Source organism: Halorubrum sodomense (assembly GCF_900111935.1).
GTDB classification, from domain to species: Archaea; Halobacteriota; Halobacteria; order Halobacteriales; family Haloferacaceae; genus Halorubrum; species Halorubrum sodomense.
Genome location: NZ_FOYN01000003.1, coordinates 362,649 through 418,181, shown reverse-complemented (window position 1 = coordinate 418,181; position 55,533 = coordinate 362,649). Strand labels below are relative to the sequence as shown.

Annotated in this window: 53 protein-coding genes and 1 pseudogene (2 of these 54 running past the window's edge); 35 read left to right on the top strand and 19 right to left on the bottom strand. The window is 69.0% G+C overall.

Annotation, left to right across the window (positions count from 1 at the left end):
- The 5 genes from BM286_RS11510 to BM286_RS11490 form a co-directional block, all read left to right on the top strand.
- Window positions 1-281: the 3' portion of an Lrp/AsnC family transcriptional regulator gene (locus BM286_RS11510; protein WP_092922301.1), read on the top strand. Its footprint begins 208 nt before the window's first position; only the last 281 of its 489 coding nucleotides appear in the window; its start codon lies off the left edge, out of view; it ends in the stop codon at window positions 279-281.
- Entirely contained in the window at window positions 278-1,417 is a 1,140-nt protein-coding gene (locus BM286_RS11505) for a pyridoxal phosphate-dependent aminotransferase (RefSeq protein ID WP_092922297.1), read from the top strand. The genes BM286_RS11510 and BM286_RS11505 overlap by 4 nt, the downstream gene beginning before the upstream one ends.
- A complete protein-coding gene (locus tag BM286_RS11500) occupies window positions 1,414-1,734 on the top strand; it encodes an antibiotic biosynthesis monooxygenase (protein ID WP_092922294.1) in 321 nt (106 codons plus the stop codon). Before BM286_RS11505 ends, BM286_RS11500 begins: the two co-directional genes overlap by 4 nt.
- 115 nt (window positions 1,735-1,849) lie before the next feature.
- Window positions 1,850-3,004 (top strand): acyl-CoA dehydrogenase family protein, encoded by a 1,155-nt coding sequence (locus BM286_RS11495; protein ID WP_092922291.1) that lies wholly within the window; start codon window positions 1,850-1,852, stop codon window positions 3,002-3,004.
- Between the two features lie 69 nt (window positions 3,005-3,073).
- On the top strand, window positions 3,074-3,820 hold the full coding sequence (locus BM286_RS11490) for a sensor histidine kinase (RefSeq protein WP_092922288.1): 747 nt from the start codon (window positions 3,074-3,076) through the stop codon (window positions 3,818-3,820).
- Between the two features lie 51 nt (window positions 3,821-3,871).
- Here BM286_RS11490 and msrB read toward each other — a convergent pair whose 3' ends face one another.
- The gene (gene msrB, locus BM286_RS11485; protein ID WP_092922285.1) at window positions 3,872-4,309 is read right to left on the bottom strand and encodes a peptide-methionine (R)-S-oxide reductase MsrB; all 438 of its coding nucleotides are present in this window, start codon (window positions 4,307-4,309) and stop codon (window positions 3,872-3,874) included.
- A gap of 186 nt (window positions 4,310-4,495) precedes the next feature.
- On the opposite strand from msrB, the gene BM286_RS11480 reads away from it, so the two are divergent.
- Window positions 4,496-5,683: a M24 family metallopeptidase gene (locus tag BM286_RS11480; RefSeq protein WP_092922282.1), complete on the top strand. Its 1,188-nt coding sequence runs from the start codon at window positions 4,496-4,498 to the stop codon at window positions 5,681-5,683.
- A gap of 105 nt (window positions 5,684-5,788) precedes the next feature.
- Complete coding sequence (locus tag BM286_RS11475; protein ID WP_092923240.1) at window positions 5,789-6,973, top strand: MFS transporter; 1,185 nt, start codon at window positions 5,789-5,791, stop codon at window positions 6,971-6,973.
- Window positions 6,974-7,012: 39 nt separating this feature from the next.
- Here the strand turns inward: BM286_RS11475 and BM286_RS11470 are convergent, their stop codons facing one another.
- Complete coding sequence (locus tag BM286_RS11470; protein WP_008442562.1) at window positions 7,013-7,249, bottom strand: hypothetical protein; 237 nt, start codon at window positions 7,247-7,249, stop codon at window positions 7,013-7,015.
- Between the two features lie 71 nt (window positions 7,250-7,320).
- On the opposite strand from BM286_RS11470, the gene BM286_RS11465 reads away from it, so the two are divergent.
- Complete coding sequence (locus BM286_RS11465; RefSeq protein ID WP_092922279.1) at window positions 7,321-7,707, top strand: hypothetical protein; 387 nt, start codon at window positions 7,321-7,323, stop codon at window positions 7,705-7,707.
- A gap of 72 nt (window positions 7,708-7,779) precedes the next feature.
- On the top strand, window positions 7,780-8,427 hold the full coding sequence (locus BM286_RS11460) for a hypothetical protein (RefSeq protein WP_092922277.1): 648 nt from the start codon (window positions 7,780-7,782) through the stop codon (window positions 8,425-8,427).
- Window positions 8,428-8,535: 108 nt separating this feature from the next.
- Here BM286_RS11460 and BM286_RS11455 read toward each other — a convergent pair whose 3' ends face one another.
- From BM286_RS11455 to BM286_RS11430, 6 genes are all read right to left on the bottom strand, one after another.
- The gene (locus tag BM286_RS11455) at window positions 8,536-9,138 is read right to left on the bottom strand and encodes a CDP-alcohol phosphatidyltransferase family protein (protein WP_092922274.1); all 603 of its coding nucleotides are present in this window, start codon (window positions 9,136-9,138) and stop codon (window positions 8,536-8,538) included.
- A gap of 26 nt (window positions 9,139-9,164) precedes the next feature.
- The gene (locus BM286_RS11450; protein ID WP_092922271.1) at window positions 9,165-9,713 is read right to left on the bottom strand and encodes an adenylate kinase family protein; all 549 of its coding nucleotides are present in this window, start codon (window positions 9,711-9,713) and stop codon (window positions 9,165-9,167) included.
- Window positions 9,710-10,804: a histidinol-phosphate transaminase gene (hisC, locus tag BM286_RS11445; RefSeq protein ID WP_092922268.1), complete on the bottom strand. Its 1,095-nt coding sequence runs from the start codon at window positions 10,802-10,804 to the stop codon at window positions 9,710-9,712. The genes BM286_RS11450 and hisC overlap by 4 nt, the downstream gene beginning before the upstream one ends.
- 25 nt (window positions 10,805-10,829) lie before the next feature.
- Window positions 10,830-12,395, bottom strand: a complete 1,566-nt coding sequence (locus BM286_RS11440) for an HflX-like GTP-binding protein (protein ID WP_092922265.1) — start codon at window positions 12,393-12,395, stop codon at window positions 10,830-10,832.
- A 254-nt stretch (window positions 12,396-12,649) separates the two neighbouring features.
- Window positions 12,650-13,393 (bottom strand): fumarylacetoacetate hydrolase family protein, encoded by a 744-nt coding sequence (locus BM286_RS11435; RefSeq protein WP_092922262.1) that lies wholly within the window; start codon window positions 13,391-13,393, stop codon window positions 12,650-12,652.
- A 78-nt stretch (window positions 13,394-13,471) separates the two neighbouring features.
- Window positions 13,472-14,587: a zinc ribbon domain-containing protein gene (locus BM286_RS11430; RefSeq protein WP_092922259.1), complete on the bottom strand. Its 1,116-nt coding sequence runs from the start codon at window positions 14,585-14,587 to the stop codon at window positions 13,472-13,474.
- A gap of 105 nt (window positions 14,588-14,692) precedes the next feature.
- On the opposite strand from BM286_RS11430, the gene BM286_RS11425 reads away from it, so the two are divergent.
- Entirely contained in the window at window positions 14,693-15,415 is a 723-nt protein-coding gene (locus BM286_RS11425) for a metal-dependent hydrolase (RefSeq protein WP_092922256.1), read from the top strand.
- A gap of 132 nt (window positions 15,416-15,547) precedes the next feature.
- Complete coding sequence (locus BM286_RS11420; RefSeq protein ID WP_092922253.1) at window positions 15,548-15,946, top strand: OsmC family protein; 399 nt, start codon at window positions 15,548-15,550, stop codon at window positions 15,944-15,946.
- 79 nt (window positions 15,947-16,025) lie between these two features.
- On the opposite strand, the gene BM286_RS11415 is transcribed toward BM286_RS11420, so the two are convergent.
- On the bottom strand, window positions 16,026-18,692 hold the full coding sequence (locus BM286_RS11415) for a PAS domain S-box protein (RefSeq protein ID WP_092922250.1): 2,667 nt from the start codon (window positions 18,690-18,692) through the stop codon (window positions 16,026-16,028).
- A 46-nt stretch (window positions 18,693-18,738) separates the two neighbouring features.
- Window positions 18,739-19,404, bottom strand: coding sequence for an O-methyltransferase (locus tag BM286_RS11410; protein WP_092922247.1), 666 nt, complete (start codon window positions 19,402-19,404; stop codon window positions 18,739-18,741).
- A gap of 119 nt (window positions 19,405-19,523) precedes the next feature.
- Here BM286_RS11410 and BM286_RS11405 point away from each other — a divergent pair, with 119 nt between their 5' ends.
- Window positions 19,524-21,197, top strand: coding sequence for an acyl-CoA mutase large subunit family protein (locus BM286_RS11405; protein ID WP_092922244.1), 1,674 nt, complete (start codon window positions 19,524-19,526; stop codon window positions 21,195-21,197).
- Between the two features lie 49 nt (window positions 21,198-21,246).
- On the opposite strand, the gene BM286_RS11400 is transcribed toward BM286_RS11405, so the two are convergent.
- Window positions 21,247-22,050 carry a formate/nitrite transporter family protein gene (locus tag BM286_RS11400; RefSeq protein WP_092922241.1) on the bottom strand — a complete coding sequence of 268 codons (804 nt, stop codon included), beginning with the start codon at window positions 22,048-22,050 and terminating at the stop codon, window positions 21,247-21,249.
- A 118-nt stretch (window positions 22,051-22,168) separates the two neighbouring features.
- Between BM286_RS11400 and mce the strand changes: the two genes are divergently transcribed.
- Complete coding sequence (gene mce / locus BM286_RS11395; protein ID WP_092922238.1) at window positions 22,169-22,555, top strand: methylmalonyl-CoA epimerase; 387 nt, start codon at window positions 22,169-22,171, stop codon at window positions 22,553-22,555.
- Window positions 22,556-22,718: 163 nt separating this feature from the next.
- Here mce and BM286_RS11390 read toward each other — a convergent pair whose 3' ends face one another.
- Window positions 22,719-24,869, bottom strand: a complete 2,151-nt coding sequence (locus BM286_RS11390; RefSeq protein ID WP_092922235.1) for a S9 family peptidase — start codon at window positions 24,867-24,869, stop codon at window positions 22,719-22,721.
- Window positions 24,870-25,026: 157 nt separating this feature from the next.
- On the opposite strand from BM286_RS11390, the gene BM286_RS11385 reads away from it, so the two are divergent.
- The 9 genes from BM286_RS11385 to BM286_RS11345 all read left to right on the top strand — a co-directional run bounded on the left by BM286_RS11385 (window position 25,027) and on the right by BM286_RS11345 (window position 32,883).
- The gene (locus BM286_RS11385; protein WP_174549008.1) at window positions 25,027-25,701 is read left to right on the top strand and encodes a cyclase family protein; all 675 of its coding nucleotides are present in this window, start codon (window positions 25,027-25,029) and stop codon (window positions 25,699-25,701) included.
- A 119-nt stretch (window positions 25,702-25,820) separates the two neighbouring features.
- The gene (locus BM286_RS11380) at window positions 25,821-26,102 is read left to right on the top strand and encodes a 50S ribosomal protein L44e (RefSeq protein ID WP_092922229.1); all 282 of its coding nucleotides are present in this window, start codon (window positions 25,821-25,823) and stop codon (window positions 26,100-26,102) included.
- Window positions 26,103-26,104: 2 nt separating this feature from the next.
- Window positions 26,105-26,278 carry a 30S ribosomal protein S27e gene (locus BM286_RS11375; RefSeq protein WP_004595868.1) on the top strand — a complete coding sequence of 58 codons (174 nt, stop codon included), beginning with the start codon at window positions 26,105-26,107 and terminating at the stop codon, window positions 26,276-26,278.
- Window positions 26,279-26,296: 18 nt separating this feature from the next.
- The gene (locus BM286_RS11370) at window positions 26,297-27,097 is read left to right on the top strand and encodes a translation initiation factor IF-2 subunit alpha (RefSeq protein ID WP_092922226.1); all 801 of its coding nucleotides are present in this window, start codon (window positions 26,297-26,299) and stop codon (window positions 27,095-27,097) included.
- 36 nt (window positions 27,098-27,133) lie between these two features.
- Window positions 27,134-27,310, top strand: coding sequence for an RNA-protein complex protein Nop10 (locus BM286_RS11365; RefSeq protein ID WP_092922223.1), 177 nt, complete (start codon window positions 27,134-27,136; stop codon window positions 27,308-27,310).
- A 101-nt stretch (window positions 27,311-27,411) separates the two neighbouring features.
- Window positions 27,412-28,164, top strand: a complete 753-nt coding sequence (locus tag BM286_RS11360) for a proteasome assembly chaperone family protein (protein ID WP_092922220.1) — start codon at window positions 27,412-27,414, stop codon at window positions 28,162-28,164.
- Window positions 28,165-28,282: 118 nt separating this feature from the next.
- Entirely contained in the window at window positions 28,283-29,449 is a 1,167-nt protein-coding gene (locus BM286_RS11355) for a thiolase domain-containing protein (protein WP_092922217.1), read from the top strand.
- Entirely contained in the window at window positions 29,446-29,907 is a 462-nt protein-coding gene (locus BM286_RS11350) for a Zn-ribbon domain-containing OB-fold protein (protein ID WP_092922214.1), read from the top strand. Before BM286_RS11355 ends, BM286_RS11350 begins: the two co-directional genes overlap by 4 nt.
- A 129-nt stretch (window positions 29,908-30,036) precedes the next feature.
- Window positions 30,037-32,883 (top strand): hybrid sensor histidine kinase/response regulator, encoded by a 2,847-nt coding sequence (locus BM286_RS11345; protein ID WP_092922211.1) that lies wholly within the window; start codon window positions 30,037-30,039, stop codon window positions 32,881-32,883.
- A gap of 33 nt (window positions 32,884-32,916) precedes the next feature.
- Here BM286_RS11345 and BM286_RS11340 read toward each other — a convergent pair whose 3' ends face one another.
- Window positions 32,917-33,684 (bottom strand): VOC family protein, encoded by a 768-nt coding sequence (locus tag BM286_RS11340; protein ID WP_092922208.1) that lies wholly within the window; start codon window positions 33,682-33,684, stop codon window positions 32,917-32,919.
- A gap of 178 nt (window positions 33,685-33,862) precedes the next feature.
- Here BM286_RS11340 and BM286_RS11335 point away from each other — a divergent pair, with 178 nt between their 5' ends.
- The 4 genes from BM286_RS11335 to BM286_RS11320 all read left to right on the top strand — a co-directional run bounded on the left by BM286_RS11335 (window position 33,863) and on the right by BM286_RS11320 (window position 38,832).
- Window positions 33,863-34,828 (top strand): UbiA family prenyltransferase, encoded by a 966-nt coding sequence (locus tag BM286_RS11335; protein WP_092922205.1) that lies wholly within the window; start codon window positions 33,863-33,865, stop codon window positions 34,826-34,828.
- A 99-nt stretch (window positions 34,829-34,927) separates the two neighbouring features.
- Window positions 34,928-36,718, top strand: coding sequence for a histidine kinase N-terminal 7TM domain-containing protein (locus BM286_RS11330; protein ID WP_092922202.1), 1,791 nt, complete (start codon window positions 34,928-34,930; stop codon window positions 36,716-36,718).
- 30 nt (window positions 36,719-36,748) lie between these two features.
- Entirely contained in the window at window positions 36,749-37,189 is a 441-nt protein-coding gene (locus BM286_RS11325) for an EamA family transporter (RefSeq protein ID WP_092922199.1), read from the top strand.
- A gap of 98 nt (window positions 37,190-37,287) precedes the next feature.
- Window positions 37,288-38,832, top strand: a complete 1,545-nt coding sequence (locus BM286_RS11320; protein ID WP_092922197.1) for an MATE family efflux transporter — start codon at window positions 37,288-37,290, stop codon at window positions 38,830-38,832.
- 75 nt (window positions 38,833-38,907) lie between these two features.
- Here BM286_RS11320 and BM286_RS11315 read toward each other — a convergent pair whose 3' ends face one another.
- The gene (locus BM286_RS11315; protein WP_092922195.1) at window positions 38,908-39,549 is read right to left on the bottom strand and encodes a type 1 glutamine amidotransferase; all 642 of its coding nucleotides are present in this window, start codon (window positions 39,547-39,549) and stop codon (window positions 38,908-38,910) included.
- Between the two features lie 40 nt (window positions 39,550-39,589).
- On the opposite strand from BM286_RS11315, the gene BM286_RS11310 reads away from it, so the two are divergent.
- Window positions 39,590-41,200: a SufS family cysteine desulfurase gene (locus BM286_RS11310; RefSeq protein ID WP_092922193.1), complete on the top strand. Its 1,611-nt coding sequence runs from the start codon at window positions 39,590-39,592 to the stop codon at window positions 41,198-41,200.
- Between the two features lie 31 nt (window positions 41,201-41,231).
- Here the strand turns inward: BM286_RS11310 and arcS are convergent, their stop codons facing one another.
- Entirely contained in the window at window positions 41,232-43,073 is a 1,842-nt protein-coding gene (gene arcS / locus BM286_RS11305) for an archaeosine synthase subunit alpha (protein ID WP_092922191.1), read from the bottom strand.
- Window positions 43,074-43,189: 116 nt separating this feature from the next.
- Here arcS and BM286_RS11300 point away from each other — a divergent pair, with 116 nt between their 5' ends.
- Complete coding sequence (locus BM286_RS11300; protein WP_092922189.1) at window positions 43,190-43,714, top strand: pyridoxamine 5'-phosphate oxidase; 525 nt, start codon at window positions 43,190-43,192, stop codon at window positions 43,712-43,714.
- A 182-nt stretch (window positions 43,715-43,896) separates the two neighbouring features.
- Here BM286_RS11300 and BM286_RS16000 read toward each other — a convergent pair.
- Together BM286_RS16000 and BM286_RS11290 are read right to left on the bottom strand one after the other, a co-directional pair.
- A pseudogene (locus BM286_RS16000) lies at window positions 43,897-44,390 on the bottom strand (hypothetical protein); the annotation flags it as partial.
- A gap of 35 nt (window positions 44,391-44,425) precedes the next feature.
- Window positions 44,426-45,172: a helix-turn-helix domain-containing protein gene (locus BM286_RS11290; RefSeq protein WP_092922187.1), complete on the bottom strand. Its 747-nt coding sequence runs from the start codon at window positions 45,170-45,172 to the stop codon at window positions 44,426-44,428.
- A 211-nt stretch (window positions 45,173-45,383) separates the two neighbouring features.
- On the opposite strand from BM286_RS11290, the gene BM286_RS11285 reads away from it, so the two are divergent.
- The 7 genes from BM286_RS11285 to BM286_RS11255 all read left to right on the top strand — a co-directional run bounded on the left by BM286_RS11285 (window position 45,384) and on the right by BM286_RS11255 (window position 54,319).
- Window positions 45,384-47,069: an ABC transporter substrate-binding protein gene (locus BM286_RS11285; RefSeq protein ID WP_158294263.1), complete on the top strand. Its 1,686-nt coding sequence runs from the start codon at window positions 45,384-45,386 to the stop codon at window positions 47,067-47,069.
- A gap of 60 nt (window positions 47,070-47,129) precedes the next feature.
- A complete protein-coding gene (locus BM286_RS11280; RefSeq protein ID WP_174549007.1) occupies window positions 47,130-48,089 on the top strand; it encodes an ABC transporter permease in 960 nt (319 codons plus the stop codon).
- On the top strand, window positions 48,089-49,009 hold the full coding sequence (locus BM286_RS11275; protein ID WP_092922183.1) for an ABC transporter permease: 921 nt from the start codon (window positions 48,089-48,091) through the stop codon (window positions 49,007-49,009). The genes BM286_RS11280 and BM286_RS11275 overlap by 1 nt, the downstream gene beginning before the upstream one ends.
- Complete coding sequence (locus BM286_RS11270) at window positions 49,006-50,217, top strand: ABC transporter ATP-binding protein (RefSeq protein WP_092922181.1); 1,212 nt, start codon at window positions 49,006-49,008, stop codon at window positions 50,215-50,217. The genes BM286_RS11275 and BM286_RS11270 overlap by 4 nt, the downstream gene beginning before the upstream one ends.
- Window positions 50,214-51,329, top strand: a complete 1,116-nt coding sequence (locus tag BM286_RS11265; protein ID WP_092922179.1) for an ABC transporter ATP-binding protein — start codon at window positions 50,214-50,216, stop codon at window positions 51,327-51,329. Before BM286_RS11270 ends, BM286_RS11265 begins: the two co-directional genes overlap by 4 nt.
- Window positions 51,316-52,644, top strand: a complete 1,329-nt coding sequence (locus BM286_RS11260) for an OFA family MFS transporter (RefSeq protein ID WP_092922177.1) — start codon at window positions 51,316-51,318, stop codon at window positions 52,642-52,644. The genes BM286_RS11265 and BM286_RS11260 overlap by 14 nt, the downstream gene beginning before the upstream one ends.
- A gap of 394 nt (window positions 52,645-53,038) precedes the next feature.
- Window positions 53,039-54,319 (top strand): amidohydrolase, encoded by a 1,281-nt coding sequence (locus tag BM286_RS11255; protein WP_092922175.1) that lies wholly within the window; start codon window positions 53,039-53,041, stop codon window positions 54,317-54,319.
- A gap of 517 nt (window positions 54,320-54,836) precedes the next feature.
- On the opposite strand, the gene BM286_RS11250 is transcribed toward BM286_RS11255, so the two are convergent.
- The gene (locus BM286_RS11250; protein ID WP_092922173.1) at window positions 54,837-55,286 is read right to left on the bottom strand and encodes a Rieske (2Fe-2S) protein; all 450 of its coding nucleotides are present in this window, start codon (window positions 55,284-55,286) and stop codon (window positions 54,837-54,839) included.
- Window positions 55,287-55,289: 3 nt separating this feature from the next.
- Window positions 55,290-55,533: the end of a geranylgeranyl reductase family protein gene (locus tag BM286_RS11245; protein WP_092922171.1), read on the bottom strand. The gene runs 1,127 nt beyond the window's last position; 244 of the gene's 1,371 nt are visible here — the last part of the coding sequence; the start codon falls outside the window, past its right edge; the stop codon is at window positions 55,290-55,292.

Sequence of the window (55,533 nt, the reverse complement as noted above, 5' to 3'; positions counted from 1 at the left end):
ACGTCGAGCTCGACCGCGAGACCGGCTACGAGCAGGTGGCCGACCGGATCGCGAAGTTCCCCGCGGTCGACGCCCTCCACCTCGTCTCGGGCGACTACGACTTCGCCGTCGAGGTGCTCGGCGAGAACATGCAGGACGTCTCCGAGTTCATCTCCGAGCAGGTCGCGCCGATGCCGGCGGTGACCCAGACGGTGACCCACTACATCATGGAGACGTACAAGGACGGCGGGATCCGGTTCGAGGACGGCGACGGCGACGACCGCCTCTCCGTGTCGCCATGAGGCTCTCGGACCGCGCGCGCACCCTCCCGGAGTCGGGGATCCGGAAGTTCTTCGAGCTCGCGGAGGCGCGCGACGACGTCATCTCGCTCGGGGTCGGCGAGCCGGACTTCTCGGCCCCGTGGACCGCCCGGACCGCGGCGATCGACTCGCTCGAACGCGGGAAGACCTCATACACCGCGAACCGCGGGATGGCGGCGCTCCGCGAGCGGGTCGCCGACCACCACGAGCGCTACGATCAGTCGTACGAGCCGGAGTCGGAGATACTGGTCACCACCGGCGCGAGCGAGGCGGTCGACCTCGCGTTCCGGGCCCTGGTCGACCCCGGCGACACGGTCGCCGTCCACGAGCCGACGTACATCTCCTACGGCCCCGGAATCGAGCTCGCCGGCGGCGAGCAGCTGACGGTGCCCACGCGGGCCGCGGACGACTTCGCGCTCACCCGCGAGGCGCTGGAGGCGGCCGGCGCCGCCGAGGCCGACCTGCTGGTGTGCTGTTACCCGAACAACCCCACGGGCGCGACGATGACCGGCGAGCAGTTGGCCGAGGTCGCCGCGTTCTGCCGCGACGAGGACCTCCGCGTCGTGGCCGACGAGATCTACGCCGCGCTCACCTACGGGACGGACCACGCCTCGATCGCGACGCAGCCGGGGATGCGCGAGCGGACCGTCGTCGTCAACGGCTTCTCGAAGGCGTACGCGATGACGGGGCTGCGGCTCGGCTACGCGCTGGGCCCGACCGACGCCATCGACGCGATGAACCGCATCCACCAGTACACGATGCTGTCGGCGCCGACGACGCCGCAGTACGCCGCCATCGAGGCGCTCGACCGGTGCGACGACGAGGTGACGGAGATGGTCGAGGAGTACGACCGCCGGCGGCGGCTGGTCGTCTCCCGGTTCAACGAGATGGGCCTCGACACGTTCGAGCCGGGCGGCGCGTTCTACGCGTTCCCCGAGTGCGGCGGCGACGACGAGGCGTTCGCCGAGGCGCTGCTGGAGGCGGAGGGCGTCGCGGTCGTCCCCGGCTCCGTCTTCGGCACGGGCGGCGAGGGCCACCTCCGCGTCTCGTACGCGACCTCGATGCGCGAGCTGAAGGAGGCGACCGACCGGGTCGCGGCGTTCGTGGAGGGCCGATGATCGACAGGATCTGGCACGGCTGGACGACTCGGGAGAACGCGGACGAGTACGAGCGACTGCTCCGTGAGGAGATCCTCCCCTCGTTCGCGGACGCGGACAACGACGGCTACCGGGGCGCTCGAATACTCCGCCGCGAGGCCGACGCCGACGAGGTCGAGTTCGTCACGATCCTCCGGTTCGACTCGGTTGAGTCGGTGAAGCGGTTCGCGGGCGAGGAGTACCGCGACGCGCACGTCCCGGACGCAGCCCGCGAGGTGCTGAAGCGGTACGACGACCGCGCGCGCCACTACGAGGTGCGCGAGGAGCGCGAGTACTGAGCGGCGGTCTCGGATCGCTCCGCCGCCGGAAACGCGGCACAAATAAACGAACAACTCTTCTCGAATTCATCGCTGTTCGCCAACGATTATCACGTTCGATCCTGTTCGTCGGGACATGGAGTTCCAACTGACCGACGAACAGAAACAGCTTCGCGAGGAGGTGCGGAAGTTCGCGGACGAGGAGATCCGACCGGTCGCGACGGAGTACGACGTCGACGAGGCGTACCCCCACGAGGTGATGGAGAAGGCGGCCGACATGGGGCTGCTCGCGCCGCACGTCCCGGTCGAGTACGGCGGGATCGGCTACTCCTCGCTGGAGAACGCGATCCTCACCGAGGAGCTGTTCGCCGCCGACCCGGGGATCGGGCTCTGTATCTCCAGCGCCGGCTTCGGCGCGGAGGCGCTGATGGAGTTCGGCACGGAGGCACAGAAGGAGCGCGTCCTCCCCGAGGTGACCGCGGGCGACGCGGTGATGGGCTCGGCCATCTCGGAGCCGCAGGCGGGCTCGGACGTCACCTCGGTCGCCACTCGGGCGGAGAAGGACGGCGACGAGTGGGTGATCAACGGCTCGAAGATGTGGATCACGAACGGCACCGTCGCGGACTACTTCGTCGTCGTCTGCGAGACGGACCCCGAGGTCGACGACCGCTACTCCGGGTACTCGCAGATCCTCGTCGAGGGCGACCGCGACGGGCTCACCCGCGACAAGATCACCGGCAAGCTCGGCATCCGCGCGAGCGACACCGCGGAGCTGCGGTTCGACGACGTGCGAGTCCCCGAGGAGAACCTCATCGGTCAGCGCGGGATGGGGTTCCTCCAGCTGATGCAGTTCTTCGACGAGACCCGCACCGCGGTCGCCGCGCAGGGCGTCGGCATCGCCCGCGGCGCCGCCGAGCGCGCGTTGGAGTACGCCGAGGAGCGCGAGCAGTTCGACCGCCCGATCAGCGACTTCCAGGCGATCAAACACAAGCTCGCGGAGATGCACACGAACACCGAGGCCGCCCGCTGGCTCACCTACCGCTCGGCGTGGGCGGTCGACAACGAGGCCGGCGACCTCACCGCGCTCGCGTCGATGGCCAAGGAGTTCGCCTCGCGCACCGCGGTCGAGGTCGCCGACGAGGCGGTCCAGGTCCACGGGGGCGCCGGCTTCGTCAACGACCACGACGTCGAGCGGCTCTACCGCGACGCGAAGATCACTCAGATCTACGAGGGCACCACGGAGATTCAGAAGAACATCGTCGCCCGCGAGCTGCTCGACGAGGGGATGTAACCCCGCCGTCGGGAGGACGCGTCGGGAGCGACCGGTACGTAAAAGCGACGGGGGAGCGTACGGATCCTCATGAGCGAGGAGGCGAACGCTAAACCGGACCGCGAGGCGGACGCGGATGGGGATCTCAGCCCCGAAGAGCGTCTCAAGCGGCAGCGAGACGACCTACAGCTGTTGAACCAGGTGATGCGCCACGACATCCGCAACGACCTCCAGCTCGTCGGCGCGTACGCCGAACTGCTCGACGACCACGTCGATGAGGAGGGGAAAGAGTACCTCGACGTGATCAAGCGGAACACGGAGAGCGCCGTCTCGCTCACGACGACGGTCCGGGACCTCGCGGAGGTGATGCTTCGAGAGGACGCCGAGCCGAGCCGCGTTTCGCTCGATCGGGTTCTCTCACAGCAGGTCGAAGAGGTCCGGTCGGCGTACTCCGAGGCCGTCTTCACGGTCGAGGGGTCGTTCCCGGAGGCGGACGTCGTCGGCGACGAGATGCTGAGTTCGGTGTTCCGGAACCTCCTGCGGAACGCGGTCCAGCACAACGACGAGACCCCGCCGAAGGTGACTGTGTCCGCGACGGTCGACGAGGCCGACGGCGTCGCGGAGGTGCGGATCGCGGACAACGGACCGGGGATCCCCGAGGACCAGCGCGACGAGATATTCGGGAAGGGCGAGAAGGGGCTCGACAGCCCGGGCGCCGGGATCGGGCTCTACCTGGTCCGATCGCTCGTCGAGATCTACGGCGGCGACGCGCGGATCGAGGACAACGAGCCGAAGGGCGCCGTCTTCGTCGTCCGGCTCCCGCTCTGTGACGCCTGACCAGACGGGATCCACCGCGCCGCCGATCCCGGCCCGGTCCTGCCGTCCGAGCTACTCCTCGTCGTACTCCATCGCGACCGAGTTGATACAGAACCGCTTCCCGGTGGGCTCGGGGCCGTCGTCGAACACGTGGCCGAGGTGCGAGTCGCAGTTCGCACACCGGACCTCGGTCCGGCGCATCCCGTGGCTGGTGTCGACCGTCGTCGTCACGGACTCCTCCTCGGCGGCGTAGAAGGCGGGCCAGCCGCAGCCGGACTCGTACTTCGTCTCGGCGTCGAACAGCACCGTGCCGCAGCCGGCACAGCGGTACTCCCCGTCGTCGGGGAGGTGGTCGACGTACTCCCCGGAGAACTTCGCCTCCGTGCCGCTCTCGCGAAGCACGCGGTACTCCTCCTCGGAGAGCCGCTCGCGCCACTCCGCGTCGGTCAGTTCGTCGGGGTCGGTCGGCGTCGAGCCGTCGGCCGCGTCGCGCTCGCCGGTTTCGCTCATACCACCGATACGAGCCCCACGCCAAAGGCCGTTGCGGCGGTCCCGGCAGACGGACGGAGACGGACGCGACCGACGCGTCGGTCGGCCGGCCCCCGTGAGATTCCCGCCTACTCGGACGGTTCGACGCCGGACCCCCGAGGGTTCCGCGAGGGCAATCGATTTGGGCCTCGCCCGAGCAGTTCGGGTATGAACCGAACGCGACTCGACGACCGCCTCGCCGACATCGACGCGGACGGCTACCTGCTCGACGCCTCGCAGGAGGACGCCAACCAGCTGTACCTCTCCGGGTTCACCGGGCACGACCCGTTCCTCACGCTGTACGCTGACGGCGAGGTCCACGTCCTCGTCAGCGGGTTGGAGTACGGCCGCGCGAAGTCGGAGGCGACGGCCGACACGGTGGAACGCCACGCCGACTACGACTACGAGTACGGCAGTCGCGAGGAGAAGAACAACATGTACGCGGCGTTCGTCCGCGACAAGGGCGTCGACGCCGTCTCGATGCCACCCCGCGGCCCGGTCGGCACCGCCGACGCCCTCCGCGAGCGGGGCGTCGAGGTCACCGTCGACACCGACGACCGCCTTCAGGCGGTCCGGGCGGTGAAGACCGACGACGAGATCGACGCGATCCGCGAGGCACAGCGCGCCAACGAGGCGGCGATGGGGGCCGCGGAGGCCCTGATCGCCGGAGCCGACGTGGCTGGCGAGGACGTTCCCGCAAACGGCGGCGTCGAGCCCGGCACCCTGCTCCGCGATGGCGAACCGCTGACGAGCGAACGCGTGACCGAGGAGATCGAGGTGACCCTCCTGCGACACGGCTGTGCGCTCGACGAGACGATCGTCGCCGGCGGCGCGCAGGCCGCGGACCCGCACGACCGCGGCTCGGGCCCGCTCCGCGCGAACGAGGCGGTCATCGTCGACATCTTCCCGCGGTCGAAGGCGACGAAGTACAACGCCGACATGACGCGGACGTTCTGCGTCGGCGAGCCGGGCGAGGCGCTCCGCGAGTGGTACGACCTCACCGAGCGGGCGCTGGACGCCGCGCTCGACGCGGTCGAGCCCGGCGCCACCGGCGAGGAGGTCCACGCCGCCGCCTGCGAGGTGTACGAGGAGGCCGGAGAACCCACTTTCCGGACCGATCCCGAGACCGAGACGGGGTTCATCCACTCGACCGGCCACGGGATCGGCCTCGACGTCCACGAGTCGCCGCGGCTGGCGAACGGCGGTGAGGAGCTGGAACCGGGGCACGTGATCACCGTCGAGCCCGGCCTCTACGACCCCGAGGTCGGCGGCGTCCGGATCGAGGACCTCGTCGTCGTCACCGAGGACGGCTACGAGAACCTCACCGACTACCCGATCCGGTTCGCGGCGGAGTGAGCCCGGGACGGTGGAGACGCGGGCGTCGGGGGCGACCGCCGCGCGACACCCGGCCCGTCTGACCGCGATCGGAAGCCGCTTTGACCCGTGTCGGGAACGGCGACCGTGAACTGGCGGTACGAACACACGGCGCTCGCGCTCTGTACGCTCGCGTTCACGGGGACGATGGTGGCGCGGCTCGTCGTCAGCCCGCTCGTGCCGGAGATCACGACCCGGTTCGACGTGACCAACGGCACCGTCGGGCTCGCGCTCAGCGGGATGTGGCTCACGTACGCGCTGACGCAGTTCCCCTCCGGCGTCCTCGGCGACCGCTACGGCGAGCGCCGCGTCATCCTCGCCGCCGTCGGCGCCACCGCGGTCGCCTCCGTCCTCCTCGCCGCGTCGCCGTCGATGCTCGCGTTCGGGCTGTTCGCGGCCGCGCTGGGCGTGGGCGCCGGCCTCCACTACTCGGTCGCGACGACGTTCCTGACGCGGCAGTTCGAGGACACCGGCCGCGCCGTCGGCGTCCACGTCGCCGGCGGGCCGCTCGCGGGGCTCGCCGCGCCGCCGGCCGCCGCGCTCGTCGGATCGCGGTACGGCTGGCGCGCCGGCGTCCTCCTCGGCGCCGTCGTCGCGGTGCCCGTGTTCCTCCTGTTCGCGTGGAAGGTCCGGCCGACCGAGCCCCTCCGTCCCGACCAGCCGATGGGGGAGCGGTTCGCGCTGGGGCCGCTCGTCGAACTGCTCTCACGGCCGCGGATCCTCTATACGACCGCGCTGGCGACGATGGGCGCGTTCACGTGGCAGGCGACCGCCTCCTTCCTGCCCACGTTCCTCGAGTTCGGGACCGGCCTGTCGAGCGCGCTGTCGGCGCTGCTGTTCTCCGTGTACTTCCTCGTCCACGGCGGCACCCAGCCGGTGACCGGCTCGGTGTCCGACCGGATCGGTCGCGACGCCACCGCGATGGTGACGATGGGCGCCGGCGTCGTCGGCTACGGGACGCTCGTCGCGGCCGCGACGCTCGACCTGGGGCTGCCGGTCACGGTCGCAGGGGTGGGGTTCGTCGGCCTCGCGATGTCGTGGGGCGCGCCGGTCCAGTCGCGGTTCATGGACCTGTTGTCCGACTCGGAACGGGGCGCCGGCTTCGGGCTCGTCCGGACCGCGTACATGGTGACCGGCGCCACCGGCAGCGTCGTCGTCGGCGCCGTCTCCGACGCCGCGGGGTGGCCCGTCGCGTTCGGCCTGCTCGCCTGCGTGATGGCGCTCGGGCTGGCGACGCTGTCCGCGAACCGGCTGCTCGGGCTGGGGTACTGAACCGAAGGAAAACGAGAACGCAGAGCGCGCGACGGCGTCTCAGAGCCGGTCGTCTTCGATGCTGCCCGGGTCCTCCGCGGTGTCGAACATGTTGTTCTCGGCGCCGTCGAGCATCTCGTCGCGTGGGTCGTCGTCGACGACGCTCACGTTGTACGCCTCGATGCCGGACGCGATGAGGTCCTCCGCGGCCTGCTCCTCGGAGACGAACTCCTCGTCCGCCAGCTGCTGAAACTCCGCGTACACGTCGTCCGAGAGGTTCAGCTCGAAAGTGGGCATACCTCCCGTTCCGACCGGACACTTTTAAATCGTTCCCTCGTTGCGTGAGGCGTCCGGCGAGGCCGATTCACGTGACCGACGACAGCGAAACCGTGATCGAGGCGTACGATGACGGCCACCGAATCGTGCGCGAGGCCCGAAACCGTCCCGACGCCTACCACTTCGACGGGCCCGGCGGTCGGATCGCGTCGTTCGAGCTCCCGGAGGCGGCTCGACTGTACGCCGACCTGTACGCGATCACCGACGGATTCGACGAGTCGCAGACCGGCAGGCGGGGCGTCCCGCCGAGGATCGCCGGCGCCGACGAGGAGATCCGAATGACGTACCTCGCCGTCCGGTTGTCGATCGCGTACGCCGCAGCTGCGTTCGAGGTCGACGAGCCGGTCGTCCGCGACGCCGTCAACGCCGTCCACGAGCGGGCGGCGACCCTGCGTTCGCGCTCGGACGAGAGCGGCTGAGGGCCGGCCGCCGGCGACGGCCCGAACATCTGCGGGGTCAGGGGTACCCGGGCGGCGTACCAACGCACGCGCATGCCCGGCTTCCCGTCTCCCTTCGGCGCCGACGACGACCTGTTCGACGGCTACGACGAGTTCGTCGCGGAGAACCTCCCGCGACCCGGCGAGTTCCTCGACGGGCACGACGTGCTCGCGGGAGCGGACCACCTCGCCTTCCACCGGCTCACCCGCGACTGTTTCGAGGAGCGGACGGTGTACGACATGACGTTCGACTACAACCTCGCGCGGCTGAACCTGGACACGCGCCACGGGGACGCCGGCTTCCGCTACGCAGTCGAGCGCGCCGGCGCCTCCGACGCGGTCGACCCCGCCCAGGTGGACGAGGACGCGGTCGACGGCGGCGAGGTCGACCGCGTCCTCCGGGCGGAGTTCACGCCGACGACCGCGTTCTGCCCGCAGACGCACACGCTGACGATCGGCGCGTTCCGGGCGTGGAACGGGCTCTCCGACCGCCACGAGTACGACCTGGTCCGGGTCCGCGCGGCCCCGATGCACGACCAGAGCGAGGCGGTGAACGACCGGCTCGCGGAGCTGGAGGAGTCGTACCTCGAAACGGGCGACGTGGAGGCCGAGGGAGGGGAGTCGTTCGGCGTCGGATCGAATCCGACGAGCGGAACGGGGGACGCGAGCGCGGGCGGCCGCTCGACCGACGCGCCGTTCTGAAGCCGCGGCGGAGGCAGGGTCGCCGCGGGGATTAGCTTGATATAGGCGCTAAGCCCCCACTCTCAAGGAGCGAACGGCGTCAGCCGTGAGCGAGTAGGGTAGGGTAGTTCACAGGTCCCGCCAGGCGCCGAGGAACCGCTGGACCGCGGTGAGGTGCCCGACGACGGCGAACAGCGCGAGCAGGAGGCCGACGACGTTGAGCCCGGCGACGACTGGCGCCGAGTACACCGCGGCGACGACGCCGACGATCCCCGCCAGCGCGAGGCGGTCGGCGCGGCCGAGCAGCCCGCCGTACTCGCGCCCGATGCCGACCGCCTGGATCTGCGTGCCGAGGTAGGAGGTGAGGAGGACGCCCGTGACGGCGGCGAAGCCGAGCGCGTACGCCTCGATCCCGGCCGTGAACCCCGCGATGATCGCCACGTCGGCGTAGCGGTCGAGGACGTGGTCGAGGAAGTCGCCGCCGTCGGAGGCGACCCCCTGGTGGCGGGCGAGCGCCCCGTCGACCACGTCGAGCCAGCCGTTGAGGAGGACGAGGAGCGCGCCGGCCGCGTACAGCGGCGCCGACCCGGCGGCGAAGGCCCCGGCGGCCGCGACGGCGACGAGGAAGGCGATCACGCTCACCTGGTCGGGCGAGAGGCCGAGCCTGTCGGCCGTCGACACCCACGGGCCGAGGAGGCGGTCCGCCACGGACCGGTACTGGTCGAGGGTCATCTACCGTCTCGACGGTCGCGGCCGGCTCATATATAATCGATGAAGTCCACGGTGCCGGCGCTGGGCTCGCGCTCCCCCTCGACCGCCGCGCGGATCGCGTCGGCCACCGCCTCGGGGTCGCAGTCGGTCGCGTCGACCTCGTAGACGTTCTCGGCGCCGTGCTCGGCGACCGCCTCCGAGAGGATCACGTCGAGCGCCTCGCTCTCGGCGTTCTCGGCGGCGGTCTCGGGCGACTCGCCGCGCTCGCGGAGCCGGGACTCGATCGTCTCGGGGTGACAGCGCAGTACGACGACGCGGTCGACGTCGAACCGGTGCGCCAGGTGCGAGTCGAGGACGCCGGCCCAGTCGCCCAGGTCGGCGCGGACCGCGTCGAGGTCGGCGACGAGCGTGTCGCGGTCGTCGTCGCGCTCGCTCCAGAGGTCGTCGTCGGACTTGATCCGGTCGTTGAGGTGGATCACGTCGTACTCTCCGTCGAGCAGCGCCGTCGCCGTCGTCTTGCCCGTTCCGGGGGTTCCCGTCACGGCGACGCGGTCGGCGCGGCCGCGGTCGGCTTGGGTCTCGGTGCCGTCGGTCACGCGCGAGCCCCGAGTTCGAGGTCCGCCAGCGTCTCGTTGAGCAGGTCGACGGCCTCGCGGGTCTCCTCGCGAGTCCCGGTCGAGATCCGGACGTGTTCCGGGAGCCCGAACGAGGTGCAGTCGCGGATGATGACGCCGCGCTCCTGGGCCGCCTCGGCGACGCGCTCGCCGTCACCGACCGCGGCGAGGACGAAGTTGCCCGCGGAGTCGACGGTGGGCGCGTCGAGTTCGCTCTCGATGTGCTCGCGGGCCCAGCGCGCCGTCTCGACCGACTGCTCGACGTGGTCCGCGTCGTCGAGCGCGGCGAGCGCGGCGCGGCAGGCGAGTTCGTTGGCCGCGAACGGCGTGTTGACGCGGGCGTACGCCTCGCCCCACGCCTCGGGGACGACGCTGTAGCCGATCCGGAGCCCCGCGAGGCCGTACGCCTTCGAGAAGGTGCGGAGGACGGCCACGTCGTCGCGCTCGTCGACGAGCGGGATCGCGCTGTCCACGTCGGCGAACTCGCCGTACGCCTCGTCGACGACGACGAGCGTCTCCGGCGCGGTCGCGTCCGCGATCGCCTCGACCTCGTCGAGGGGCATCGTGGAACCGGAGGGGTTGTGCGGGGAGGTGACGTAGACGATCCGCTCGCCGCCGTAGGCGCGCAGGACGGTCTCCGCGTCCTGCGCGAAGCCGTCGTCGGGGGTGAGTGCGTACTCCGTTACCTCGCCGTGGTGGTATCGGGTGGACATCGCGTAGTAGGCGAAGCCGGGGCTGGGCACCAGCGCCTCGTCGCCCGGCTCGAGGGCGGCGCGCGAGAGGTAGTCGATCGAGCCGTCGGCGCCCGGCGACACCCACACCTGCTCGTCGTCGACGCCCCACCGCTCGGCGATCTTCGCGGTGAGGTCCGTGTGCGAGGACTTCGGGTACTGGTTCACCCGGTCGGCGTGTTCGCGGATCGCCTCGACGGCCGCCGGGCTCGGCCCGTGCGGGTTCTCGTTCGAGGAGAGCTTGATCAGGTCGTCGGGGTCGAGCCCGCGCTCGCGGGCGACCTCCTCGACGCCCCGCCCGGGCACGTACGGCGAGTGATCGGAGAGATCCCGTGGTTCCATGCCACCGGGTCGGGGACGGGCGGGCTTAAGCGTGGTCTTGACCGCCGGACGGGCCGCCGTCGTCGCCCTCGCCGCGGTCCCTCTCGCCGTCGACGCGCCCGCCCTCGCCGCGGTCCCTCTCGCCCCCCGCTAGCCGCCGCTCCGCCTCGGCGACGACGGCGGGGCGGCCCGCGAGCTCGACGGCGATGGTCTCGCTCCCGTAGCCGACGTCCGCGACGACGCCGCGGTCGTACGCCCACGAGAGCGCGGCCTGCGCGGCGCCGCCGTTCGGGGCCTCGACGGACGCCGTCGCGGTCGGGAGCGCGTCCGCGACCGCGTCGGCGAGGTCGCCGAGCCCCGTCCCGTCGCGGACGCTGACCGGAATCGGCGACCGGAGGGCGTTGACGACGGGGGCGCCCCGCGGGTCCAAGTCGGCGACCGCGCCCTCGTAGGCCGCCACCGCGGCCGCGAGCCCGTCGGGTCCGACCTCGTCGGCCTTCGACAGCACGGGGATCACCGGCCCCTCGGTCGCCTCGATCGCGGACAGCGACGCGCGGAGCTTCCGGCGGAGGTCCGCGGGGTCGTCGCTCGCGTCGGCGACGAGCAGCGCGCAGTCGGCCGCTCGGATCGCGTCGATGGTCGTCCGGAACGAGCGCACCGCCTCGTGGGGGAGCCCGTCGAGGAAGCCGACGGTGTCGGTGACGAGGGCGCGTCGCCCGCCGACCGTCGCCCGCCGCGTCGTCGTGGCGAGCGTCTCGAACGGGCGGTCCGCGACCGCGAGCGCTCCGTCCCCGTCCGCCGGGCCTCCCTCGCTGGCGTCGGTGAGGTCGGCGTCGCGAGGCGCGGCTTCGTCCCCGAACTCGGGGTCGTCCGACTCGTCGGCGAGCCGGCGCGCGAGCGCCGACTTCCCGGCGTTGGTGTACCCCGCCAGCGCGACGAGGTCGAACCCGGCGTCGCGGCGCTCCGCCCGCCGGCCGGCGCGGTCGTCGGCGATCTCGTCGAGCGCGCGCTCGGCGGACTCGATCCGCTTCTCGACGTCAAGGACGCGGCTGTCGCCCTCCGGCCGGAGGCGCACGTCCTCGCCGGAGTCGCGGGCGATCGCCTCCCGGAGCCGGGGCAGCTCGTAGCGCAGGCGCGCCAGCTCCAGCTGGCGGTTGGCCGCCCGGGAGTCGGCGGCGTCGGCGAACAGCTCCAAGACGAGCCGAGGGCGGTCGATCACCGCGGTCCCGGTCGGGAGCAGGTCGCCGAGCGAGAACGTCTGTCCCGGCGAGAGGCTCCCGTCGTAGACCACGGCCTCGGCGTCGGTCTCGGCCGCGAGCCGCATCAGATCCTCTGCCTTCCCGCGGCCGAGGTCGTAGGTCGGGTCCTCGCGGCGCCGCTGGGTCACTTCGCCGACCACCGCGTAGCCGGCCGCGGCGGCGAGGTCCCGGATCTCGGCCGTGTCCGGGAGGTCGTCGTCGGCCCGCGCCGCGACGACGGCGGGGGACGCGTCCGGAGCGGCGGACTCGAGGACGGAGGAGCCGGAGTCGTCTGTGTGCGCGTCGTCGTCCGCGTGAGCGTCGGTTTCGATCGATTCGGCGGTCTCGTTCGTCGTAGCGTCGTCTCGTGACATTCGGTCGGGCGCTCGCGTCGGCCCGGAGAGGGGAGCGTCTCGCGCTCCGGTCGCGGCTCTGCGGCGCGGGCGACGGGCTCCGCCTCGCGAAGCGGGGCGGCCGCGTCGCGCCGCGGCGGTACCGTCACGAACCGGCGACGAACGAACAGGTCTCCATACCTCCGACTCTGGGGGCTGCCACATAAGCGTTCACCGGAAACGAGGTGTGGTACCGAGCCGCAACAACTGGGAGTCCTCCGAACGGCGAGCGGTGCTCAGGGGATCCGAACGTCGTGTTCGAGGGTGCCGACGCCCTCGATTTCGACCTCGACGGTGTCGCCGTCGGAGAGCGCGCCGACCCCCTCGGGCGTCCCCGTCGCGATGACGTCGCCCGGCTCGAGCGTGAGGTACGTCGTGATCTCCTCGATCAGCGTCGGCACGTCGAAGATCATGTGCTCGCGGTCGCTCGACTGCTTCGTCTCGCCGTTGACGCGGAGCTCGACGCCCGCGTCGTCCGGCACCTCGTCCGGCGTGGCGAGGACGGGGCCCAGCGGCGCGGCGCCGTCGAACGCCTTCCCGCGCACCCAGTTCTGCTCGCGGTTCTGGTCGTCGCGGTTCGACACGTCGTTCATACAGGTGAACCCGGCGACGACGTCCATCGCGTCGGCGGCGTCGACCGCCTTACACTGCTCGCCGATCACGACCGCGAACTCCGCCTCCCAGTCGATCCGCTCTTTGCCGGCGGGGACGGTCACGGTGTCGCCGTGGCTCGCCACCGCATTCGGCGGCTTCAGGAAGAGCAGCGGGCGGTCCGGCACGTCGTTGCCGAGTTCGGCGGCGTGGTCGGCGTAGTTGCGCCCGATACAGACGATCTTGGAGGGGTCGGTCGGGGCGAGCACGTCGACGTCGGGGTCGGAAAACGCGTACTCGTCGCCGCCGAAGGCGACGGTGTCCGTCGCCGGGTCGTACTCTCCCTCGCGGATCGATCCGGCCGGGTCGCGGAACCGTGCGCGGTACATACGCGAGCGAACGGGCGGCCGCCCGAAAAGCGTTCCCGGAGAGGCAAGCGACGACCGCGACGGGTGGATCCCGCCGAGTCACTCCGCCGAGTCGCTCGTCTCCGCGGCTTTCTCGTCGTCCGGGGTGTCGCCCTCCACGACGTCGTCGTCCGGGGTGTCGCCCTCCGCGACATCGAAGTCGCTTAGGCGTCCGTCACCGATCGCGAGGTCGTCGAGCGGCGGTGCCCCGCCGTCCCCGCCGAACACCTCCGACCGCGCGCAGTCGACGCAGTAGTGGTTGTGGCGGATCGAGTGGGTGCGAACCGGAACGCCCGCGGCGATCGTCTCGTCGCGGCGCCGCCTGACGAGGCCGCGCTCGAACGCCTCGCCGCAGACGACGCAGGGCTCGTCGACGGACTCGGGCGGCCGGACGATCCGGTGGTCGACCGTCTTCTGCCGGCCGAACGCCGTGATTCCGTGGCGACGGTCGAGGCGCCGGCGGACCGGCGGGGCGACGCCGAGGCCGAGACCGGCGAACGCGAGTCCGACCAGCGCGGCGGGCGGGGAACCGCTCGTCGCGGCGAAGTAGCCGATCAGGCCGCCGATAAGCAACAGCAGCCCGGTCAGGACGTAGGCGGTAGCCGCCTCCGTCCGCCCCGCGTCCTCGACGCTCGACGGGGCGAGCGCCGGCGCCTCGTCGCCGCGGACGAGCCGGCGCCGCTCCGCCAGCTTCGAGTAGTGCCACCAGCCGTACAGCACGTTCCCGATACCGCTAGTGAAGATGAACAGCAGGACATGGACGCCGACGGAGCCGATACCGCGGTCGACGAGGACGACGCGGTCGCCGTCGTCCCGCTCGATGTCCCACCCGGCGTCGAGGTGGTCCTGAACCCGACGGCGGAAGGCGCGCTCGCTCTCGACCGGGGTCGACGCCGAGCGCGACGTGGACGAGTTCGGCCCGTCCGACTCCTCGGGCGTGCGGCCCGTCGGCTCGGACGCGAGGCGTTCACCGCCGGACCGCGACGCGCCGCAGTTCGAACAGAACCGGTCGCCGTCGTCGAACGCCTCGCCGCACGCGGAACAGTACGCGGGGTCGTCCGGGTCGCCGAGGTCGGCACCGCAGTCGGGGCAGAAACTCGCCCCGGCCGGCACCGCCTCGCCGCAGGCGGGGCAGGCGGCCGGCGGGTCGCCTGGGTCGCTGGTCTCGGAGGGCATCTGATCGGCGTTCGCGTTCGTCCCTGTTAATTGCTTTCGCCGGCGGGCGACGAGTTCCGCGGCGTCGAGTTTTATTACGCCGCGCCGAGATGTACCGAACGTACCATGGAACTCACCTGGCACGGCCACTCCACGTGGCACGTCGTCGTCGAGGACACGGAGCTGCTCATCGACCCGTTCTTCGACAACCCGAAGACCGACGTCGACCCCGCGGACATCGACCCCGATTACCTCCTCCTGACTCACGGGCACGCGGACCATATCTCGGACGCGGCCGAGTTCGAGGACGCCACCGTGGTCGCGACCCCGGAGCTGACCGCGTACGTCCAGGAGAACTTCGGCCTCGAACACGCCCTCCCGGCCGGCGGGATGAACATCGGCGGCACCGTCGAGTGCGGCGACGCGTGGGTGACGATGGTCCGCGCGGACCACTCGAACGGGATCGAGAACGATCCCGACTACTCGGCCGGCATGCCGACCGGGTTCGTGATCGGCGACAAGAAGCCGACCCAGGAGTCCGACCCGGACTGTACCACGTTCTATCACGCCGGCGACACCGGACTCATGTCCGAGATGGTCGACGTGATCGCGCCGTACCTCGAACCGGACGCGGCCGCTCTGCCCGCCGGCGACCACTTCACGATGGGGCCCGCGGGCGCCGGCATCGCCGCCGACTGGGTGGGCGCCGACGTCGTCTTCCCGATGCACTACGACTCGTTCGGGCCGATCGAGATCGAGACCCGCGAGTTCGTCAACGAGGTGAAGGCCGCGGGCGCCGCCGCCGAACCCGTCGTGCTCGACGGCGACGAGACGTACACGCTGGACTGACGGGCCCGACGTCGACGGTCCGACTCGGCGGTTCTCCGACTTTCGTCCGACGATGTCGACCGCTCCCCTCGCCGGCAGCGACGCCCCGTGTCGGCAGCCTTTAGCGGCGGGGGGACTAATCGACACTCGACTATGGCAGACATCGAGACGTCCACGGTTTCCGAAGCGGGGTACGCCAGTACCAGTCAGGTCGGCGAGTTCGACCTCCGGATCGACGCGACGGACGAGACGGGGCCGAACCCGAACGCGGCGCTCGTCGCGACGTACGCTTCCTGTTATCTCCCCGCGCTCCGCGTCGGCGGAAGCCAGCGCGGCGAGGAGGAACTCGGGAAGGTCCAGATCGACGCGAGCGCCGAACTCGACGAGGACGACGACCTCGAATCGATCGCGTTCGACGTCCACGTCGAGGCCGACCTCGACGACGAGACCGCCGCTGACATCGCCGAGCGCGCCGAGGGCATCTGTCACGTCCACAGCGCGCTCCGCGAGGGGCTCCACGCCGACGTGAGCGTCTACCCCGGCGCGTTCTGAGTCGGTCCTCACTCTCTCCGGTACTTCGCTTTTCGCGCTCGTTCGTCGCCGCACACGGTCGTATCCGCGCTCCGGCCGGTCAGTCCTGCGACCCCGCCTCCTCCGCGGACCGGCCGGACGCGTCGGCCGGCGGCTCCGTCTCCTCGGCGCCCGGCGGCTCCGTCTCCTCGGCGCTCGATTCAGGCCGGTCGACTCCGGTGAATTCGAACCGGGCGCCGCCGCGTTCGCCCGCCGTGACCTCGACCGCCCAGCCGTGCGCCTCGACGATGCGCTGGACGATGGCGAGCCCGAAGCCGGTGCCCGTCTCGGAGGTGGTGTAGCCGCTCTCGAACACCGTGTCCCGTTCGTCCGGGTCGATCCCGGGCCCGTCGTCCGCGACGTAGAAGCCGTCGGAGAGGTCGCCGACGACGACGCGCTCGCCGCCGTGTTCGGCGGCGTTCCGGAACAAGTTCCCGAAGAGCTGCCGGACCCGGCCGGGGTCGGCGCAGATCTCGCCGTCGGCCTCCACCGCGACCTCGATCGGCGCGGTCTCCGCTCCGCCGCCGCCCGCGTCGCCGCCGAACGGGTCCTCGCCGTCGGTCGATCCGAACGCGTCGTCGCCGTAGCGGGCGGCCAGTTCGCCGAGGTGGACGCGCTCGAACGAGCCGACCGCTTCGCCCTGCCTGGCGAGCGCGAGCACGTCCTCGATGAGCCCCTCCATCTCGTCGAGCGCGCGCTCGCAGCGGTCGAAGTAGGAGTCGGTCCCCGTCTCACGGGCGAGCCGGAGGTACCCAGAGAGGACGTTGAGGGGGTTCCGGAGGTCGTGGGAGACGATCGAGGCGAACTCGTCGAGCCGCTCGTTCTCCCGCTCGATGCGGCGCTCGTACGCCCTGCGCTCGGAGATGTCGCGGCTGCTCGCCAGGAACCGGTCCTCGCCCTGGACGTCGATGCGCCGCACGTGGACCTCGGCCGGGAACGTCGAGCCGTCGGCGCGGGCGAACGTCGTCTCCAGCCGGACCGTCTCGTCCATTTCCAGGTCCTCCCAGAGCCGCACGCCCTCCTCCGGCTCGAGCTCGGCGTCGACCTCCCAGACGTCCATCCCGACGAGCTCCTCGCGGTCGTAGCTGAGCGCCTCCGTCATCGCCCGGTTGGCGTCGACGATCTCCCCGGACTCGTCGTGGATGTCGACCATGTCCGGCGAGCGCTCGAACAGCGCCTCCAGCCGCGCCGAGGTGCGTTCGAGCCGCCGCTGCCGCCGACGCTCCTCCGTCACGTCGCGAGAGATGCCGACCACGCCGTCGAACTCCCCGTCGATGACGAGCCGGGTCAGCCCGTAGTCGACGATCGCCCCGGACTGCCTCGGCAGGTCGACCTCGACCGTCCCGGTCATCGACTTGCGGTCGCCGTCGACGAGCGCGTCGTACCGGTCGCCGTCGCCCGCGGCTCGAATGCGGTCGACGAGCCGGCTCTCGTGGCCGACGAGCGCCTCCGGATCGGCCTCGAGCACGTCGCCGGTGTGGTCGTTCGCGAGCGCGATGCGGCCGTCGGCGTCGTAGATACACACGGACTCCGGCAGCTCGTCGACGATGCGACGGTACCGCTCGAGGTCGCGCTGGCGCTCCTTCTCCTCGGTGACGTCGATGTGGATGCCGACGGCCCGGAGCGGCTCGCCGTCGTCCGTCCGCTCGACGACCCGACCCCGGTCCCGGATCCACTTCCAGTCGCCCGACTTCGTCCGCATCCGGAAGTCGCACTGATAGAGGTCCGTCTCGCCGGCGAAGTGGGCCTCGATGGCGTCCCAGGCGTCGCCGATGTCGTCGGGGTGGACGCGGTCCTCCCACGTCGACAGGTCGAAGTCGATCTCGTCGGTGTCGTGGCCGAGCATCGCGGCCCACCGGTCGTCGAACCGCACCTCGTCGGTCCGTACGTTCCAGTCCCAGACGCCGAGGTCGGCGCCCTCGACGGCCAGCTGAAGCCGCTCGGAGACCTCCCGGAGCTCCCGTTCGCGCTCCCGGCGCTCCGTCACGTCGCGGAAGTACAGCGCCAGGCCGCCGGCGGTCGGGTACGCGTTCACGACGAGGTCGGCGCCGAGGCGGTCGACGTGGTGTTCCAGCCGGCTCGCCTCACCGGTCTCGGCGACCTCGCGGAGCGCCGCCTCGGCCTCGGTGCCGACGACCTCCGGGAACAGCTCCCAGATCCGCTCGCCGAGCACCGTCTCCGCGTCGCGCTCCAGGAACCTCGCCGCCCGCTCGTTGAGGTAGGTCAGCCGCCACTCCGAGTCGACCTGACAGAACGCGTCGGTGGTGCGCTCCAGGTGCGCGGCCAGGCGGCGGTCGCCGCGCGCCTGCGAGACCACGCCCTCGACCGCGCTCGCGAGCTGCGCGTACGGGTCGGCCGGCTCCGCTCGGCGGACGTACTCATCGACGCCGGCGGAGATCGCCTCGCTGGCGACCGCCTCCGACCCAGACCCGGTGAACAGCACGAACGGCACGTCGCCGTGTCGGTCGCGGACGGTCTCCAGCAGCCCGACGCCGTCGGCCTCGGCCAGTTCGTAGCCGGACACCACGCAGTCGAACGAGGCCGACGACAGCGCGTCCAGCGCCGCCTCGGCGCCCTCGACCGCCACCACCTCGGTCCGGTCGTCGCGCGCCTCGAGGCGCGAGGCCGCCGCGTCGGCGAACCCCGACTCGTCGTCGACGGCGAGGACGCGCACGAGCGACGCCGCTCGCGGCCCCTCGCCGTCGTCGGTTCCGTCCGGTCCCTCCATCCGAGTTGATGTTTTCAATTCGACATGATAACCGTTTCGTTCGGTTTCACCGGACGACCGTCGAAACGGCGATGCCGGAGCCGACCGGGAGGACCGCGGTCTCCACCGCGTCGTCCGAGCGGACGGTGCCGAGGTACTCGCCGATGCCGCGGGTCTCGGCGTCCACGGCCGCGTCCGGGAGCGGCTCGCCCGCCTCGAAGTGCGCGACGAGGGCCTCGAAGTCGATGGGGCCGCGGGTGACGTTGTCGGCGACGATCACGCCCCCGGTCCGGACCTTCGGGAGGACCGCCCGGTAGGCGTCGGCGTACCGCCCCTTCTGGTGGTCGATCAGGACCACGTCGAAGGGGCCCTCGTAGCGGTCTATCGTCTCCATCGCGTCGCCGACCTCGAAGGTGACGCGGTCCGCGTAGCCGTAATCGGCGGCGAACGCCACGCCCCGCTCGGCCTCGTCGGCGTCGAACTCGGTACAGATCACGCGCTCGGCGCCGCCGCGGAGGAACCACGTGGCGGAGTAGCCGAACCCGGACCCGAACTCGAAGACGCGTTCCGCGTCCGTCAGCCGCGCGAGCAGGCGGAGGACCGCCCCCGCCTCGGGGCCGATGATCGGGAATCCCCACTCGGCGGCGAGGTCGGCCATCTCCGACTGGATCCGGGTGTGCTCCGGCGCCGTCGCGGCCAGAAACCGGCGCGCGGGATCTGTGAGCACGTCCATGCCCGCGCCTCGGACGCGCGACACTTAAATCGGGTCGGCGGGGAAGCAGCGCGGTGACCCGCGGTCGACCGGGTCCGCCCTGAAAAGCGTTAAGTCCCGTTCGGTCGACCGATTCAGTAATGTACGACCCTGAGGAACTCGCCGCGATCCGGGAGGCCAAGGAGTCGTGGGAGGACGGAACCTACGGCGAGACGGTCGACCGGTTCGGGGAGCGCGAGGAGACGTTCACCACCGACACCGGCGGGCAGGAGGTCGACCCCCTCTACACCCCCGCCGACGTGGAGACCGACTACCGCGAGGACCTCGGCTACCCCGGCGAGGAGCCGTACACCCGCGGCGTCTACTCGACGATGTACCGCGGGCGCCTGTGGACGATGCGCCAGTACGCCGGGATGGGCACCGCCGCGGAGACCAACGAGCGCTTCCAGTACCTCATCGACGAGGGCTCGTCGGGCCTCTCGATGGCGTTCGACCTCCCGACGCAGATGGGATACGACTCCGACGCCGCGATGGCCGAGGGCGAGGTCGGCCGCTCGGGCGTCGCCATCGACACGCTCGACGACTTCGAGACCGTCTTCGACGGCATCCCGCTCGACGAGGTGTCCACGTCGATGACGATCAACGCGCCCGCCGCCGTCCTCCTCGCGATGTACGTCGCGATGGGCGACGAGCAGGGGGTCCCGCGGGAGCAGCTCCGCGGGACGATCCAGAACGACATCATGAAGGAGTACATCGCGCGGAACCTCTACATCTATCCGCCGAAGCAGTCGATGCGGCTGATCACGGACATCTTCGAGTTCTGCGCGGCCGAGACGCCGAACTTCAACACCATCTCCATCTCGGGGTACCACATCCGCGAGGCGGGCTCGACCGCGGCCCAGGAGATCGCCTTCACCCTCGGTGACGGCATCGAGTACGTCGAGGCGGCCCTCGACGCCGGGCTCGACGTCGACGAGTTCGCCCCCCAGCTCTCCTTCTTCTTCAACGCCCACAACAACATCTTCGAGGAGGCCGCGAAGTTCCGCGCCGCCCGCCGGATGTGGGCCCAGATCATGGAGGAGCGGTTCGGCGCCGAGAACCCCAAGTCGAAACAGCTCAAGTTCCACACCCAGACCGGCGGCTCGACGCTCACCGCCCAGCAGATCGAGAACAACGTCGTCCGCGTCTCCTATCAGGCGCTCGCGGCCGTCCTCGGCGGGACCCAGAGCCTCCACACGAACGGGAAAGACGAGGCGCTCGCGCTCCCGACCGAGAAGTCCGTCCGCACCGCGCTCCGCACCCAGCAGATCCTCGCTCACGAGTCGGGCGCGGCCGACACGATCGACCCGCTCGCGGGGTCGTACTACGTCGAGAGCCTCACCGACGGGATCGAGGAGGACGCCTTCGAGATCATCGAGGAGGTGGACCGCCGCGGCGGGATGCTGGAGGCCGTCGAGAGCGGCTGGGTCCAGCGGCAGATCCAGGACGTCGCCTTCGAGCGCCAGCGGGAGATCGAGGCGGGCGAGCGGATCATCGTCGGCGTCAACGAGTTCGAGGTGGACGAGGAGCCGGAGATGGACCTCGAAGAGGTCGACCCCGACCAGGAGCAGAACCAGCGCGACCGGCTGAACGAGGTGAAAGCCGACCGCGACGGCGACGCGGTCGACGACGCGCTCGCCGGCCTCCGCGAGGCGGCGCAGGGGACCGAGAACGTGATGCCACACGTCGTCGACGCGGTGAAGTCGTACGCGACGGTTCAGGAGATCTCCGACGTACTCCGCGACGAGTTCGGGGAGTACAAGCCGGGGCGGTGAATCCGGGAGGGGATCGGCTCGCGGGGCGAACTCGTCCCGCGGAGCGCGCTCACTCCGCGCCGCGGACGACGTGGCCGTACTTCAGCAGCGCGACGAACACCGCGCCGCCGAAGGCGTTACCGATCGTCGACAACACGAGGAACCCGACGTAGTCGACGACCGTGATCGCGGGCGAGGAGAACAGCCCGAACAGCACCTCGACGTTGCCCGCGATCGAGTGCGGGAGGTGGAGGAGCCCGATCGTTCCGGTGACGATCAACACGAGGAGGATCCGGGATGTCGTGTCCTTCGCCGCGGTCACGAGCCACGCCAGCAGCCCCATCAGCCACCCGGCGAACACGCCGCCGACGAACAGCCACGGGAGGCTGTGGTCGACGAGCTTCAGGGCGATCGTCTCGAACGACTGAGGGTCGACGACGCTGAGCTCCGGCAGCAACAGCGTCACGAGCAGCGTGAACAGGAGGCCGCCGACCAGGTTCCCGACGTACACCAGGCCCCAGAGCCGGCCCAACTGTCGGGCCGAGGCCTGCCGGTCGAGCACCGGTATCACGGCCAGCGTCGTGTGCTCCGTGAACAGCTCCGAGCGGCCCAAGATGACGAACATGAAGCCGATGGAGTAGACGCTCGCCAGCAGCAGTTCGGTCGTGAGGTCGCCGAACGTCCCCGGCGAGAGGGTCAACACGACCGCCATCATCAGCGGGCCGAAGCCGATGTCGAGCCCCGCCGACACCCCCGAGAGGAGGAGTCCGGACCGCTCTCGGTTCATCTCGTGGAGGCCGCTATCGAGCAGCGATCCGAGGATGTTCCGCGACGTCATCTGCTCCGTCGAAGCGTCGGACTGTGAGTCGCTCACTAATGGGGGCCTACGATCGGTACTCCCGGATCGCACCCAAGCCTTTGGATCCCGGCGAGGCGAGTGGTGTTCCACTTCGCTCGCTCATTATAAGTCGCGGGCGCCCGATCCGGTTCGTATGCGCTTCGATCACGTCGGCGTCGCGACCCGCGACGCCACCGCCCTCGCCGACCTGTTCGGCGGCCTGCTCGACGCTCCGGTCGCCCACGAGGAGACGTTCGACGGGATGCGGATCGTCTTCCTCGAACTCGACGGCGGCGGCTACTTCGAACTGCTCGAACCGGACGCCGGCGGGACGATCGCGGACTACCTCGACCGGGAGGGCCCCGGCGTCCACCACGTCGCGCTCGCGGTCGACGACCTCCCGGCCGCGCTCGACGAGGCGCGCGACCTCGGCATCGACCTCGTCGACGAGGAGCCGCGCCCCGGCGCGTGGGGCCACGAGGTCGCGTTCTGCCATCCGCGCTCGACGGGCGGCGTGCTCGTGGAGTTCGTCGAGCGCTGAGGCGGGGTCGCGCCGACCGCGACCGTCACCGTCCGACCGCGACCGTCACCGTCCGACCGCGACCGTCACCGCCCGACCGCGACCGTCACCGCCCGACCGCGACCGTCACCGCCCGACCGCGACCGTCACCGCCCGACCGCGACCGTCACCGACCGGTCGTGACTCAGTCCGCGGACTCGGCCTCGACCGCCGGGTCGTGCGTCTCGTACCAGTCGAGGATCTTCGCTAACCGGTGGATCGCTCGGTCGGGGTCGCCGATGTTGTGGTGCTCGTCCGGGTAGACGACCAGCTCGGCGTCGATTCCCCGCTTCCGGGCGGCGACGTACAGCTGCTCCGACTGCGAGGAGGGGCACCGCCAGTCCTCGCCGCCGGCCATCACCAGCAGCGGGGTCTCGATGTTCCCGGCGTCCAGCACCGCCGTCGACGCGTCGTACGCCTCGGGGTTCTCCCACGGGAGCCCGAACTCGGCCTCCAGCCAGACGTGGGTGTCGTCCGTGCCGAACGCCGAGCGGAGGTCGTAGATGCCGTGCTCGGGCGCCGCCGCGGTGAACAGGTCCGGCTCCTGCGTGACGAGGAATCCCTGCGCGATCCCCCCGTACGAGAACCCGTGGCCGAACACGCGGTCGGGGTCGACCCAGCCGCGGTCCGCGAGCGACCCGACGCCGGCCGCGATGTCGTCGACCTCGGCGGTCCCCCACTTCCCGGTCAGCTCGGCGGCGAACTCGCGGCCGCGGGAGGTACCGCCCCGGTAGTTCGGGCGGAAGACGAGGTACCCCCGGCTCGTCAGCGCGGCGTGACCGAAGCTGAACACCGGCTCGTCGTACGACATCGGGCCGCCGTGGATCGCCACCACGAGCGGGTGGTCGCCGTCCTCTGGGTCGACGTCGGGGTCGTGGTAGAGCACGCCGTCGAGCGTCCAGCCGTCGGACTCCCACTCGACGCGGCGGGCCTCCGGCATCGCGAACTCGTCGACGAGCGACTCGTTGACCTCGGTGAGCCGCCGGAACGACTCCGGCCCGCCGGCGGCGTCGAGGTCGTCGACGTCGACCGCGTACAGGTCGGTTCCGGCCTCCGGCTCCGAGAGGACCGTCACGGCCGTCGACCCGTCGTCGGCGACGTCGAACCCGGCCAACGCCCGGTCGCGGCCCTGCGCCTCGAAGACGCGCTCCGCGGTGCCGTCGGTCTCGACGCGGACCAGCCGCGTGTGACTCTCGTCGGCGATCCGGGTGTAGATCGCGCCGTCGACCCACTCGATCCCGCCGCCGCGGGCGACCGTCCGGTCGAGGCCGCCGGTGAGCGAAACCGGGTCGTTGCGGGCGTCCGCGTCCGTCGCGGCGTCGACGAGGTACACCTCCGCCGGCGCCGGCGGGTCGTCGGGGTCGCTTGCGACCGTCGCGATCCCGTCGCCGTCCGGACGCCACGCCGGCGCGCCGTGGGTGAGGTCCCCGCCCGTGAGCCGCTCCGCGTCGCCGCCCTCGGGCGACACCGCGTAGAGGTCGCGGACGGTGGTGTCGTCGGGGCGGTCCAGTCGACAGGACGTGAACGCGATTCGCCCGTCCGGACCCCACGCGGGGTCCATGCCGGCGAGGTCCTCGAAGGCCCCGCCGCCGTACGCGTCGTCGAGCCGACGGGGGTCGCTCTCGGGGTCGTCGGGGTCGACGACGAACAGGTACCGCGTCACGTCGTCGGTCCAGCCGGCGCCGTTCACCTTGTGTTGGAGCCGGGTCGTCTCGATCGGGCCCCCCTCCTCGCGCACCTGATCGAGGTACTCCGACTCCTCGTCCGTCGGGTCGCGCGACTCGATCACCAGCCGGTCCCCGTCGGGCGACCAGTCGAAGCCGGCGACGCCCTCGTCGCGCTCCGTCACTTGGCGCGCGTCGCCCCCGAGCGCGAGGTCGAAGATCCACACCTGCGGTTTCGGCTCCTCGTCGCCGTTTTCGAGGGGCTCGTCGTCCTCGGCGTCGTCGGCCTCGTCGTCCTCCGTCTCGTCAGCTTCCACCTCCGCGCCCTCCTCGTCCTCCTCGTCCCGGTCCCGCCAGCCGACCCGCCGCTCCGCGTCGCGCTCGCGGGCGGCCAGGAACGCGAGCCGGTCGCCGTCCGGCCCCCACGCCGGCGCGGAGGCGCCCGACGCGCTCGTCAGCCGGTGCGGCTCTCGCGAGCCGTCGGTCGGGGCGACGAACAGCGACGAGACCGCCTCGTCGGCGGCCTGATCGTACTCGGTCGCGGTGAAGGCGACGCGGTCGCCGGTCGGTGAGACGGCGACCTCGCCGACTTGCGTCAGATCGTAATACGCGTCCAGCGGCAGTTCCGACATGGACCGAAGCAGCGGCGGGCGGAGGAAATACGTTCGGGCCGCGGAACCTCGCGGGGCGGTGGGGGACGGTCCGGCGCGGACCGATTCGGTTCGCGGCCGCGGGCCGACCCGGAGCGCCGGCGACCGACTTAACCCCGCCGCGGTTCGACCGCCGGCCGTGTTCCGCGACTGCTCGCGACCGATCGAGACGGGTATGCCGACGTACCCGGGCGACCCCGACGTGTCGCTCGCGCCGGACGCGACCCACGAGGCCGATGGCTACGCCACGAGCGAACTCCGCACCGGAACCCACGCGGGAACGCACGTCGACGCGCCGCGGCACACGCTCCCCGAGGGGGAGGCGATCGACGAGCGCGGCGTCGGGAAGTTCGCGTTCGACGCGCGTCTCGTCGACTCCCGGCCGTTGACGCCGCGGGAGCCGATCGGGGCCGAGGCGTTGCCCGACCCCGACGCCATCGACCCCGACGTCGACCTCTTGGTCGTCCGGACCGGCTGGGCGGCGCACTGGGGGACCGACAGGTACCGCGACCACCCGTACCTGACCGCTGCGGCCGCCGAGCGCTGTCGGGCCGCGGGCGTCGGCGTCGGGCTCGACACGTTCGGGCCGGATCCGACGCCCGCCGCGGGTGGAGCGAATCCGGACCCGGATACTCCCGACGAGCCCGACGGCACCCCCGCCCACGACGCCCTCTTACGCGGCTCGCTCCCGATCGTCGAGAACCTGTGCGGACTCGACGGGCTCCCCGCGCGGTTCCGGCTGTACGCCTTCCCGCTCCGGCTCCGCGACGGGGACGGGTCGCCGGTCCGCGCGGTCGCGGAGTGGGAGGACTGACCTCGGGACTGCGGCCGGACATCCTCCGCGAGGGAGCAAGTCACGGGCCGGATCGCGGGCGCCCGAGACCAAACCCGTTTTAAGCGTCGGAGACGAACCGCGACTCAAGGTCGATATCCATGGAAATGCCACGCCGCTTCAACACGTACTGTCCCCACTGTGACTCCCACCACGAGCACGAGGTGGAGAAGGTCCGATCGGGTCGCGCGACCGGAATGAAGCGCGACGCGCGGCAGCAGCGCCGCGCGCTCGCGACGATCGGCAACGCCGGCGGGTACTCGAAGGTCCCCGGTGGCGACAAGCCGACGAAGAAGACCCACCTGAAGTACCGCTGCGGCGACTGCGGAAAGGCCCACATGCGAGAGGGATGGCGCGCCGGCCGTCTCACGTTCCAGGAGTAAGCATGGCGGGAGACTTCCACCGCGTCGCCTGCGGCGACTGCGAGAACGAACAGGTCGTCTTCGGCAAGGCCTCCTCGACGGTGTCGTGTGCGGTCTGCGGCACGACCCTCGCGACCCCGACCGGCGGGGAGGCGGAGCTTCACGGCGAGATCGTCGAAACCGTTGAGGCGCGGTAACCGCCTCGCTTCCCCGATATGAAGTACAGCGGCTGGCCCGAACCCGGCGAGCTAGTGGTCGGCGAGGTGGACGAGATCGCCGACTTCGGCGTGTTCGTCGACTTAGAGGAGTACGAGGACAAGCGCGGCCTCTGTCACATCAGCGAGGTCGCGTCCGGCTGGATCAAAAACGTCCGCGACCACGTCCGCGAGGGGCAGACGGTCGTGGCGAAGGTGCTGGAGATCGACGAGTCGTCGAACCAGATCGACCTCTCGATCAAAGACGTCAACGAACACCAGCGCAAGGAGACGATTCAGGACTGGAAGAACGCCCAGAAGGCCGATAACTGGATGCTCATCGCGCTCGGCGAGGACGTCGACGACGACCGCTACGCGACGGTCGCGAACGCGCTCCTCGCGGAGTACGAGAGCCTCTACGACGCCTTCGAGGCGGCCGCGATCAGCGGGAACGAGGCGCTCGACGACGTCGACGTCGACGAGGAGGCCGCCGCGGCCATCGTCCAGGCGGCCCGGAACAACGTCTCCGTCCCGTACGTCGACGTGACCGGATACGTCGACCTCGAATCGGCCGCCCCCGACGGCGTCGACGACGTGCGCGACGCGCTCGCCGCCGCCGAGGGGAACGGCGAGATTCCGGACGGCGTCGAGCTCGACGTCGGCTACGTGGGCTCGCCGGAGTACCGGATCAAGGTCCGGGCGCCCGACTACAAGCTGGCGGAGGCCCAGCTCGAGTCCGCCGCCGAGCGCGCCCGCGAATCCATCGAGGCCGCCGGCGGCGTGGGCGAGTTCCACCGCGAGCGGCGCGAAGACGACGAGTAACCCAGAGCGACCCGACGCCACGACGCCTTTTCACCCGTGAAATCAGATATCCGCGTCTGCGCGAACTGGGAGACCGCTCACGACCGCCCGGTGTACGCGCTCGGCGAGCGCTGTCCCGAATGTGACGGCCCGACCGAGAACAGCGCGCCGGCCCCGTTCGGCCCGGAGGACCCCTACGGCGAGTACCGCCGGCGGGCGCGGCGGTCGGAGTAGCCCTCGCCCGGCAGAGGTCAGACGGACGGTCGTCGGCCGCGACCTATCGCGCGCCGCCGGAATAGCCACGCTCTTGTGACCGCCGCTCGGACGGATACGGTATGGACGACATCGAGATAGACGCGGTCGCGACGCCGGAACTGGACGACCCGGTGTTGATCGAGGGGCTACCGGGCGTCGGCCACGTGGGGAAGCTGGCGGCCGAACACCTGTTGGAGGAGTTCGACGGGGAGCTGGTCCGCCGGGTGTACGCCACGGAGTTCCCGCCGCAGGTGAGCGTCGACGACGGGGGCGTCGCGGCGCTGACCTGCGCCGAGTTCCACGCCGTCGAGACCGACGGCGCCGACCTGCTCGTGTTGACCGGCGACCACCAGGCCGGCTCGAACGCGGGTCACTACCGGCTCACCTCGACGTTCCTCGACATCGCCGAGGAGTTCGGCGCCGAGCGGGCGTTCGCGCTCGGGGGCGTCCCCACCGGCGAGCTCGTCGAGGAGTACACCGTCCTCGGCGCGGTCTCCGACGCCGATCTCGTCGACGACCTCGAAGACGCCGGCGTGGAGTTCCGCGCTGACGAGCCGGCCGGCGGCATCGTCGGCGTCTCCGGGCTCGTGCTCGGGCTTGGCGGCCGCCGCGGGGTCGAGGCCGCCTGCCTGATGGGCGAGACGAGCGGCTACCTCGTCGACCCGAAGAGCGCGCGCGCCGTGCTGGAGGTCTTAGAGACCGTCCTCGACATGTCCGTCGACTACGAGAGCCTGGAGGACCGCGCCGAGGAGATGGAGGAGGTCGTCGGCAAGATCCGCGAGATGCAGGAGGGGCCGGCGGTGCCGGACGACGACCTGCGGTACATCGGCTGAGTCGGGGCGCGTTCGAGCCGGCGGCCGCTTTTCCGTCCGGTGAACCGCGCTCGAAGGTCGCGCCTCGGAACCCCCGGTTCCGGCAGAGCTAAACCGCATCCCCGATCACCGTCCGTGTATGACAGACGTACGCGTCGCCGGGGTCGGGCTCACGCGCTTCGGGAGCCACCCGGAACGGACCGGCCGGGACCTGTTCGGCGAGGCCGCGCTCCGGGCGTTCGAGGACGCCGACGTCGACAGGGCCGACGTCGAGGAGCTGAACTACGGGAACTTCATGGGCGCGCTCGCCGAACACCAGGGCCATCAGGCGCCGCTGATGGCCGAGGCCGCGGGGGTCCGCTGCCCGGCGACGCGCTACGAGTCGGCGTGCGCGTCGGCCGGGGTGGCGGTCCGCGAGGCGGTCCGAACGGTCGCGGCGGGCGACGCCGACGTCGTCCTCGCGGGCGGGATGGAGCGCATGACGAACCTCCCGACCGACGAGGTGACGGAGGGGCTCGCCATCGCGGCCGACGACCTCTTCGAGGTGCGCTCGGGCGTCACGTTCCCCGGCGCCTACGCGCTGATGGCGAACGCTTACTTCGACGCGTACGGCGGGAGCCGCGAGGACCTCGCGCACGTCGCGTCGAAGAACCACGCCAACGCCGTCCCCAACGAGTACGCCCAGTACCGGAAGGAGGTGTCCGTCGCGGAGGCGATGGACGCCCCGCCGGTCGCGGAGCCGCTCCACCTCTACGACGCCTGCCCGATCACCGACGGCGCGAGCGCGATCGTGTTGGTCTCCGCGGAGTACGCGGAGCGTCACGACCTCGACGCGCCGGTCGCGGTGACGGGGACCGGGCAGGGGACCGACCGGATGGCGCTCGGCGACCGGGAGCGCCTCGCGCGGACGCCCGCGGCCGACGACGCGGCCGACGCGGCCTACGCCGACGCCGGCGTCGAGGCGACCGACGTCGACGTGGCGGAGGTCCACGACTGCTTCACCATCGCGGAGGTGCTGGCGCTGGAGTCGCTGGGGCTGTTCGAGCCGGGCGAGGGGATTTCGGCGGCCCGCGAGGGGATCACGACCGCCGACGGCGACCTCCCGGTGAACCTCTCCGGCGGCCTGAAGGCGAAGGGGCACCCGGTCGGCGCGACCGGCGGCTCGCAGATCGCGGAGCTGACCCGACTCCTCCGGGGGGACCACCCCAACAGCGAGCACGTTCCGAACGCCGAGGTCGGCGTCGCGCACAACGCCGGCGGCACGGTCGCCAGCGCGGTCGTCCACGTGCTGGAGGTGGCGGAATGAGCGACGGGGACGGGGCGGCCGGCGGCTCGCCGCCGACCGACCGCGACCACGCCGAGTGGCTCGACGCGCTGGCCGACGGCGACGGGTTCGCCCTGGTCTGCCCGAACGGGCACGGCTCGCTCCCCCCGCGACGGGTGTGTCCGGAGTGCGGGTCGACCGAACTCTCGCGGGAACCCCTCGCGGAGACGGGGACGGTGGCGACGTACAGCGTCGTCCACGTCCCCTCGCCGCGCTTCGCGGACGACGCGCCGTACGCGACCGCGGTGGCCGACTTCGGCCCGACGCGCCTGACGGGGATCGTCCGGGGCGAGGGCGACGGGGGCGGCGCGACCGACGGCGAGGACGCGGACGACGCCCCGCCCGAGGCGGCGATCGGGGACGCGGTGACGGTCGGCGTCGGCGAGCGCGTCACCGACGGCGAACGGCTCGTCGTCTTCCGCCCTGCGACCGACGAGTGAGACGGGGAGTCGACGGGCCGCGTCGACGAGGCGAAACGCGACGGAATCGGTCCCCCTCCCGGCGAAGTTCGGAGACAGAGCCTGTCAACGCCAAAACCGTTATATCCGGGTGTTCGGTATTCGGGACGTATGTCCGACCGCATTCCGGTCCTCCTCGTCGACGACGACCCGGACCTGCGCGCGGTCACCGCCTCCTTCCTCGAACGCGAGGAGGACCGGCTGGCGGTCGAGACCGCGGCCGACGCCGCAGCCGGGCTCGACGTCCTCGCGGACCGGGAGGTCGAGTGTATCGTGTCAGACTACGAGATGCCCGGGAAGGACGGCCTCGCGTTCCTCGAGTCGGTCCGCGAGCGCGACCCCGACCTCCCCTTCGTCCTCTTCACCGGACGCGGGAGCGAGGAGGTCGCGAGCGAGGCCATCTCCGCCGGCGTCACCGACTACCTCCAGAAGCGCGGCGGCACGGAGCGGTACGAGCGGCTGGCGAACCGGATCGTCGAGGCCGTCGAGAAGCGGCGTGCCGAGCGGGACGCCGAGCAGGCGGTCGAGCAGTTCCGCGCGGTCGCGGAGGGCGCGTCCGACGCGATCGTCACGATCGACACCGACGGCGTGATCCGGTTCGCGAACCCGGCCGTCGAGTCCGTGCTCGGGTACGAACCGTCGGAGTTGGAAGGGAAACCGCTGACGACGCTGATGCCCGAGCGACACCGCGACGACCACCGCGAGGCGATGGAGCGGTACCTCGACACCGGCGAGCGGGGCGTCGACTGGTCGAACGTTCGGTTCAACGCGCTCCGCCGCGACGGCGACGAGGTCCCCGTCTCCCTGTCGTACGGCGAGTTCGCCGTCGACGGGGAGCGGCAGTTCGTCGGGGTGATCCGCGACGAGACCGAGCGCGACCGACACCGGGCGTTCATCGAGCACGCCAGCGACGTGGTCGCGGTGCTGTCGAGGGACTGGCGGTTCCGGTACCTGAGCCCCTCCTGCGAGCGCGTGACCGGCCACGCCCCGTCGGAACTGCTCGGCGAACGGTCGCTCGACTACGTCCATCCCGATGACCGCGAGGCCGTCGAGTCGGCCTTCGCCAGCGTCGACCCCGGCGGAACGCCCCCGAGCGCCGAGTACCGGTTCCGGACGGCGGACGGTGGGTACCGCTGGCTCGAATCGGTCGGTAGCGATCGGATCGAGGCCGACGGCGTCGAGGGGTACGTGGTAACCACGCGCGACGTCTCCGAACGGAAGGAGCGCGAGCGGACCCTCTCCCGGCTCCGGGAGTGGACGCGGGAGCTCAACTACACCCGGACCACGGAGGAGGCGGCCGAACTGGCGGTCGAGGCGGTCGACGACCTGATCGACGCGGGGCTCAGCGGGATCCACCTGCGAACGGCGGACGGGGACAGCCTCGAACCGGCCGCGCTCGGCCAGTCGGTCCCCGCGCTGTTCGAGACGCAGCCGTCCTACGACCGGGACGCGCCGGAAGGGAGCCGGGCGGCGCTGGCGTGGGAGGCCTTTCACGGCGAGGAGTCGGTCGTCGTCGACGAACTCTCGACGTACGAGCCGCTCGACGAGTCCTCGCCGGCGGAGAGTCTCGTGTTGCGCCCGATCGGCGACCACGGGCTGTTCGTCGTCTCCTCGCCGGAGCCGCGCGAGTTCACCGACACCGACGTCCTCGTGGCCGAGATCCTCTCCGGCCACCTCGAGGCGGCGCTCGACCGCATCGAACGGGAGCGCCGCGTCGAGCGGCTCCACGGGGCCACGCGGACGCTCGTCGGGGCGGATTCCCGGGAGGAGATCGCCCGGCGGGCGGTCGAGGCGGCCACCGACGTGCTGGGGTTCTCGATCGTCACCGTCCGGATCCACGACGAGGCGGCCGGCGGGTTGGTTCCGATGGCCGTCTCGCCGCACGCGGAGGAGCTGCTGCCGGAGCGCGAGACGTTCACGCCCGACGGCGGGAGCCTGAACTGGGCGGTGTTCGAGTCCGGGGAACCGGAGATGTACGACGACATCCGGGAGACGGACGCGCTCGACGCCGACACGGCGCTCCGGAGCCTCCTGATCGTCCCGGTCGGCGACCACGGGACGATCGCGATCGGGGAGTCCGAGCCGGAGGTGTTCGACGGCGTCGACGAGTACCTCGCCGGTATCCTCGCGACAGCGGCCGAAACGGCGTTCCAGGCCGAGGCGCGCACCCGGCGGCTCGCCGAGCGGACCGCGGAGCTGGAGCGGCAGAACGACCGGTTGGAGGAGTTCGCTGGCGTGGTGTCGCACGACCTCAGGAACCCGCTCGAGGTCGCGCGCGGCCGGACGCAGCTCGCCCGCGAGGAGTGCGACAGCGACCACCTGGAGTCGGTCGAGCGCGCCCACGACCGGATGACCGCGCTGATCGACGACCTGCTCACGCTCGCCCGCGAGGGCGACCCCGTGACCGACGCCGAGCCGGTCGACCTCGGGGCGGTCGTCGACTCCTGCTGGCGGACCGTCGACACGAAGGCGGCGACGCTGCGCGCGGAGGCGAACGCGACGGTCGTCGCGGACGAGGGGCGGCTCAAACAGCTGTTAGAGAACCTGATCCGAAACAGCGTGGAACACGGCTCGACTGGCAGCCGGACGGAGTCCGGCGACAGCGTGGAACACGGTTCCACGAGCAGCGAGGGACGGAGTCCCTCGGGCAACCGGGCTCCGCCCGGTGACAGTCGGGCGGAGCCCGACGACAGCGTCGAGCACGGCGGCGAGTCGGTGACGGTCGCGGTCGGGACGCTCCCCGACGGCTTCTACGTCGAGGACGACGGGCCGGGGATCGACCCGGACCGCCGCGAGGCGGTGTTCGACGCCGGCCACTCGACGTCGCAGTCGGGGACCGGGTTCGGGTTACGGATCGTCGAGCAGGTGGCCGACGCGCACGGCTGGTCGGTGCGCGCGGTCGAGAGCGAGGCGGGCGGGGCGCGATTCGAGATCACCGGGGTCGACTTCGCGGAGTGACCCCGCGCGACGGGTCGCCGGTTCGAGCGGCGATCAGTCGCGGGTGACCAGTTCGACCTCGTGGCCGTCCTGGTCCTTCGTGAACGCGTAGTTGTGGTCGCAGGAGGCGGGGTCGCGGTAGTCGGGCGCCTCGCGGGTCAGCAGGTCGTCCCACGCGTCGTCGAGGTCGTCGACGCGGACCGCGACGTGGCCCCAGGCGTCGCCCATCGTGTACTCGCGGCCGTCGTAGTTGTAGGTGAGCTCGATCTTCATCGCCTCCTCCGGGGCGTCCTCTGGGGCCACGAAGTAGTTCGAGAAGCTGTCGGCCTCCCAGCGGCCGGGCACCTCGGTGTACTCGAACTTGCGGGTCCAGTAGCCGAGCGCCTCGTCGGCGTCCTCGACGCGGATCATCGTGTGGTCGATGCTCCACTTCGCGCCGTAGTCGCGCTTGACGATCTCGATCTCGTGGCCGTCGGGGTCCTTCACGAACGCGTAGCGGTTCCCGCAGGACTCGGGGTCGCGGTAGTCGTCGACGCCCTCGTCCATCAGCCGGTCGTACGACTCCTGAAGCGCGTCTTCAGGGACGCGGACCGCGATGTGCCCCCAGGCGTCGCCGATCTCGTAGCTGCGGCCGTCGTGGTTGTACGTGAGCTCCAAGAGGGCGCCGTCCTCGTGGACGTCCTCGGGGCCGAGGAAGACGTTGGTGAACGTGTCCGCCTCCCAGCGGCCCTTCTCCTCGTAGTTCAGGTGCGTCTGGTACCAGTCGAGGCTCTCCTCTAAGTCCTCGACGCGGATCATCACGTGGTCGAGCGTTCCGTCCATACGCGAGCGATCGGCCGCTCGGGTCAAAAGCGTACTGAAGCCCGAAGCCGGCCCGCGACGCCTCCGAGAGAAACTGATACCGCGACGATTCGAGTTTTATTAACACCTTACGGAGTGGATAGATACGTCTCGATCCCCCATACCTGACGTTCGCCGCCCACCGGCGGCGGACGTCTCCATGGCGAACGAACCGACGAAGCCGTCCGCGCCGGACGGCACGACGGCGCAGTATCGCTCGCAATCGACTCCCCCCGACTCGGGGGCCGTACGGCGGGTCGCCGCGTTCGCCGCGGGCGCCCCGTTCACCGCGCTCGTCGCGGCCGTCGAGGTGGCGGTCGTGACGGTTGCGCTCGGCGTTCCGCGGTCGGCCGCGCCGGTCGCGGTGGGACTGATCGCGTTCGCGGTGTACGCCGCGGACCACGTCGCCGACGCCGAGGGCGACGTGAGTTCGACCCCGTCTCGGGCGCGGATCGCGTTACGTTACGGCGATCAGCTGATGACCGCCGCCGCGGTGAGCTACGGGCTGGCGGTCGCGTTGGCGGTCGGCGCCGGTCCCGCGGCGCTCGCGCTCGCCCTCGTCCCCGGGGCGGTGTGGGTCGGGTACGCCACCGGCCGGCCGGCGGCCGCCGGCGACCTCGCCGCACCGCTCGGGACCGTCTCCGTGCCGCGGCTGAAGGACGTCTTCCTCCTCAACTCCGCCGCGGTCGCGATCGCGTGGGCGGTCGCCGTCGTCGCCGCGCCGCTCGCGTTCACCGGGGTCACGCTCGAGGCGGTCGGTGCGCCGACGGTCGCGCTGCTTTTCGCGTACGTCGCCGTGCGATCGTTCGTCGACGTCGAGGTCCCGAACGTCAGGGACGTCGCGGCCGACGCGGCGCGGGGCACGGCGACGCTCCCGGTCGTGTACGGGACCGCCGGGACCCGCCGGATCCTGCTCGGCGTCGACGCGGTCGCCGCCGGACTGCTGGGGGCCGTGGCCGCGATCGACGCCGTCCCGCGTCCGGTCCTCGCCGCGCTCGCCGCGGGGCTGGCGGTCTCCGTGGCCGTCACCGCGCTGGCCGACCGGCTCGGCGGGGCGGCGCTCGGCGTCGCGCCCGACTGTAGCTACCTCGTCGCCGGCGCCGTCCTGCTCGCGATCGGCGGGTGAGGCGGCGAGGAACCCGACTCCGAGCGGCGCAGCGACCGATTTTTTCAATGAGATAACTCGACCCAATGAGTTATAAATCCAATCTGCGTAAAAAACTCCATGGCAGCGCTGAGTCCGCTGTCCGTCGCCCTCCTCGTCGCCGTGACGGTCGGACTGGCGGCGGCGATTCTCGCGTGGCGGGAGCGCCCGGAGCCGGGCGCGACGTGGCTCGCCGTGCTCCTCGCCGGGCAGGTCTGGTGGGCGACGTTCCTCGTCTTCGAACTGGAGGCGACGACGCTGCCGGCGAAGGCGCTGTGGTACGACGTCCAGTGGGTCGGCGTCGTCGCGATCCCGGTCGGCTGGCTCTTCTTCGCGCTGGCGTACACCGGCTACGACCGCTACGTGACGCCCTTCTCCGTGGCGCTCGTGTCGGTCGTGCCCGCCGCGACCGTCGCGGTCGCCGCCGCCGGTGACCCGGGGAACCTCCTCGCGGTCGACCGGGTGGTGCGCGAGACCGCCGTCGGGACGTTCCTCGGCGTGGTTCCGGGGCCGCTGTACTACGTCATCGCGGGGTACACCTACCTCCTCGGCGCGGTCGGATCGGTTCCGCTGATCCAGCTGATCCGCGACGACGCCCGCCCGTTCCGGGGACAGAGCGCGGCATTGCTCGTCGGGACCGCTGCGCCGTGGGCCGGGAACCTCGCGCACCTCTCCGGCGCGGTGCCGATCCCCGGGCTCGACCCCACCCCGCTGGCGTTCGCGGTCTCCGGCGTGGCGTACCTGCTCGCGCTCTCGCGGTTCCGCCTGCTGACGCTCGCGCCGGCCCCCCGCCGCCGCGCCCGGCAGCTCGTCTTCGAGCAGCTTCACGACCCCGTCTTCGTCGTCGGCACGGAGGGCCTCCTCGTCGACCTGAACGAGTGCGCGGCCGAGACGTTCGGGATCGACCGACGCGACGCGATCGGCGAGCCCGCGGCGACCGTCGTGCCGAAGTACGACGCGATCCGCGAGCTCGACGGCGCCGACGCCGACAAACCGCGGCCGATACCGATCGTCGGCCGCGACGGCCAACGGCCGTACGAGGCGACGGTCAGGGACGTGATCGACGACCACGACCGCACCACGGCCCGGGTGATCACCTTCCACGACGTCGGGGTGTACCTCGGCCAACAGCAGCGGCTCAACGTCTTGAACCGCGTGTTCCGTCACGACGTTCGGACGGAGACTAACCTCATCCAGGGGTACGCCGAACAGCTCCGCTCGGACCCGACCGACGAGCGCGCCCTGTCGGTCATCGAGGAGAGCGCCGAGCGGATGCTCGAACTCAGCGAGCGCACCCGGACCGCCGGCGAGCTGTTCGACCCGACGGAGGAGTCCGAGACGGCGCCGCTCACGGACGCCGTCGACGAGGCCGTCGCGGAGGCGAGAGCCGTCGCCCCCGACGCGCGGATCGAGGTCGGGCAGGTGGCGCCGGTCCCGGTTCCGGACGTGCTGGCGGTCGTCCTCGGGAACCTCTGTACGAACGCGGTCGGGCACAACGACGCGGCGACGCCGTGGATGCGGATCGACGCCGCGGTCGCGGACGGCTGGGTCGAGGTCACCGTCGCGGACGACGGGCCCGGGATCGACCCCGCCGAGTACGACGTGTTGGACCGCGGCACGGAGACGCCGCTGCGACACGGCAGCGGGATCGGCCTGTGGATCGTCAAGTGGGGCGTCGACCACCTCGGCGGGCGGATCTCGTTCGACGAGCGCGAGCCGACCGGGACGGTCGTGACGGTCTGCGTCCCGGTCGACCGCTCGGAGACGCCGGGCGCCGGCCCGGACGGTGAGCCCCCGGATCCGCACCTCGATGACCCGGCGCCGAGCGACGAGTCGGGCTCGCTCGGGCCGCCGCCGAACGCGGGTCGATAGGCACTTGACGCCGGGCGGCGACCCCGAGGTATGGACGCTACGGCCACGACCTATCTCCCCTACGCGCTGCTCGCGATGGGCGCGTACGCGCTCGTCTCGCCGCTGATGCGCGTCGCAACGACCGGTCCGAACGCGATCCCGAGCGACGTCGCCGTCGTCGTCTCGAACACCCTGCTCGTCGCCATGGCGGTCGGCGTGATCGCGTACACCGGGCAGGGGTTCGCGACCCACCTCGCGTCGCCGAAGCTGCCCCACGTGCTCGCGGCGGGCGTGTTCCTCGGGATCGGCATCCTCGCATTGTACCGATCGCTCTCGCTCGGCCCGGTGAGCGTCGTGACCCCCATCTTCGCGATGTTCCTCGTCTTCTCGTCGGTGATCGGCTTCCTGTTCCTCGGCGAGTCGTTCACGGCCCGGAAGGGGCTCGGAATCGTCTTCGCGGCCGCCGCGGTGTACCTCGTCTCCGGCGCCTGACCGGTGGGTCGATCCCGGCCCGCCGACCCCGCGATCCGGAACGGCCTGCCGCGTGACGAAACCCCTTTAGCCGCCAGCGGGAAAGGAGCGCACCCGCCGTGTCTCGCCTTCCGAGTTCCCTCCGCGCGCTGATCTCGTACGTCGCCGACCTCCCGAACCCGTTCCGCGCGCTCATCCTCTACATCGGCTTCGCACTCGCGAGGATCGGGCTGATCGACCGCCACCGCGTGGTCCGGACCACCGACCTCGCGTGGCCGCGGATCGTGACCGGGATCGCCCGGATGTCGAAGAACGCGGTCGACATCGCGATGGTCGGCGTCGCGGTCGGCACCAGCGCCGTCGCCGGCGTCGGCTTCGCCGGCCCCTACTGGGGGCTCGCGTTCGCGCTCGGCGGCGGCGTCGCCGGCGGCACCATCGCCTTAGTCTCCCAGCGGTACAGCGCCGAGGCGTTCGTCGAACTCGGGGACGCGGTCCGGTCGAGCGTCCTCCTCGTGATCGCGATCAGCGTCCCCGTCAGCGGCGCCTTCTGGCTGTACGCGCCGGCGTTCATCGACGCGCTGAGCAGCAACGAGGCGGCGATCGCCTACGGCGCCGACTACCTCCGCGTGGTCGGCCTCGGCGTCCCCTTCGCCGCGCTCAACCTCGTCGGCAGCCGCGTGCTGGTCGGCTGCGACGACGCGTACACCGCGATGCGGGTCCGGGCGGGCGGCGCGGTCGCGAACATCGTCCTCAGCGCGCTGTTCATCTTCGGCCTCGGCTGGGGCGTCGAGGGCGCCGCGGTCGGCACCGTCCTCTCGAACGTCCTCGCGGTCGCCGGGTTCACCGTCGGACTCGTCCGCGGGAGCGCCCCGCTGGTCGGGGAGTTCCCGGTCGCGATCGACCCGGCCGGCTCGTATCTCAATCCCGAAATGCTACGCGACCTCGTCGAGATCGGGGTTCCCGTCGGCGCGCGCAACCTCGTGTGGACGGCCGCCGAGTTCCCCATGCTCGCCATCCTCGACGTGTTCGGCGAGAACACGGTGGCCGCGTTCGTCATCGCGCGTCGCATCTGGGGGATCATGAACACCCCCGGCTGGGGGTTCGGCCTCGCCTCCTCCAGTCTGGTCGGCCAGGAACTCGGCGTGGAGCGGCCCGACGAGGCGGAGGCGTACGCCCGCGACATCATCCGGTTCTCGGTGGCGACGTACGCCGTCTCCGCGGTGCTGATCGCCGTCTTCGCGACCGACATCGTCTCGCTGTTCGCCCAGTCGCCCGACAGCCCCGAGATACCGATCGCCGTGAACCTCGTGTACGCGGCCTGCGCGGCGGTGATCTTCCAAGGGATCTCCGGCGGGGCCGCCGGCCCCCTCGACGCCGCCGGCGACACGAAGATCCCCTTCGCGAGCCAGTTCCTCGGGATGTTCTGCGTGTCGATTCCCCTCGCGTACGTCGGCGCCCACAGCTCGACCCCGGCTATCGACCTCCCGCTCGTCGGCGTCACGGTCCCGGAGGTCGCGCTCCCCGCGATCGGCCTGTGGGGACTCTACCTCGCGTTCATGGCGGAGACGACGATCCCCGCCGCGATCAACTACCTCCGGTTCCGCTCGGGCAAGTGGAAGAAGATAAGCGAGGCGTACCGCCCCGGGGCGACCGCGGACGACTGAGCCGCTGACCCGTCGTCCGGCGGCTTTTCGACGCGAGTCGTCTGCGGTTGCCGTCCCGGAGAAGTGGAGTGGACGCTACGATTCGCTCTCGGACGACTCGACGAGGTCCGCGAAGTTGGCGAGCGTCCGGGTGGCGGTGGAGTCCTCGAAAGAGCCGTCGGCCGCCTCCCAGTCGTCGTACTCGTCTGTGATCCGAGGCGTGAATTCGGGGTGATACTGGACCGACCAGACGGGCCGGTCGCGGTGGCGCGTGGCGAAGTACTCGTAGTAGTCCGCGCGCCCGATGACCTCCATCCCGTCGCCGAGCTCCGTCACGACGTCGGAGTGAAGGACGGGCACGCTCGGTTCGACGCCGTCGAACAGCGGCTCGTCGGCGTCGAGTTCGGCGTCGTGGAGCCGGAGGCGGGAGGTCCCGCTGTCGACGACCTCGCCGCCGAGGGCGGCGTTCAGAATCTGATGGCCGAAGCAGATGCCGAGGGTCGGGACGTCCTCCTCGACGAGCCGGCGCGCGAACCGCTTCTGGGCCGCGATCCACGGCTGGTCGGGCTCGTCGTACACGCCGACCTCGCTGCCGCCGATGACGACGCCGTCCACGTTATCGAGGGCCGGGTCGCCGTCCTCGTTCGGGTAGTTGTACACGCGGGCGTCGGGCAGGAAGTGGACGATCTCGTCGGCCATGTAGCCGCCGTCGACCGCGTTATCGAGTACCAATATCATTTGGAAGTTATTTAAATAGAACTGATCTCTTGGTAGTTACATGAGTTTCGATGCCGAAGCGGTTCGTTCGGACTTCCCCGTGCTCGACCGACGCGTGAACGGGCATCCGCTCACCTACCTCGACAACGCCGCGACCACGCACACACCCCAGCAGGTGTACGATGTCTTCGAGGAGTTCTACGCGGGGTACAACGCGAACGTCCACCGCGGGATCCACGAGCTCAGTCACGAGGCCTCGCTCGCCTACGAAGAGGCGCACGACCGCGTCGCCGACTTCCTCGGCGCAGACGGCCGCGAGGAGATCGTCTTCACCAAGAACACCACCGAGAGCATCAACCTCGTCGCGTACGGTCTCAGCCGGCGTCTCAGCGAGGGCGACGAGATCGTCGCGACGGAGATGGACCACCACGCCTCGCTGGTCACCTGGCAGCAGATCGCCGAGCGCACGGGTGCGACCGTCCGCCACATTCCCGTCACGGCCGACGGCCACCTCGACATGGACGCCGCCCGCGACCTCGTCACCGACGACACCGCGGTCGTCTCTGTCCCCCACGTCTCGAACGTGCTCGGGACGGTCAATCCCGTTGCCGACCTCGCGGTCCTCGCACACGACCACGACGCGTACGCGGTCGTCGACGGCGCCCAGTCCGCCCCGACGCGGCCCGTCGACGTGGGGGCGATGGACGCGGACTTCTTCGCGTTCAGCGGCCACAAGCTCGCCGGGCCCACTGGAGTCGGGGGACTGTACGGGAAACGCGAGATCTTGGCGGAGCTCGACCCGTTCCTGTTCGGCGGAGAGATGATCCGGAACGTCACGCTCACCGACTCGACGTGGAACGAGCTTCCCTGGAAGTTCGAGGCGGGTACGCCGCCGATCGCGGAGGGTATCGCGCTCGGCGCGGCCGTCGACTATCTCGAGAAACTGGGAATGGACGCCGTCCGCGACCACGAGAACGAACTCGCGCAGTACCTCCTCAGAGAACTCGCCGACCGAGAGTTCGTCCGGACGTATGGTCCCGGCGTCGGCGAGGAGCGCACCGGCCTCGTCTCGTTCAACGTCGAGGGCGTCCACGGGCACGACCTCTCCAGCCTCCTCAACGATCGAGGCATCGCCATCCGCGCCGGCGACCACTGTACGCAGCCGCTCCACGACCGGCTCGACATCCCCGGCTCCGCGCGGGCGTCGTTCTACGTCTACAACACCCGCGCGGACATCGACCGCCTCCTCGACGTCGTCGACACCGCCCGAGACGACCTGGACGCGTACCTCGCCTCCGATCGCTACCACGATCTCGTCAGCGAACACTACCACCGCCCCCGTAACCCGGGCGCACTCACCGATCCGACGTTCGTGAAGTCCTCCGAGGAGACGACCTGCGGCGACGACGGCGAGTTCCACGTCGCGATCGCCGACGGCCGTATCGAGGAGATCGCCTTCGAGAGCCGGAGCTGTGCGGTCAGCCGCGCCGTCGCCAGCCTCCTCTCGGAGCACCTCGCCGGGATGTCGGTCGAGGCGGTCGCCGACCTCGACGGGTACGTCGCCCGCGAGCTCGACGGACAGTACCCCGACCTCCGACGCGAGTGCGTCGAAGGCCCGGAGGACGTCATCCGAGAGGCGGCTCGGGAGTACGTCGAGGAGAACAGCGCGTAGGACCGCTACCGCGTCGTCTTTCGGGGCTCGGTCACTTCTCGTCGGCGTGTCGAACCTCGACCGCGACCCCCCGCGTCGCCCCCGCCATCTCCGGGCCGGACATCGCCGCGCGGCCGACCGCGAACGCCTTCGGGCCCTCGACCACGACCTCGTCGCCGACCCGAATCCCGTCGTCGGCGTCGACGACGCCGGGCGCGAGGACGGAGCCGTGCGGGACGAACGCGTCGATCTCGATCCGCTTCGTCGGCGCGTCGCTCGCGACCCAGCGGTGCGCGCCGGCGAGGGTGAACGAGAGGGTGCCGTACTGGGGAACCATCGTCGCCAGCTGCTCGCCCGGCTCGCCCTCGCGGCCGGCGTCGGCGTCGTCGCCCCACACCTGGAGCTTCGGGTAGCGACCGGTGGTGCGCACGTCGGCCTCCCCGCCGTACGCCTCGTCGCCGTCGCCGGCCTCACCGCCGCTCGCGCCGAGCCCGCCGAAGAGGTCGTCGCCCGCGCCGTCTCCGAGGAGGTAGTCCGCGATGGCGCGGACGGTGTTGTGCTCGCGCTCGCGTTTGCTGTACGCGGGCTCGCCTTCGAGCGCCGCGTTCAGTTCGCCGAGCGACTCGTCGGCCGTCGGGTGGTCGACGCAGGTGTACTCGAACTCGACGTCGACGGCGCCCTCGACGCGCTCGCAGATCTCGCGGTAGCCGTCCTCGGGGACGTGCGCGACGACGCGGGAGTAGTCGTTGCGGTCGAGGTACCGTCGCAGCACCTCCGCGACGAACGAAATCTCGTCCTCGCTCCAGTCGCCGGTGACGACCGAGTCGTAGTGTTGGGCGGGGTAGGTCGTCTCCAGCTCCTGCGGGACCACGCCGATGGGCGAGGTCATCGACACGGTGTGGCCGCGCCACTGGATCGCGTCGTGGAACTGCCGGTGGCTCTGGGAGTCGCTGTACGGCTTGGTGGCCGAGCAGGGGACCAACACGAGCGGCTGGTCGGTGAATCGGTTGCGGTAGCGGCTCGTGACGCGGTCCGCGAACCGCCGAATCTCGACGCGGTCGAGCGTCTCCGCCGACGCCGCCGTCAGCTCCGCGTCGCGCATGAGCGGCGTCCGTTCTTCGAGGTACCCCCACTGGTCGTCGAACTCGCGGAACGCGGCCGTGAGCCACCCCTCGTGGCGGGCCTGCCCCTCGACGTAGTCGCGCAGGCGGCCGCTCCGGATCCGCTCGCGGACCCGGCGGAGTTCGGCGCGGAGGGCGTTGGCGTTGTGGTCGGCGCAGTCGGCGCGCGTGAACTCGCTCCGGGCCTTCGCGCAGGCGGGGCAGGCGCACGGCAGTTCGTCGAGGTCCTCGAGGAAGTGTTCGGCGTCGGCGGTGAGGTACATCCCCTGCGTCCCCTTCGTCCGCGCGAGCGTCGCGTCGACGAGGTCGACGCCGGCGTACGCGAGGAGCGCGACGTTCCGGGGCGTGGCGACGCCGGAGAGGCCGAGCGCGGCGTCCGGGGGCAGGCCCTCCTTCGCACGAACGATCGCGTCGCGGAACGCCTCGCCGTGGCCGACGAACCCCTGCGCGTCCGAGAGGAGGTAGGCGTCGGCGCCGAGGTCGCGGGCGCTCCGGCTGTCGACGACCGCCGCCGAGGGGAAGTCGACATCGGGGTGGTCGACCGCGAACGACTCGCGGACCTCGTCGCGGGTGCCGGCCGGGAACGACCGGTGGGGGAGCACCGTGAGCGCGCTCTCGTCGCCGTCCGGCACCTCGCGGTCGCCGGCCCAGAGGCTCCCGGCGTCGTCGAGGAAGGGGTCCGCGAGCGCCGGCGTCGTCACCGGGTCGGCGAGGCGGACCGCCCCGAGGCGGGCCGCGCCGTCGCGCTCGTGGACCTCGAAGTAGTCGGTCATACCACCCCTCGCGCGGGGACGGTCAATTCTCTTGTGTTCCGCGGACGCGCCGCGGACCGAGGACCGGCGACGCGCCCCGGCGCAACTGTTAGGCGGGACGCGGCCGATGGATCGGTATGGATCCGACCGGCCCGTGGGACCGCGAGCGCGTGGACGAGTTCCTCGGCAGCGCGCGAGTCCCGGTCCGACTCGGCTGCCGCACGCCGAGCGACCGCCCGTGGATCGTCTCGCTGTGGTTCGCGTGGGAACCGGAGGCGGGGAGCGGCGAAGGCGCCGAGGGCGGCTCCGGCGAGCCGACCGGCGCCATCCGCTGTGCGACGAGCGCGAGCGCCGACCTCGTCGAGTTCGTCGAACACGACGATCACGTCTCCTTCGACGTGTCGACGAACGACCCCCCGTACAAGGGCGTCCGCGGCCGCGGTCACGCGACGGTGGCGCCGGACGACGACAAGCGACTCCTTCGAACGCTCCTGCGCAGATATCTGGGCGGGGTCGACAACGCGACCGCCGACCGACTGCTGCGGCCCGAGCGCGAGGAAGTCGAGATCCGGATCGAACCGGAGCGGCTCCACGCGTGGGACTACTCGGAGCGCATGAAATCGACCGACCGGTCGGGGCGCACGGGACCGGCGGACGAGTGAGCCGATCGCGGTCGGTCGAGTTTCGACGGGTTTCCATGGTTCTCCGAAAGGGTGTCAAGGTTAGAGGATGGCATTGTGGAGAGCTGCGAAGGCTTTGAGATACGCTTCCTGCGGGGACTCCGAGTTTGCCATCAGCACATCCGGCGTGCGAATCTCTCGATATACTTTCTGCCGATATCGGCCTACCATCCGAGCAACCGGGACAGGAATCTACTGGATCCGTCTTCTGCTTCGGTGGGCTCCCCGTGTTTAGACTCGGAAGTATTTCGGTCTATCGCGACCGCTGTCTCGTTGGTCAGCAGTTCACCCACCGAGAATCCGACCCACTCCGCGAACTCTTCGGGGGCTCCAATATAGACGCTCGTCGCTGACTTCTCCGACATGGACCGTTTTACAAGTCGTTTTTCGCAATCGTACACCTCGTACCCTTCCCGATCGAAATTCGCTGTGAGGGCCCCGGTTCAGATTCGAATGTGACGCGACCACCCTGGATATCCCGCTGCGGCATCAACTGACTCGTGTTGTACTCTTTTTCGGCTGACTCATCTGCCGGGAAGTAGTCCGGTTCGTCTCGGCTGGCCTTCTCGTAGAAGCCACGCATTGTCTGGCGGACGTCCTCAGTCGTCCCACCCCCGTCGGTGTAGGGCTTTTCGGTCATCGTCCGCCGGACCACGTACCAAACTGCGGAAGTAAACACCACCAGTGTAGCGATTAACACTCGGAGGGGTCACTCCGTAATGTCTCAGGCTGCGTGTTTTGGTTGACCACGTCAGGGAACAGATGTCTTCCAACTTCCGAGAGAAGCGTGTTTTCTACGCGTTTAATGTGTTCCCCTGCCGTTGAGTGGTGAACATCAAGAAACGCAGCGATGTCGCTAATCGTGGCCTGATTATTCTCAGCGTAATACCCCAATTCGAGCGCTGCCTCAAAGGCGGCTAATTGTTGTTTCGTCAGCTCAGATCGGAGCGCGTGATAATGAATGGCCTCCTCGTCGCTGATGGGACCGACATCGACGTTCCGGGCCAGTCGAACGTTGTTGCTCCGCTCCTCGATGGCGTCCACAAGTCTCCGGAGTGCGTCCTTATGTCGAGTGTAGACAACCCAGTGTTCGATCCCGTGTTCGACTACAACTGTCGAGTACTGGAAGCAGCCGGCGTCGTCGATGAGCTTGAGGATGGAGGGATTATTGGCTGGGTAATTGACCTCACTAATGAAGTACGCTCGATTCGCGTCACCAGCTGAGACGCGCTCGAACTCGACCGTAGCGTCGTGATCCCGATAGTTCTCTGCGAATGCCGCTACTTTACTCTCCGCACCGTCGACCGCAAGCAATCGCTTCGCTTCACCGCCAGTGAGCCTGACACGAGAGACATTCTCGATTCTGACCGACGAGTGGGAGGAGGACACGTCTGAAACGGGGCAGCCGTAGTGTCTTACGGCCAGTTCTGCTTCCCACATGGTTGGGTGCCGTCGGTCCGTGTATTTATATGTTTGTGATCAGTTACCATATAACAGGATTAACCGAACGGATCAATAATGTCTACGCTGAGAAATGAAGCCAGATATATCTGGCCGAATATTTAGGTCAGTTTATCTACTGTCACCTCCCGTCATGCGAGGCGTTGACAAGGATCAACTAGAAGGTCCGAGTATTGACCGTCGTACAACGATGAAACTGTTGAGCGCAGCGGGCTTGGCCGGTGTGGCCGGCTGTACTGGTGATGGTAGTCAGCCAGGGTCTGACGGCAGTAACGGTGGGGACGGTGGTGATGGTAGCGATAGTGATTCCAATATGGGCGGCTCTATTGAGGCCGGCTGGGCATTCAACGCGGTGGAGGTGCTTGATCCCCACTACGTTGATCTCTACCAGCAGATCACGATTTTCTCAAACATCTTTTCGGGTATCGTCAAACTGGACCGCAACGGTGAGATCGTGGGCGATGCGGCAAGCGATTGGACGCTGCCTGACAACACGACCTACGAGTTCACCATTCGCGAGGGAATGACGTTCCACAACGGAGACACACTCGACGCCTCCGCGATCAAGTGGTCCATTGAGCGATTGATGGGGCTCGATGACTCGCCTCATATCGGGAAGGTAGCTGATATCGAAAGTGTGGAGGCGCCGGATGCGACGACGCTCCGAATTAATCTCTCGAGGCCCGTTGCTCCGTTTATCACATTCCTCACGCGCGGTCCGGGACGGGCTGGAACCATCGTCAATAAAACGGCAGTCGAGGAGGACCCCCAACGCTACCGGCGTTACCCCGTCGGGTCGGGCCCATTCGAACTCACGGAACGGTCCACGGGAGAGTCGCTCACCCTGACGGCGTTCGACGATTACTGGGAGACCGACTCAGAGGGCAATAGTCTCCCGTACCTTGACGAGGTTGTCATCAACCTCATTCCTGAACCCTCCACAATGTGGAGCGCAATTACGACCGACGGGATCCAGTATGCCGACGAACTCCCACCTCAGAACGCGCGGCAGGTACAGGGCGGGGGTGGAAGTGTCGATGTTGCGGGGGTCAGCTCTGGCGAGTGGTCGTGTTTGGCGATGCTGTGTAATGATCCGGCCTCCGATGAGTGGGCTGAACGGCAGTCGTACGCGAGCGGTAACGACCAGCCGACCGATGCGTGGGAGGGAACGGATATCCCCACGACGGATCGGCGAGTCCGGCAGGCGGTAGCGATGGCCATCGACCGAGAGGAGCTGGTCAGCACCGCGTACTTTGGCTTCGCTGAGCCCGCACACAGCCTGATCAACCCTGCTATTGCCTGGGCATATCAAGAACAGCCGGAAAACGCTCAAATGTATAATCCCGAGCGAGCTCGAGAACTATTAGACGAAGCCGGGTACACCGGCGAACCACGGTTCTCCGGAAGCATTCTTGGCACTCCGACCGACGAACGGGTGATGACCGTGTTACAACAGCAGCTATCGAACGTCGGTATCGATGCCACACTCGACGTCCAGCAGGAGTCGTCCTACTGGGATAACATCTACCGATACAATCACATGTTCATGATGTACGGCGGTGGCGGCGACATCGACCCGTGGATGTCGTGGTGGAAACAGCTCCGCACGCCGATGGAGGAGGGATCCTCGGGTGCGTGGCAAAAGAACCTCTACTCCAACGAGAATTTCGACGAAGCGCTTTCAAAATCATTCAACACACCGAACCAGGACGAACGGATCGAATACGTCCGAGAGGCCGAGCAAATCTTCCTCGAAGACGCGCCGTTCGCGATGACGACGTTCCCCCTCACTCCGAAAGGGAGCGTGACACAGCTCAAAAATGTAGGCAACCAGATTGGCTTGAGCAACTTCCATCGCGCCTACCTCGAGGAGTAACATGCTGTTCACACTGACAGCTCGGGCGATGTCAACCTGGCTCGTTAGGGGTGATCCGTAATGGGGATGCGTCGCTATATCGCCAAGCGAGTCGCTCACGCGCTGGTGGTAATCTACATTGTTGCAACAATCGTGTTCTTTGCCGTCAGAGCCATCCCTGGCGACCCAGCACGAGTCCTGCTCGGCGGCGACGCCAGCGCCGAAGCCATTGCGGCACTCCGGGAGGAGATGGGCCTCACGGAACCGCTGTACGTTCAGTATATCCGGTGGATGGGCCGGATCTTACAAGGAGATCTCGGCACCTCGGTGTTTAGCGACCAGAGTGTCCTCCAGATGCTCATTGGTGTGGCTGAACCGACGCTGAGTATTGCTGGGCTCGGGATGCTAATTGCGCTGTTGATAGCTATTCCCGCTGGCATCACCAGCGCCGTCAAACAGTACCAGTGGGAAGACTACGTCGCGACGACGGTCTCGTTCATCGGTATCAGCATGCCTGGGTTCTGGATCGGTATTGTCTTGTTGATCATTTTCGCTGACCGGCTCGGCTGGGTGCCGGCGTTCGGCTACGTGTCGTTCCGGCAGGGGATCATCCCCTGGCTAAAACACATCATTCTGCCGGCCTTGGCGGTCGGGCTCCCCTACGGCGGGATCTTGATGCGGATGACTCGGTCGTCAATGATGGAAGTGCTGAACGAAGACTACATGCGAACGGCGCGAGCCAAGGGGTTAGACGGCCGGCTGATCGTTTTTAAACACGGGTTACAGAACGCTCTCATCCCGATCGTTACCGTCGCGGGTATCCTGCTGGGCGTGCTGCTCGGCGGCGTCGTCGCTGTTGAAATCGTGTTCGGGATCCAGGGGCTCGGCCGGCTGCTGATTGCGTCGATCCAACGCCGGGATTTCCCAGCTATCCAGGGAGCGGTGATCCTCATCTCGTTCGTGTTCGTGTTCATGAACCTGCTCGTGGACGTGTTATACACGTCGATCAACCCGCAGATCAAGTACGGAGGTAGTGAGTGATGTCGGTCTCTGATCTCGTCGAAAGTGCGTTCAGCGGCTCGAGTGAGAGCGGGAAGACCTTTGGAATCCGGTCTGACCTGCTTGAGCGGTTCATCAAAACGATTCGGCGTGACCTCAGAGCGAAGATCGGGTTCCTCGTTGTCGCGCTGTTCGGGCTGTCGGCTATCTTTGCGCCGATGCTGGCGCCGTACGACCCGATGTCCCAACAGTTCCCGATACTGATGCCACCGGACCCGTTGAGTGCCAACCCACTCGGCACGGACTCATTCGGCCGGGACCTCCTGTCACGGCTGATGTACGGCGCCCGGATTTCGCTGGCCGTTGGCCTCGGGGCGGTTACATTTGGAGCGGTCCTCGGAATCCTGATCGGCTTGTTCGCAGGCTACTACGGTGGGTACATCGACGACCTGCTGATGCGGGCCGTCGACGTCATGTGGGCGTTCCCGTGGCTACTCATCGCCATTATGCTAGTCGCGATCTTCGGCCAGGGGTTCTGGAATGTCATGGTCGCTATCGGGTTCGCCTATATCGATGATTTCGCACGGTTGGCCCGTGGCGAGGTCCTGGCGATCCGTGAAGAGGAGTATACCATGGCGGCGAAGAGCGTCGGGCTCGAAGACTATGAGATCATCTTCGAAGAAGTGTTCCCGAACACGGTTGCGCCGCTTATTGTCCAATTCACAATCTTCACGGCGCGAGCGATCCTCGCTGAGAGCACCCTGTCGTTCCTCGGACTGGGCGTTAAACCGACGACACCGACGTGGGGAGCCCTCCTGGGACAGGGTCGCGGATTCATCACGCAGGCGTGGTGGATCTCCATCATTCCGGGGATCGCCATCATGGTGACTGTGCTTGGAATCAACCTCTTCGGCGACGCACTACGTGATGCCTTCGACGTGAAAGAGACTGGTCAAACATGAGCTCGCAACCACGTCCTACACAGCGGGCTGGTCCGTCCGTATCGACTACTGTCACCGAGGAACCGCCGCTGCTGGCTGTTGATAATCTCCACACGACGTTCACCACAGAACGTGGAGATGTCCCGGCCGTTGACGGGGTTTCCTTCGCGATTAACGAGGGGGAGGTATTCGGCATCGTCGGTGAGTCAGGTTCCGGAAAATCCGTCACCGCTCTCTCGTTGTTGGGTCTCGCTGACGGCGCGACCGTTACCGCCGATCGGCTGTGCTTCCGGGATGAAGACCTCCTCGCCAAAGATGAGGCAGCCCTCCGCGAGATCCGTGGCAACGACATCTCGATGATCTTCCAAGATCCGATGTCGTCGCTCAACCCGGTAATGACCGTTGGCGAGCAAATCGCTGAGGTCGTTCGCCACCACGGTGATGTCGGTGAATCGCAGTCGCTGTTCGCAGAACTCCGGCGGAAGTACGTCACCGGCACCAGCGAGTCAAGCGCCTCGTGGCAACGAGCGGTCGAGTTGCTGGACACCGTCGGCATTCCAGACCCGGCCGACAGGGCGAACGAGTACCCGCACCAGTTGTCCGGCGGGATGAAACAACGGGTGATGATCGCGCAAGCGCTCGCCGGCGATCCTGACCTGATTATCGCTGATGAGCCGACTACCGCTCTCGACGTGACGATCGAAGCCCAGATCCTCAACGAACTGCTCGATCTGCGCGATGAGTTCGGCGTCTCTATCATGCTCATCACGCACGACTTAGCAGTCGTCCGCGAAACGTGCGACCGCGTGGCCGTGATGTACGCGGGCGAAATGATGGAGACGGCTGATACCAGGACGCTCTTCGAAGATCCTCGCCACCCGTACACGCGAGGGTTGATAGATTCCATCCCCCGGACGGACGACGACCGTGAGTGGCTCGATGCTATCGAAGGCAACGTTCCCGACCCGACGGCCAAACCGCAGGGCTGTCCGTTTCGAACCCGGTGTGACGCCGCATTCTCTCTCTGTGAGGAGCCGCTTGTCGCCTACTCAGCGGAGGAGCCCGGCCATCGAACGTGGTGTCACCTCTATAACGATGCGGTTGCCAACGACGGGGACGAGGTCCAGCGTGTCGACGACGCGGAGGCGAAACAACTCATCCAAGAACACGAGGCCAGCGACGATCTGGTCACCCCGCAGCGGCCCAACTTCGGAGGGGAGTACAGATGAGTAGCCAATTCGAATCATCAGTCACCGATACCACAGGTGGTCAGTCAGCCGAGTCGGGCGGTGAACCGCTGCTGAGTGCGAAGGGCCTGAAAAAGCACTTTCCAGTTGAACAGAGCTTCCTCGACCGCCTGTTCGGTGATGACGAGTGGGTTCACGCCGTCGACGGGGTAGACCTGACGCTCGCCGAGCGGGAAACCCTCGGTGTGGTCGGTGAGTCCGGGTGTGGGAAGTCCACCCTCGGGCGCACACTGTCTCGACTCTACGAACCGACTGCTGGGACCATCCATTTCGACGGTGAAGAGATCTCTGACGCCGAAGGGGACCGGCTGAAAGCGCTCCGAAAAGATGTTCAGGTCATCTTTCAGGATCCGCTTTCATCGCTGAACCCACGAAAAACAGTCGGGGAGATTGTCGGCAAGCCGCTGGCGGTCCACGACATCGCGACTGGTGAGGCCAAAGACGAACGTGTCGCCGAGTTGTTCGAGGAGGTTGGCCTCTCACCCGACTTGCGCGACCGCTATCCACACGAGTTTTCCGGCGGCCAGCGCCAGCGTGTCGGTATCGCGCGTGCCCTTGCCGTGGAACCGAAACTCATCATTGCCGACGAGCCGGTTAGCGCACTCGACGTGAGCGTCCAGGCACAGATCATCAACTTAATGAAACGCCTCCAACAGGAGTACGGCCTCTCGTACGTTTTTATCGCACACGACCTATCGGTGGTGCGGCACGTCAGTGATCGTATCGCAGTCATGTATTTGGGAAAGATCGTAGAGGAGGGGCCGACACACGATATCTTTGAGGCACCGGCTCATCCCTACACGAAGTCACTGCTGGCAGCAATCCCGAGTATCACCGGCGAAATGGGGCGGCGAACCGTCCATCTCGATGGGAATCCACCAAGTCCTATCGACCCACCATCGGGATGTCCGTTCCATACCCGCTGTCCGGAGTACATCGACGAGGAGTGCGAAGCCGATGAGCCAGCGCTCCAACCGGTCGAGCAGAGCGCCGAGTCCGACCCCGAGCGGCACCGGTCGGCGTGTCACTGGAACGACCGTGACGAGGCTGACCGCGCAGCACAGAGTCCGTACGGAAACGATGTCGGGGGATGATTCCCACGCGTCTGCTGCGTCTACGACCGACGATCCGGGCACAGCAGCTCATGACCACTTGGGTTTCTCGCGGTGGTGGTTAATCGTCGCTGCTGCGGGCTCGATGGGCGTGGTGAGTCCCTACCAATACGTCTGGTCGTCGATCGAAGGACCGCTGGCGCGAGATCTCGGGATCGCATTGCCCGCACTGGGGCTCGTGTTCACGCTGTTCGTGATATTTCAGGCTGGCTCACAGTTTCCTGTTGGCTGGTGGCGTGACCGACACGGGCCGCGAAACCTGACCGCCATCGCAGCAGTGCTCGCCGGTGGTGGATACATCGGTATCACGTACGCAACGACAGTGTGGCACCTCTACGTACTGTACTCGCTGGGGGCGATCGGCGTTGGCATCGTGTACACCGTCGCGGTGAACACAGCCCTGAAATGGTTCCCCGACCGCCGCGGGCTGACCACTGGTGTCGGGACAATGGCTTTCGCCGGTGGCGCAGCACTGTTTGTCCCGTTCGTTCGTGCCAACGCTGCTGTTGACGCGTACAGCAGAGTATTGCGACTGATGGGTGTCCTCATCTTTGTCGTTGTCCTCCTGACGGCAGTGCTGCTACGGGATCCGCCGCCAAACTGGTTCAGGGACAGTAAAGAATCGAACGAGGCTCCGGCCGATCAGGCCTCAGCGGCGAATTTTCAGTATACATGGCGCGAAACAGCTCGAACCTGGCAGTTTTGGCTTATGTACGCAATGTTCGTTGCGGTGAGCGGAGCTGGTCTCATGGTGACTGCGAAGGTGATCTCATTTGCGCAGGCGATGTCGTTAACCGAGAATACGGCCACGCTCTCGGCGACAATGTTGCCCGTTGCGGCCGGGATCGGTCGCCTAGTCATGGGCGACCTCTCCGACCGGTTTGACCGACGATACATCATGGCGGTCTCATTTGCCTTGTGTGGAATCGGCGTTGGCAGCCTGGTTTTCGCCGCTCAAGCGGGGTCAACGGTCTTGTTCGTGGGGAGTGTCGTGTTAGCAACGTTCTTCTGGAGTCCGCAGTACACGCTGTTTCCAAGCTTGGTCGGTGAGTATTATGGAGAGGCTCACTCCTCGTCGAACTATGCGCTACTCTACTCTGGGAAAATGTGGGGTGGTATCTTCGGTGGCGCGGTCGCCGGCTGGCTGGTAACCGTTACTTCGTGGACGTTTACCTTTGGTATCGGAGCTGTCCTCGCTATCGGTGCTGGGGTGAGTGCATTAGCACTCCAAAGGCCTACCAAACACCCTGTGAGACCAGCTGGTAGCGCTGTGAACCCTGGCGAAAAGCAGGACTGAACGTAGCTGTTGGCTCGCCCGCCCGATTACGATTTGAACAGGGCCCTTCATACGAGGAGGGGGTCAAGGCTAGGGGATGGCATTGTGGAGAGCTGCGAAGGATTTGACCCAGCGGTCTCCTGATACCACCGGCGCAGGGCCTCGTATGAGCGCCAGACTACCCGCTCAACGCGCCGATACGGGAGATCGGCTAATACAAAAACGCTGCTTCGACACGCTGTTCGGTCGGGGTATCTTCACGGGAAAATACTTTCTGATCGCGTGTTTTCGCGACCACGCGGTCGAGCATCTTCGAGTCACCAACTCACCCTTGCTCGGCCGCACTCTTCACGCTAAGGTTACCCCTTTTCTCCGACAGGCGATCGTTTAAGCGGTCGCCGGGCCACCCGGACGTATGAGCGCTCTCGACAGCGGCGAGTACCGAAGCTTCCGACGCGACCTTCACCGCCACCCCGAGCCCGCGTGGCGCGAGTTCTACACCACCGCGCGCATCGTCGAGGCCCTCCGCGAGCGGGACCTGACGGGTCTCCACGTCGGGCCCGACGCCTTGGCAGCCGACGAGCGCCTGAACGTCCCCGACGACGAGGAGCTGGCGGAGTGGGAACAGCGGGCCCGCGAGGCGGGCGCCGATCCCGAAGTCCTCGAACAGCTCTCGGGCGGCTACACCGGCTGCGTCGCGGTCGTCGAGCGCGGCGACGGCCCGGTGGTCGGTCTGCGGGTCGACATCGACGGGCTCCCGATCACGGAGTCGGAGTCGGGCGACCACGTCCCGGCCGGTGAGGGGTTCCGCTCCGAACACGAGGGGTTCATGCACGCCTGCGGCCACGACGCCCACGCGACGATGGGGCTCGGCGCGCTCGACGTGATCCTCGACTCCGACTTCTCGGGCACGCTGAAGGTGTTCTTCCAGCCGGGCGAAGAGCAGATCGTCGGCGGCAAGCCGATGGCCGAGTCGGGCCACCTCGACGATGTCGACTACCTGTACGCGGTCCACGTCGGCCTCGACCACCCCTCCGGCGAGGTCGTCTGCGGCATCGAGGGGTTCCTCGCGGTGCGGCACTTCCTCGCCGAGTTCACGGGCGAACCCGCGCACGCCGGCGCGCGCCCCGAGCAGGGCCGGAACACGGTTCAGGCGATGGCGGCCGCGATCCAGAACCTCTACGCCATCCCGCGGCACGCGGACGGCCCGACGCGGGTGAACGCCGGACTCGTCGGCGGCGGCACCGCGACGAACATCATCCCCGAGGAGTCGTACATCGAGGGCGAAGTGCGCGGGCAGACGACCGACCTCGCCGAGTACATGTCCGACCACGCCGACCGGGTCCTCGACTCGGCCGCGGAGATGCACGACTGCGAGGTCGACGTCTCCACGCTCGGCGAAGCGCCCAGCGCGACGAGCGACGACGCGCTCGCGGGGCTCGTGCGGGAGTCTGCGGGCGACGTCTCGGGCGTCACGAACATCGTCGACAGCGACGAGCTCGGCGGCTCCGAGGACGCGACGTACCTGATGAACTACGTCCAGGAGCAGGGCGGGCTCGCCTGCTACCTCGGCGTCGGTACCGACCACCCCGGCGGCCACCACACGAGCGACTTCGACGTCGTCGAGGACGACATCGGGATCGGCATCGACGTGATCGCCGGCGCGATCCGGCGGGTCGCCGAGACGCGGCCGTAAGACCCTGGCGCGCTTCTCTGCCGATATTTAAAAGCATCCGCGACGGCTTTTATAAACAACTGCGGTAGCGCGCGCCTCCGAGCGGCCGGCCTAGGCGGCTGCGAGGAGCGCGTGCGAGGGACGCCGTGAGCGACGGGCGACCGTAGGGAGCCCGGAGCGAGCGGCGAGGCTGGGGAGGTGTGAGGTGCGGTGCCGGGCGGGACTCGAAGGGGCAGCCGTGAGGGCGAAGGCGCGCGACGAAAGCACCGCAGGAGCGAGTGAAACGAGCGACGAGGAGCGCAGCGAGCGCACCGAGCCCTCACGGCTGGGGCTTCGGCGGTGTCGGTATCGATCTGTCATCTATAAACGGCCGCGTACAGCCGAGCGGTTGAGACTTCGGTGGTGTCGGTGTTGGTGTCGAACGATCACTTATATACAAAACCGTACAGCCGAGTGGCTGGGGCTTCGATGAACGTCACCGCACAGTCGCCTATTTAAAAGGAGCCGACCACGAGTCTGCCTCTCGGATCTTCGCAACTCAGAACGTCAGGTGCGAGCTCGACGCCGGCCCCTCGTCGTCGCCGTCGTCGTCCGGTAACCCCTCGTAGAGGTAGGTGAGGTCGTCGTCCGTGAGGAACACAGCGCCGTCGCGCACATCGACGTCGATCGAGCGGAGCGTCGTCCCGGCGGCCTCGCCGTTGTCGCAGGAGCCCTCACAGGAATCGAACGCCGAGCCGTGCTTCGGGCAGACGACGGAGCCGCCCCGCGTCACGGCTCCTATCCCTTCGCGGTGGAGGCGCTGGTCCTCGTGGGTACAGCGGTTGATCCACGCGCGGACGGGCGGATCGACGGAATCGTCGGCCTCACCCGGCTCGTCCGCGCACGGCACGAGGAACACCTCGCGGTCCTCGTCGCCCTCGCGGGCGGTGAACGCCCACGAGCCCTCCTCGCGCACCGTCTCGACGGTCGTGAGTCGGTAGCCGCTCACGCTTCAGTACTTCGCGTCGGCGCCGGTCGTCTCGTACACGCGGTCCATGATGGCGTCGCGCTCGCGGGTCCAGTTGGCCATCGCGGCGGGGCTCGTCGGGTACTCGTCGTAGTGGGCGAGCAGCTCGTCGGCCAGCGACTTCGTCTGGTAGAAGTTTCGGATCGTCCCCCAGTAGCCGAAGCTCTTGATCGCGGCCTTCACCTTCAGCCCGAAGGACATCGAGGTCGACCCCTCGTACAGCGCCTCC

What these genes read in the sequence shown, in the direction of transcription:
- BM286_RS11505 (WP_092922297.1), top strand. Translation starts at nt 278, where the DNA reads ATGAGGCTCTCGGACCGCGCGCGCACCCTCCCGGAGTCGGGGATCCGG.
- BM286_RS11500 (WP_092922294.1), top strand. Translation starts at nt 1,414, where the DNA reads ATGATCGACAGGATCTGGCACGGCTGGACGACTCGGGAGAACGCGGAC.
- BM286_RS11495 (WP_092922291.1), top strand. Translation starts at nt 1,850, where the DNA reads ATGGAGTTCCAACTGACCGACGAACAGAAACAGCTTCGCGAGGAGGTG.
- BM286_RS11490 (WP_092922288.1), top strand. Translation starts at nt 3,074, where the DNA reads ATGAGCGAGGAGGCGAACGCTAAACCGGACCGCGAGGCGGACGCGGAT.
- msrB (WP_092922285.1), bottom strand. Translation starts at nt 4,309, where the DNA reads ATGAGCGAAACCGGCGAGCGCGACGCGGCCGACGGCTCGACGCCGACC.
- BM286_RS11480 (WP_092922282.1), top strand. Translation starts at nt 4,496, where the DNA reads ATGAACCGAACGCGACTCGACGACCGCCTCGCCGACATCGACGCGGAC.
- BM286_RS11470 (WP_008442562.1), bottom strand. Translation starts at nt 7,249, where the DNA reads ATGCCCACTTTCGAGCTGAACCTCTCGGACGACGTGTACGCGGAGTTT.
- BM286_RS11460 (WP_092922277.1), top strand. Translation starts at nt 7,780, where the DNA reads ATGCCCGGCTTCCCGTCTCCCTTCGGCGCCGACGACGACCTGTTCGAC.
- BM286_RS11455 (WP_092922274.1), bottom strand. Translation starts at nt 9,138, where the DNA reads ATGACCCTCGACCAGTACCGGTCCGTGGCGGACCGCCTCCTCGGCCCG.
- hisC (WP_092922268.1), bottom strand. Translation starts at nt 10,804, where the DNA reads ATGGAACCACGGGATCTCTCCGATCACTCGCCGTACGTGCCCGGGCGG.
- BM286_RS11440 (WP_092922265.1), bottom strand. Translation starts at nt 12,395, where the DNA reads ATGTCACGAGACGACGCTACGACGAACGAGACCGCCGAATCGATCGAA.
- BM286_RS11435 (WP_092922262.1), bottom strand. Translation starts at nt 13,393, where the DNA reads ATGTACCGCGCACGGTTCCGCGACCCGGCCGGATCGATCCGCGAGGGA.
- BM286_RS11430 (WP_092922259.1), bottom strand. Translation starts at nt 14,587, where the DNA reads ATGCCCTCCGAGACCAGCGACCCAGGCGACCCGCCGGCCGCCTGCCCC.
- BM286_RS11425 (WP_092922256.1), top strand. Translation starts at nt 14,693, where the DNA reads ATGGAACTCACCTGGCACGGCCACTCCACGTGGCACGTCGTCGTCGAG.
- BM286_RS11420 (WP_092922253.1), top strand. Translation starts at nt 15,548, where the DNA reads ATGGCAGACATCGAGACGTCCACGGTTTCCGAAGCGGGGTACGCCAGT.
- BM286_RS11415 (WP_092922250.1), bottom strand. Translation starts at nt 18,692, where the DNA reads ATGGAGGGACCGGACGGAACCGACGACGGCGAGGGGCCGCGAGCGGCG.
- BM286_RS11410 (WP_092922247.1), bottom strand. Translation starts at nt 19,404, where the DNA reads ATGGACGTGCTCACAGATCCCGCGCGCCGGTTTCTGGCCGCGACGGCG.
- BM286_RS11405 (WP_092922244.1), top strand. Translation starts at nt 19,524, where the DNA reads ATGTACGACCCTGAGGAACTCGCCGCGATCCGGGAGGCCAAGGAGTCG.
- mce (WP_092922238.1), top strand. Translation starts at nt 22,169, where the DNA reads ATGCGCTTCGATCACGTCGGCGTCGCGACCCGCGACGCCACCGCCCTC.
- BM286_RS11390 (WP_092922235.1), bottom strand. Translation starts at nt 24,869, where the DNA reads ATGTCGGAACTGCCGCTGGACGCGTATTACGATCTGACGCAAGTCGGC.
- BM286_RS11380 (WP_092922229.1), top strand. Translation starts at nt 25,821, where the DNA reads ATGGAAATGCCACGCCGCTTCAACACGTACTGTCCCCACTGTGACTCC.
- BM286_RS11375 (WP_004595868.1), top strand. Translation starts at nt 26,105, where the DNA reads ATGGCGGGAGACTTCCACCGCGTCGCCTGCGGCGACTGCGAGAACGAA.
- BM286_RS11370 (WP_092922226.1), top strand. Translation starts at nt 26,297, where the DNA reads ATGAAGTACAGCGGCTGGCCCGAACCCGGCGAGCTAGTGGTCGGCGAG.
- BM286_RS11360 (WP_092922220.1), top strand. Translation starts at nt 27,412, where the DNA reads ATGGACGACATCGAGATAGACGCGGTCGCGACGCCGGAACTGGACGAC.
- BM286_RS11355 (WP_092922217.1), top strand. Translation starts at nt 28,283, where the DNA reads ATGACAGACGTACGCGTCGCCGGGGTCGGGCTCACGCGCTTCGGGAGC.
- BM286_RS11350 (WP_092922214.1), top strand. Translation starts at nt 29,446, where the DNA reads ATGAGCGACGGGGACGGGGCGGCCGGCGGCTCGCCGCCGACCGACCGC.
- BM286_RS11345 (WP_092922211.1), top strand. Translation starts at nt 30,037, where the DNA reads ATGTCCGACCGCATTCCGGTCCTCCTCGTCGACGACGACCCGGACCTG.
- BM286_RS11340 (WP_092922208.1), bottom strand. Translation starts at nt 33,684, where the DNA reads ATGGACGGAACGCTCGACCACGTGATGATCCGCGTCGAGGACTTAGAG.
- BM286_RS11335 (WP_092922205.1), top strand. Translation starts at nt 33,863, where the DNA reads ATGGCGAACGAACCGACGAAGCCGTCCGCGCCGGACGGCACGACGGCG.
- BM286_RS11330 (WP_092922202.1), top strand. Translation starts at nt 34,928, where the DNA reads ATGGCAGCGCTGAGTCCGCTGTCCGTCGCCCTCCTCGTCGCCGTGACG.
- BM286_RS11325 (WP_092922199.1), top strand. Translation starts at nt 36,749, where the DNA reads ATGGACGCTACGGCCACGACCTATCTCCCCTACGCGCTGCTCGCGATG.
- BM286_RS11315 (WP_092922195.1), bottom strand. Translation starts at nt 39,549, where the DNA reads ATGATATTGGTACTCGATAACGCGGTCGACGGCGGCTACATGGCCGAC.
- BM286_RS11310 (WP_092922193.1), top strand. Translation starts at nt 39,590, where the DNA reads ATGAGTTTCGATGCCGAAGCGGTTCGTTCGGACTTCCCCGTGCTCGAC.
- arcS (WP_092922191.1), bottom strand. Translation starts at nt 43,073, where the DNA reads ATGACCGACTACTTCGAGGTCCACGAGCGCGACGGCGCGGCCCGCCTC.
- BM286_RS11300 (WP_092922189.1), top strand. Translation starts at nt 43,190, where the DNA reads ATGGATCCGACCGGCCCGTGGGACCGCGAGCGCGTGGACGAGTTCCTC.
- BM286_RS11290 (WP_092922187.1), bottom strand. Translation starts at nt 45,172, where the DNA reads ATGTGGGAAGCAGAACTGGCCGTAAGACACTACGGCTGCCCCGTTTCA.
- BM286_RS11285 (WP_158294263.1), top strand. Translation starts at nt 45,384, where the DNA reads ATGAAACTGTTGAGCGCAGCGGGCTTGGCCGGTGTGGCCGGCTGTACT.
- BM286_RS11280 (WP_174549007.1), top strand. Translation starts at nt 47,130, where the DNA reads ATGGGGATGCGTCGCTATATCGCCAAGCGAGTCGCTCACGCGCTGGTG.
- BM286_RS11275 (WP_092922183.1), top strand. Translation starts at nt 48,089, where the DNA reads ATGTCGGTCTCTGATCTCGTCGAAAGTGCGTTCAGCGGCTCGAGTGAG.
- BM286_RS11270 (WP_092922181.1), top strand. Translation starts at nt 49,006, where the DNA reads ATGAGCTCGCAACCACGTCCTACACAGCGGGCTGGTCCGTCCGTATCG.
- BM286_RS11265 (WP_092922179.1), top strand. Translation starts at nt 50,214, where the DNA reads ATGAGTAGCCAATTCGAATCATCAGTCACCGATACCACAGGTGGTCAG.
- BM286_RS11260 (WP_092922177.1), top strand. Translation starts at nt 51,316, where the DNA reads ATGTCGGGGGATGATTCCCACGCGTCTGCTGCGTCTACGACCGACGAT.
- BM286_RS11255 (WP_092922175.1), top strand. Translation starts at nt 53,039, where the DNA reads ATGAGCGCTCTCGACAGCGGCGAGTACCGAAGCTTCCGACGCGACCTT.